This is a genomic window from Nocardia sp. 852002-20019_SCH5090214 (assembly GCF_001665865.1).
GTDB lineage: Bacteria > Actinomycetota > Actinomycetes > Mycobacteriales > Mycobacteriaceae > Nocardia > Nocardia nova.
The window spans coordinates 114,700-172,370 of record NZ_LZMK01000449.1; the positions used below are offsets into that span (position 1 = coordinate 114,700).

Genomic DNA, 57,671 nt, shown 5'->3' on the forward strand with positions numbered 1-57,671 from the left:
GTAGGTGGAGGGCAGGGTGCGGGAACGGCAGGTCTCGCCGTCGAGTTTGTCGAACATCAGCTGCTGCGAGGACATGCCGACGAAGCCGGCGTCGAGAGCCTCGTCCAGATGCCGGCGCATGGCGCTCAACTCACCGGCGGTCGGCTTCACCTCGGTGCGGGTGGCGCGGTCCAGGCCCATCTCCGCCGCGCGGATATCCGAATGTCCCAGGAACGCGGCCACATTCGGCCCCAGCGGCGAGGCATCCAGGGCGGCGGCGTATTCGTGTGCGCTGCGCCAGGTCTTGACATCACCGACCGCGTCGATCACATGTCCGCGCGGGATGGCCTCCACTCGTCCGAAGAGGTCGCCGGCGGTTTCGGCGCCGACGTGCACGGTGGACAGTGAACAGGAGCCGAGCAGTACCGTCGTGACACCGTGGCGCACCGATTCCGACAGCGACGGATCCAGCAGGACCTCCACGTCGTAATGGGTGTGGATATCGAGCATCCCGGGGATCACCCATTTGCCGGTGGCGTCGACGACGGTGTCGCAACCGGATTCGTCCAGGGGTTCGGCCGAGACGGCGGCCACCCGGCCGTCGCGAATGCCGACGTCGCGCACCGCCGACGGCGCGCCCGTGCCGTCGAACCAGGTACCGCCCTTGATGATGCTGTCGTACATGACAGTTCCTCTTTCACCCACCCGCCCCGGCGGGGCGCGTCAGATCTCTATCTCGCGCCGGACAACCTTGCCGGTCGCATTGCGTGGCAACGGTTGTGCCGTGATCACCCAGCGGGCCGGCACCTTGAAATAGGCGAGCCGCTCGGCGGTGAAGGCCCGCAGCTCGTCCTCGGTCACAGCGGCCGGATCGGCGACGACCACGACCGCGGCCACCTCCTGGCCCAGATCGGCATGCGGCACACCGAGTATCGCCGATTCCAGCACCGCGGGATGCTCGTCGAGCACATTCTCGATTTCGGTCGGGTACACGTTCTCCCCGCCACGCAGGATGAGATCCGATCGCCGGCCCGACAGACGCAGCCGTCCCTCCTCCAGGACGCCGAAATCGCCGGTGTGCAGCCATCTTTCGGCATCTATAGCGTTCGCGGTGGCGGCCGGATCGTTCCAGTAGCCGAGCATCACGTACGGGCTGCGCACACAGATTTCGCCCTCTTCGCCGTCGGGCAGCGTCCGGCCGTCCGGATCGCGAATCTCGATACTCACACCGATGATCGGCATCCCCACGGTGTCGGGGTGGGCGGCCAGCACCGGCGGTGTGGCCACCGTTGCCGCGGTACCACTTTCGGTCAGTCCATAGCTCGTGGTGAGCGCGACCTCGGCCATCGGCAGTTCCCGGCGCAGCCGTTGATGGAAGGCGGGCGAGGACGGGGCGGCATTGAGTGAGAACGCCACCAGACTCGACAGGTCGTAGCGGGACAGGTCGTGTTCGAGCATGCGGCTGACCATCGTCGGCACCGCACCCCAGTTGGTCACCCGTTCCCGCTCCATCAGCGACAACACCCGCTGCGAATCGAAGCTGCCGGTGTTCATCACCACGGTCGCGCCCGTGGCCAGCCGCGGAATGATCAGATTGTGCAGGCTGGCGATATGAAACAGCGGTGAGGTCAGCAGGAATCGGCGGTCGCTGGGCCCCGGGCCGAGCTGTTGCCCGCGGAAGGCGGCGGCCATGGCATCGGTGAAGCGGTGGTAGTCGCAGACCGCCAGCAGGTTTCGCTGGGTGTGCACGACGCCCTTGGGCCGGCCGCTCGTGCCGCTGGTGTACAGGACGACCGCCGGGTCGTCCTCCGCGATCGACACCTCCGGCGCCGGGCCGGGATGACCGGAGATCAGCTGCGGCAGATCGGATTCCATGGTGAGTACCGGAACATCGGTCGCCACCTCGGCCAGCAGTGCGGCGCGTTTGGCATCGGCGACCACCACCGTCGGCTGGGTGTGCTCCAGACCGTAGGCGATTTCCCGCGGCGCCCACCACGCGTTGTAGCCGACCGGAATCGCGCCGAGTACCTGCGCCGCCCAGAAGGTCGTCACCCATTCGGGCGTGTTCGCGGCGAGAATCCCCACCCGATCACCCTTGCCGACACCGTGGCGATCGGCGAGTGCGCGCGCGAGAGCCGTTGCCGCGGCGCCGTGTTCGGCGAACGTGATCCGTCGGTCCGGGGTCACCAGATAGTCGTGGTCACCCCAGGCCGTACCCGCGTGGAACAGCTCGGCCATACTGCGCCGCCGATCGCGCATCACCGGAATCGGCGCGCCCAGAACCTCTTCGACCACCATCTCGAACGGCCCACCGGGACCGGTGAGGTCGGCGGTGATCCGGGCGGCGATGGCCTGCGGGTCGGCAGCTCGCGTCATAACCTTCACTTTCTGCTTACGGGATGAGCACGGCACGACCGCGGATCAGTCCCCGGTCGAGTCGTTCGAATGCGGCGGGGCCCTCGGCGAGGTCGAAACGTTCCACCGACACGTCGATGGCGCCGCGCTGCGCGAGCGCGACCGACGCGTACAGATCACTTCTGGTGCCGCCGTAGGACTTTCGGACGGTGGCTCCCCACGGCAGGCCGGGCCCACCGGCGGGTCCGGCGTCGATGCCCGGAATTCCGCCGTCGAGTCCCACCATCCGGTAGGCGCCGTTCGGCGCGACCGATTCGACGGCGAGTTTCGCGGTGGCGTCGTTGCCGACGAAGTCGAATACGGCCTCGGCGCCCCGGCCGTCGGTGCAGTCCAGAATGCGGGCGGCGGTCTTCTCGTCGGCCGTCAGGGTGAGATCGGCGCCGCATGCCGTGGCGAGTTCCAGTTTCTCCGGCGAGATGTCGACCGCGATGATGCGGCAGGCGGTGGTGGCCTTCAAGATCTGCACCGCCACATGTCCGAGCCCGCCGATGCCGATCGCGACGGCGGTGGCGCCGGGCCGCAACTGGTCGGCGGCTCCGCGGATGGCGTGATACGGCGTGAGTGCCGCATCGGCCAACGGCGCTGCCCTCGCGAAGTCCAGCTCGCCGATCGGCACGAACGAATTCGCCGGAATGCGAACGTATTCCGCCATGCCCCCGTCGGGTCCGAGGCCGGGGCACGGCGGCATCGCGGTGCGACCGGCCGCCAGGCAGACGTTCTCGTTACCGCTCACGCATTCCCGGCACACGCCACAGGACCAGCACAGGTAGACCAGCCCCCGCTCCCCCGCGCGACGCCCCTCGACCTCGGTGCCGACCGCCTCGATGGTTCCGGCGATCTCGTGCCCCATCGTCAGCGGATCCTCGCGCAACGGGAACGGCAATCCGAGAACGAAGGAGTCCGAATGGCAGATTCCGGCCGCCGCGACCTTCAACAGCAGATCGGCGGGCCCGATCTCGGGGATCGGGACTTCGCGAAGCTCCAGCGTGCCGGGCCCGGTCAATTGCAATGCGCGCATCTTCTGTTCCTCACCGCGGCGTTCGGCGGCAGCGCCGGACGTGACGTGGCACACACGGTAGCACTCACTGGACACAGCGTCCAGTGAGTGTGCGGGCGTCTATCATCGACGTCATGCCTTCGGAATCGACCGCCCGGCGCGGGTCGCTGCGCGATGAGCAGAAGCGGGCGACGCGGATGCGCATCGTGGAGGAGGCGCGGCAGTTGTTCGTGCGCGAGGGCTATCTGGGAGTGCGTGTCGACGACATCGCGGCCGCGGTCGGCTGCAGCCGCGCCACGTTCTATCTGCACTTCACCGGGAAGACCGAGGTATTGCGGGCGATCGCCGAACAGGGCACGCTCGCCAGCGTCCAATTCTTCTACCGGGATCTGGATCGGGTCCTGGCCACCGGCTCCCGCGCGGAGTTCACCACGTGGATGCTCCGGGCCATCGAATGGTTCTTCGACAACAAGGATCTGCTCCCCGCGTGGGACGAGGCGACCGCGCTCGAACCGGAGTTCCGCGACCTCGCGCGCGACGGCATCATGCAGCTCGCCGACGGGATGCCGGCCTATCTGGCGCGCTGGCCCGAGGCCCGCCGCGACGAAGCGCGCCTGCGCATCGAGCTCCTGGTGGCGCAGCTGGAACGCTTCTTCACCCGGTGGGCGATGCAGGGCACGATCGAGGTCACCGCGGCCGCGGCCGCCGAAGTCCTCACCGATATCTGGTTCCCCGCCCTGCAGGCGCCCGAATAGCGCCGGCGGACAACGTCTTCCGGCTATTTCGGCGGTAACGTCCGGGCATATCCGAGCCCACGGTCCAGCCAGGTGTGCAGCACCTCGTCGTCGTCGAGATACTCCGGCGCCACCCGCAGCCAGTTCCGCATCTCCCGTCCGCCCATCACCATCGGCGCGACCGCGGAGCCGTCGATGAGGTCCTCGGCCTGCGCGGGATCGACCCGGACCAGCAGTCCACCCTGCCCGCTCGCCGCCACCGCCATATTGCCGCCGACCAGGAAGGCCAGCCCGCCGAACATGCGCTTTTCGACCGTCTCGGTCACGGCGGGCCCGAGCAGGTCCCGGATCCGCTCCGCCAACTCCTCGTCATAGGCCATACGGCATTCTCACACCGGGCACCGACAGGTTCGGCTGCGATGCCGAGGCGGCCCGTCCGAAGAATTCACCGAGAATTCGCGCCCGTGGGAACCCGCAGCGGTTGCTCCGGTCCGATGGTTGGACCAGCATCCAACCTCATGCGGAATCGCTTGAATCCTGCCGGTGACATCCCCGATACCGGAATCCCCGAGCAGTTGGCCGCCACCATGACGATGGCCGAACAGCACGAATGGCATCGGGGATATCTGCGGCGGCATGCGGTGTCGCGGCGGAACTTCCTGCGCGGTTCGGCCGCGGCCGCCGCGGTGGCCGCGGTCGGCACCTCACCGTTCGCGGGGCGGGCCTATGCCGATCAGGCGCAGCTCGCGGTGGGCGGCCGCCATGTCGGCTACGGCCCCGACGCGGCCAGCCAGTTGCGCTTCGCCGCGCAGCTGTCGCGTAATCCCAGCGGCACCAAGGTCTTTCTCGATCACGGCCCGACCCCGGCGCTCGGCGCGAGCGTCGAGGCGGAGGTGCGCGATCTGGTGACCCAGATCCCCACGAGCGACAGCGGCGTCCTCGCCGCCGAACAGTTCTACGTGCACGCGCCGGTCGACGGCCTGCCCGGACGGCTGCCGCACTTCTACCGGTGGCGTACCTCCGACGGATTCGTCGGTGACATCCGCGCCGCGTCGACCGCCATGCCGAGCGTGCGCAACGCGGTACTGCCCTTCCGGTTCACCATGATGGGCGATCAAGGCACCGACGACACGCCCGCCCAGCCGGCGGGCGTCGCTCCGGGCGACTACGACGACAAGTACTACAAGCCGGACAACGACCCCGCGGTCCCGCACGCGGACAACGTGATGCGTCAGATCGTGGCCTGCCAACCGGATTTCCATGTGCTGGCGGGTGATATCGCCTACGCCGACCCGTCGGGCGCCGGGAAGAAGCCGCGATACGTCGCCGCCGGCGGCAAACTGCCCGACGGATTCGACAAGTTCAATCCGTACGTGTGGGACGTGTATTTCGGCGCCATCGAATCCAGCGCCTCGACCACGCCGTGGATGTTCGCCACCGGCAACCACGACATGGAGGCCGCCTACGGCACCCACGGATACGGCGGCCACCTCGCCCGCCTGGACCTGCCGGCCAACGGGCCCGCGGGCTGCCCGTCGGCGTACTCGTTCACCTACGGCAATGTGGCGGTGCTCTCGCTGGACGCCAACGACGTCTCCTACGAGATCAAGGCCAACACCGGCTATTCGGGTGGCGCCCAGACCAGTTGGGTGGAACGAACTCTCGCGGAGTACCGCGCGAATCCGAATATCGACTTCATCGTCTGCTTCTTCCACCACTGCGCCTACTCGACCACCGACTCCCATGCCAGCGACGGTGGCCTGCGTGATGCCTGGTGCGCGCTGTTCGACCGCTACCAGGTCGACTTGGTGCTCCAGGGGCACAACCACATCTTCGAGCGCACCGACCCGATCCGCGGCGGCCGCCCGACCAAGGCGGCGGGCGACAATTCGATCGTCTACCCGGACGCGGACGGCACCGTCTACTACACGGTGGGCGGCGGCGGACGTCCCCGCTACGGCTTCCAGCCCGGCTCACCGGAGACCTACCGCGGGCACGAGGTGCCCGACACCACGGTGCCCAACAGCTACGTGTGGACGCCGGCGGGCAGCAAACAGGACGAGGCCGCGCCCTGGTCGCGGGTGCGGTTCCGCAACTACTCGTTCATCCGGGTCGACGTGCGCCCGGGATTCTTCGCCAGCGAGATGGACGTGGTGGCCGTCGACGAGTACGGCCGCGAATTCGACAAGGTGACCTATCGCCGGCAGGTGGGTCGCTGAACAGCGGCCGGGTCAACCCGCCGGCCCGCTGAGTCGTCGCGGACGGCCGCTGACCGGGCCGCCGGGACCCCATCCGGCGGCCGGCGGCCACCATGGCGGTCATGCGTTTCCATTTCGCCGAGGCCGGCGGGGACCCCGCGCACTGGGTCGACCTCGCGCGAGCCGCGGAACAGGCCGGCTTCACCGGCGTCTGCCTGGCGGACAGTCTGGCCTATCCGCGCGACGGTGACCCGCGCTACCCCTATACCGCCGACGGGCGGCGAGAGTTTCTGCGCGGCAAGCCCTTTGCCGAACCGATGATCGCGGCCACCGCGATCGCCACGGCCACGACCACGCTGCGCGTCACACCGTTCGTGCTGAAACTGCCGGTGCGTCCGCCCGTGCTGGTGGCCAAACAGGCCGCGACGCTGGCGGTGCTGAGCGGCAACCGCCTGTCACTGGGAGTCGGAATCAGCCCGTGGCCACAGGATTTCGCCATGATGGGCGTGCCGTTCGAGCGGCGCGGCGCACGACTGGACGAAGGTATCGATATCGTGCGCGGCTTGTGTGGCGGCGGCGAGTTCGCCTATCACGGCCAGGTGTACGACCTACCCGCCGTGGAGATCAATCCGGTTCCCACCGCGTCGATTCCGATCCTCGTCGGCGGGCTCAGCGAGGCCGCGCTGCGACGCGCGGTGCGTCGCGGCGACGGGTGGATGCACGCGGGTGGGACACCCGGGGAACTGGCCACGCTCCTTCGCCGCCTCGCCGAATTGCGTTCGGAATACGAAGCATCCGCATCGGCGCGGACCTCCGAATTCCAGGTTCACGTGGTAGCGCGCGCCCCCTTCGACACCGTGGGCATCGCAGATCTGGCCGCCTCGGGCGTCACCGATGTGATCGTCGGATTCCGCAGCGTCCACGACGCCGCCCCGGATACCCGGGGTCTCGCCGAGAAGGTCGACGCGATCACCCGCTACGGCGAGACCGTCGTCGCCGCCTGCCGATAGGAGAGATATGGCCGACCGTTCTGGGATACCGCCATCGCCGAGAGCGATATCGCGTTCCGGATGTGCGACTCCTACGCCTGCGGCGCCGAGGTCGCCTTCGTCGGCACCATCACCAGCGTGCGCCGGGACGTCACGGTCGAGGTCGACGGAGTGCTCACCTATCGGGTGGACGCCGACGGCCGCATCGCCACCCTGCGCGCGTATTGGGAACTCGACCGGGCTCGCCGCACCACATCCGATCCCGTGGAGACGGCCGGCCGACCGGAATCCGGCCTACACTCCCAGCGCCGGGGCGAAGACCGACCACGAGTCGTGCAGATCGTCCTGCCAGTACACCCACGCGTGGGTGCCGTTGCGGTGCACGACGGTCGCCGGAATGCCCAGGGCGGCAAGGCGACCGGTGAGCTGTCCGGTGCAGGAGTCGACGACGCTCTCCATCACGCCGCCGACCGCCACCCGGTTGGCCAGCGCGCCCGGGTTGCCGCCGATCGAGGGATCGGCGAGGGTGTCGTGCACGCCGGGCACCCCGTTGCCCGAGGAGATGTAGAGGGCCGTTCCGCGCAACCGATCGGCGTTCACCACCGGATCGTGAGCGGCCCAGTCCGGATCACCGGGTATCCCCCACATATTCCCGGCATTCGCCCCGAAGACTCCGAGCTGCGAATACACGTACGCCTGCGGAATCGGGCCGTTGGTCAGCGGACATCCGCTGTAGGCGCCGACCGCCTGGTACAGGCCCGGCGCCCCGATCGCCAGATCGAGTGCCGAGGTTGCCGACATCGAGGTGCCCGCGACGGCATTGCGGCCCGTCATCTGGAACCGTGAGTTCAGCAGCGGCGGCAGCTCCCGGGTCAGGAATGTCGTCCATTCGTTGCGGCCCAGGACCGGATCGTCGGACTTCCAGTCGGTGTAGTAGCTGGCCCGCCCACCCATGGGGACGATCACGTTGACCGGTTTGTCGGCGAAGAACTGCGCGACGTCGGTGCGGTTGGTCCACGGCCCGCCGTCCTCACCGCCGTCGACGGCGTTGAGCAGGTACAGCGCCGGCGCCGCGAAATCCGGATGCGACATCCACACGGTGATCTGCTTGTTCATCGCCGGGGAATAGACCACCACCGAATATTGGCGACCGCCCAGCGGATGGACGTCGACGATGGCGGGCGCGCCGGGATCCGCCGAGGCGACCGCGGGCACAATCGCGGCAATCGAGGCGAACGCGGCGAACAGGACAGCAAAACAGCGCGGGAGCCGGTGCATACGCGGAGTATTCCACCCTGTCGCGGTCTCCGCAGCACACTCGGCAGGTGTGTTCACCGGAAGCCTCTGCCCGCAGGCGGCGACCTCCGCGGTTCCGGCACCCGCGGTCCGCATCCGCCGGGCTATCTTCGCGCGCGTCCGCACGTCACCGCCGGGAAGGGTCCGGCGGTGACGTGCGCGGAGCCGGTCAGCCGGCGGCGACGGCGTCTCGGATCGCGGCGATATCGATCTTCGACATGGTCTGCAGCGCGGCGCCGGCCGCCGCCGCGTGCTCGCCGCCCATCAACGCCGGCAACTCGGCCGGCACGACCTGCCACGACAGGCCGTAGCGATCGGTCAGCCAGCCGCACGGCCCCGGCTTGCCACCCACGGTCAGAGCCGCCCACAGCCGGTCCACCTCGTCCTGCCCGTCGACCACCAACTGAATGGACGCCGCATCGGTGAAGGGGTGCCCGGGTCCGCCGTTCATCAGCGTGAGGGCGTGTCCGGCCAGATCGACCTGCACGATGAAGGCCGATCCGTCGGGGTTGCGAGTGATGCCGGTGATGCGGGCGCCGGGGATGTGCTCGGTGTAGAACCGGGCGGCTTCCTCGGCGGCAGTGTCGAACCAGAGGAAGGTGCTGATGTCGGTCATGATCGCTCCTGGGGTGTGTGTCCAACTCGCTGTCACCCCCTGGTCGAGGCCGATCCCGCACATTCGACACAGTTCGCGAATCTTCTCGAGATCTGTTTTCGCCGGTCCTACTCGGCGGCGAGCCGATCCAGCGCCGCCTGACTCGATTCGTCGGCGGCGCGGTAGATGATCAGCCGCTGATCGGGATCCTGCAGCGGCATCAGCGCTTCGTAGGCGACGGTGACCGCACCCACCCGAGGGTGGTGCATCGTCTTGCGGCCCCGGCCCTGCACCCGCACATCTCTGCGCTCCCACAGTTCGGCGAATTCGGCACTGCCCGTGCGGAATTCGTCGATGAGGTCGGCCAGGACGCGATCGTCCGGGTGGGCGGCCCAGGCGGCGCGCAGTCCCGCGATGCCCTCGCGCACGGTTCGTTCGCGGTCGGCGTAGAAATCGCCCATCCCCGGATAGAGCAGGCACAGCCACATGGAGTTGCGATGCCGGGGCGGCAGCGTGTCGAAATCGAGTAGCAGCCGCGACATCTCGCGGTTCCAGGCCAGGATGTCGTAGCGGTGGTTGAGCACCATCGCCGGGAGCGGCGCCAGATCCGCGACCAGCCGGGCCAGCTCCGGTGAGGCCGTGGTCGCCGGCTTGCCGTCGTCCGGTGGCCGCTGCCGGGCCAGATCGAACAGGTACATGCGTTCGTCGGGAGCCAGGCGCAGGGCCTGCGCGAGCGCGTCGAGCACCTCCGGCGAGGGCCGCAGTCCGCGCCCCTGTTCCAGCCGCACGATGTAGTCGGTGCTCACACCGGCCAGATCGGCGACCTCCTCCCGGCGCAGGCCCGGGGTGCGGCGGGAACGGCGGCGCAGCGGCAGGCCGAAATCACTCGGATCCAGTCGTTCGCGCCGGGTGCGCAGAAAGGCCCCCAGTTCCTGTGTCGCTTCCACGGTGCCGGTCATCGCTGTCGATCCTACGACGAGGCTGGTACCGGCGATCCCAGGAAAAACCTTCCCTTACCGCGCCCGTCCCGGCCGCGCAGACTTGCCGTCGAGATCGAATCCACACAGGAGGAAGATATGGCGCTCACTCTCGACACCTATCGGCTGCTCGGCCGGTCCGGGCTGCGGGTCTCCCCGCTCGCGCTGGGCACCATGACCTTCGGGGCCGACTGGGGCTGGGGCGCCGAGCGCGACGAGGCGCGCAAACTGTTCGACGACTACGTCTCGCGCGGCGGCAATTTCATCGATACCGCCAGCGTCTACACCAACGGCAGTTCCGAGCGGCTGCTCGGCGAATTCACGCGCGACAATCGCGAAAGCCTGGTCCTGGCAACGAAATACACCATGCTGCGGCGGCCCGGCGACCCGAACTCCGGTGGCAACAACCGCAAGTCGATGTTCGCCTCGGTGGAGGCCAGCCTGCGCAATCTGAACACCGACTACATCGATCTGCTGTACCTGCACGCCTGGGACTTCACCACGCCGGTCGAGGAGGTGCTGCGCGGGATGGACGACTTGGTCCGGCAGGGCAAGGTGCTCTACGTCGCCATCTCCGACACCCCGGCCTGGCAGGTGGCCCGCATGCAGACCATCGCCGACCTGCGCGGCTGGTCTCCGCTGGTGGCGCTGCAGGTGGAATACAGCCTGATCGAACGCACCGTGGAACACGACCTGTTCCCCATGGCGCGGGAACTGGGGCTCGGGGTGATTCCGTGGTCGCCGCTCGGCAGCGGTGTCCTGACCGGCAAGTACAGCGCGGCCGATCTGGACGCCTCGGCGGCGGGATCGCCGGAGGGCAGCCGCAAGAACGTCGCGCTGGCCAACGGTTCGCTGACCGCGCGGGGCCTGGCGATCGCCGAAGTGGTGAAGGAGGTCGCGGCGGAACTGGACCGGACGCCGGCGCAGACCGCACTGGCGTGGACGCTGCGGAATCCGGCGGTGACCGCCCCCATCATCGGTGCCCGCACCCCGGCTCAGCTCAGCGACAATCTGGGCGCGCTGGATGTGGAATTCGATGCGGCACACCTGGATCGACTGGACGCGGCCAGTGCCGTCGAACCCGGATTCCCGCACAATATGCTCGCCCGCGCGATGACCGATACGGTGATCAATGGCGACCTGACGGTCGTCCTGCGCGCCTGACTCGTACGCCGTGCCCCTGCGGTCCGGCCACCACACCGGCCGCGGGGCCCGGGCCGGGCAGCGGCGTGACCCCCCACGCAGGCCGCGCACCGGGCCGCACCTGGCCCCGCGGGGTCATACGCGGACTGCGCGCGAACTGCGCACCCAACAGGGACCTCCCCGATTCCGAATAGCCTCGCGTCCTACCGGCATGCAGGTGCCGCGGCGACGGGGCTTCGCCGATGGTCCCGGCGTCCGATGCGGCGCCCGGAACCTCCGCGTCGCCGTAACTGTGTTTCTCGGCGAATCAGGCGGCGGTGGTGAGGAATTCGGCTGCCGCGGCGCGGTATCGGTCGACCAGCAGGCGCACCACCGCCGGATGTGCGCCGAGCGGTTCGGCGACTCCGTCGGCACCCGCCTCGCGCAAGCGTTGCTGGAACAGTCCGTGTGCCAAGAGGTACGAGCCGACGAACACCCGCTGCGCGCCGGATTCTCGCAGCGCGGCAACGACTTCCGGCACCCTTGGCTCACCGGTTGCGATACAGGCCGTACGAACCGCGACGCCCAGCTCCTCCGCCAGCATGGCCGTCGCCCGCCGCACATCGTGGCGTGCACGCGCGTCGGAGGATCCGGCCGCCGCGAAGACCACCGCATCGCCGGAACGCATCCCGGCCTCATGCAACCGCATCCGCATCACCCGGGCCAGCATCGGGTCCGGGCCCATCGCGGGGGTCACCACCACATCCGGATGCCCGCTGTCGCGCACCTCGCGCGGAACATCCTGGTAGACGTGATATCCGGAGGCGAGGAAGGCCGGAACCACCACGGCCGGAACACCCTTCAGCTCGCGCAGCACCTCGGCGGGTGTGGGGCCGAGCACGTCGACGAAGGCGGTCCGCACCGGCACGTCGGCACCGGTACGTCCCAGCTCCGCACGCATCGCGTCGGCCACCGCGGCGATCATCTGCACCCCTGTCGCACTGCGGGTGCCGTGCGCCACCAGCACCAGCGCGGGGGCGCTCACCAGACCCCCGCCATGGGCGCGGGTCGCTGCGGACGCAGCGAGGGGGCGTAGCCCACCGGCGGGCGGGTGTTGTTGTCGACGCATTCGGCGGGGTCGAGGGCGAGCCGATAACCGCGCTTGACCACCGTCTGGATCGCCTTCGGCGTACCGAGACCCGCACGGAGACGGGCGATTCCGGTCTCCACCGCGTGGGTGTCGTCACCGCCACCGGGCAGCGCCGCCAGCAGATCCTCCCGCGACACCACCCGGCCGGGCTGGCGGGCCAGTGCCCGCATCAACGCCATCGGCGCGGGAGCGAGCTGGCGCACCGAACCGTCGACCACGACACAGCCGCCGCGCACGCTCAATTCGTGCCCGGCGGCGTGAATTCGATTGGCGCGCCGGGGAAGTTCCTCGGCGACGTGGCGGGCCAGCGCCCCGAGGCGCGCCCGGCCCGGCATGGACGTCGGCACTCCGAGTTCCTCGAGCGGCGCGGCGGTGATCGGGCCGACACACGCCGGCAGCACGCGGGAACGCATCGCCTGCAGGACGCCCTCGAGCAGCCCGGTTTCCTTGGCCCGCATCAGCATCGAGGCCACCGCGGGCGCGCTGGTGAACGTGACGCAATCCAGTGCCGAGGTGACCACGCCCTCGATCAGGCGGTCCATCGGCACGCGGTCGTCCGGTGGCACCCAGCGGTACACCGGCACCGGCACGACATCGGCTCCGGCGCAACGCAGTACTTCACAGAAGTCGGGTACCGGTTCCCATTCGGTGGTCGCACCGTGCAACTGCACCGCGATGCGCACGCCCTCGACACCCGCCGCCAGCAGGTGATCGAGCACCTCGGCCGACGATTCGGAGGCCGGCGACCATTCCTCGCGCAATTCGGCGGCGCGGATCGCTCCCTTGGCCTTGGGACCACGGGCCAGCAATCGCGTGGAAGCCAGTGTCTCCCGGAGGTTTTCGGCCAGACCCCAACCTTCGGCCGCCTCCATCCAGCCGCGGAATCCGATGCCGGTGGTGGCGACGGCGATCTGCGGCGGATCAGCGACCAACTGCCGGGTGACCCGCTCCAGCTCGGTGTCGTCGGACAGCGGGATGATGCGAATCGCCGGGGCGGAAACGATATTCGCGCCTCGGCGACTCAACAGCGTAGCCAGTTCGTCGGCCCGGCGGGCGGCCGTCACACCGATGGTGAAGCCGTCCAGGGGTTTCAATTCGGTGGGTCGCGCTTCGCTCACGGCGTACCGCCGTACTGCACCGGTTCGTTGGACACCGCGACGACCCCGTCGACGACGCGCACGCCGTAGACGGGCAGTGCGACCGAGTCGTCCTCGAGGCAATGGCCGTCCAGCAGGGAGAACGCCTGCTTCAGCAGCGGCGACGCGACGACCGGCACACCGGCGCGGTCACCGACGATGCCGCGCGACATGACCGCCGCCCGCCCGAACGGATCGATATTGCCGACGGCATACAGCGTGCCGTCGGGCAGCAGGAAGAGCGCGGCCTGCCGTCCGCCTCTCAGTAGCACCGCCACGCCGCGGCCGGGGATCAGATAATCGAGCCGGCAGGCCGAGGTCCAGCCGGTGGTGGTTGCCGGTGCGAAGCCCGGCGTGTCGATAACGGTCATCGGTAATCTCCTCCGAACGCCTTACCTAATAGGTACCGGTGTCCTGTTTCCGCACGATTACGTGGCTATTTCCCGGGCGTGGCAGTTGCGGCCGGTATGGCGGGAAGTTCGGGCATACCGTGTCCATCGCGGCCTGCCCGGTGCCCTCCGTGGTTACGCAGGCTGCCGCCTCCGGGCACGTCGGGCATACCGAGCAGAACCGGCGTCTTGCGCTCCCCGCTCTCGTCGAAGGCGATCGTCGGATCGGCCTCCTCGGGCGCGTTGACGAAGGTGACGAAGCGCGAGAGCTTCGCGGGATCCTCCAGTACCGCGGCCCATTCGTCCTTGTAGCCGGCCACGTGGCGGGCCATGCTCTCCTCCAGTTCGGCGGCGATGCCGAGCGAGTCCTCGCACACGACCTGCTTCAGATGTTCGATGCCGCCCTCGAGTGATTCCTGCCACGGCGCGGTCCGCTGCAGCCGGTCGGCGGTGCGGATGTAGAACATCAGATAGCGGTCGATGTAGCGGATCAGCGTCTCGTCGTCGAGGTCGCCGGCCAGCAGCACCGCGTGCTTGGGAGTCAGGCCGCCGTTGCCGCCGACGTAGAGGTTCCAGCCGTTCTCGGTGGCGATGACGCCGACATCCTTACCGCGCGCCTCGGCGCATTCGCGGGCACAGCCCGAGACCGCCAGCTTCAGCTTGTGCGGCGAGCGCAGTCCGCGGTAACGCTTCTCCAGCAGCACCGCCATGCCGACCGAATCCTGCTGGCCGTAGCGGCACCAGGTGGAACCCACGCAGCTCTTCACGGTGCGCAGCGATTTGCCGTAGGCGTGGCCGGATTCCATCCCCTTGTCGACCAGTCGCTGCCAGATCTGCGGCAGCTGCTCGACCCGCGCGCCGAACAGGTCGATGCGCTGACCACCGGTGACCTTGACGTAGAGGCCGAAATCCTTGGCGATCTGCCCGATTTCGATCAGCTGCTCGGGCGTCACCTCACCGCCGGGCATCCGCGGCACCACCGAATAGGTGCCGTTCTTCTGCAGGTTGGCCAGGAAGTGGTCGTTGGTGTCCTGCAGCGCGGACTGCTCACCGTCGAGGATGTGGTCGCTCGAGGTCGAGGCCAGGATGGAGGCGACGGTCGGCTTGCAGATATCGCAGCCGATTCCGGTGCCGTGCTTGGCGATCAGTTCCGAGAAGGTGCGGATGCCGGTCACCTGCACGATCTGGAACAGTTCGGACCGCGATTGGGTGAAGTGCTCGCACAGCGCCTTCGACATCTCCACGCCGGACTGCTCGAGCAACTTCTTGATCATGGGAACGCAACCGCCGCAGGAGGTTCCGGCGGAGGTGCAGCTCTTGACGCCGGCGATATCGCAGGCGCCTTCGTGAATGGCTCCGACGATGGCCCCTTTGGACACGTTGTTGCAGGAGCAGATCTGGGCCTCATCGGGCAGGGCGTCGGCGCCCAGTTCGGCGCCCGCGGGCGAGATGAGCGCGGCCGGTTCGGCGGGCAGTTCGCTGCCGACCAGCGGGCGCAGCGCCGCGTACTGCGAGGCGTCACCGACCAGGATGCCGCCCAGCAGCGTCTTGGCGTCGTCGGAGATCACCAGCTTGGCGTAGGTGCCCTTGGCGGCGTCGTGCAGCACCACCGACAGCGCGCCCTCGGTGGTGGCGTGGGCGTCACCGAAGCTGGCCACGTCCACACCGAGCAGTTTCAGCTTGGTCGACAGGTCGGCGCCCGGGAATTCGCCGGCGCCGCCGAGCAACCGGTCCGCGACGATCTCGGCGGTGGTGTAACCGGGGGCGACCAGGCCGTAGCAGGTGCCCTCCACGGCCGCGACCTCGCCGACGGCGTAGATGTTGGGGTCGGAGGTGACCATGCCCAGGTCGGTGAGCGCACCACCGCGCGGCCCGATCTCGAGTCCGGCATCACGGGCGATCTGATCGCGCGGGCGCACACCGGCGGAGAACACCACCAGCGAGGCGTCGATCACCGACTCGTCTGACAGCGAAACCCGCAGGCCCGCACCGTCTTCGGCGGGTTCGATGGCCGAGGTGCCGACCCCGGTGTGCACGTGCAGGCCCAGATCGGTGACCAGCTTCTCGAGGATCGCGCCGCCACCCTCGTCGACCTGCACCGGCATCAGCCGCGGCGCGAACTCGACGACGTGCGGCGTCATTCCCATGAGCCGCAGGGCATTCGCCGCCTCCAGACCGAGGAGACCACCGCCGACGACGACACCGACCGCACCGGGGCCCGCTTTCTGCGCCGCGGCGCGGATGCCGTCGAGGTCCTCGAGGGTGCGGTAGACGAAACATTCGGGGCGGTCGTGGCCCGGTACCGGCGGCACGAAGGCATACGATCCGGTCGCGAGAACCAGTGCGTCGTAACCGATCACGTCACCGGAGGAGGTGGTCACCTTGCGCGCGGCGCGGTCGATCTCGTCGGCGCGCACGCCGAGGCGCAGATCCACCAGCGCGTCGCCGGCGTATTCGTTGCCGGGCAGGGCGAGCGCGCTCTTCTCCCAGGCGCCGACGTAGGACGACAGGCCGACGCGATCGTAGGCGGCCTGCGACTCCTCGCTCAGCACCACGATCTGCCAGCGCCCGGCCTCGTCGCGGGAGCGCAGCGCCTCCACGAACCGGTGCCCGACCATGCCGTGGCCGACGACCACCACGGTCTTGCGCTGCGTGGGTTCGACTGTCGTGTTCATGACTGTCCTCCGATGCTTTCCGATGGTCAGGCGCGAGCCGAGGTGGTGGACTGGGTGGTATCGGTTTCCGGCGACCGTTCGGCCTCGAGCACCAGGGCCTCCGCCTCGGCGACGACACCGGAACCGCTTCGCGGCGAACGCATTCCGGGCCGACGCAGGAAGACCGACCAGACGACGGTCGCGCAGACGACGTAGAAGCCCAGGAACACCCAGAACGCGGTGGTGGCGGAATTGGTGGAGGCATAGGAGGAGCGCAGCACCAGGTTGATGGCCACCCCACCCAGGGCGCCGATCGCGCCGACGAAGCCGATCAGCGCGCCCGAGGTGTTGCGCGACCAGGCGGCCTGCTCCGCGGGGCTCACCGGGAGGCTCTTGGACTTCGCGTCGAACACCGACGGGATGATCTTGGTGACCGATCCGTTGCCGATTCCCGAGAGCACGAAGAGGGCGATGAATCCGCAGACCAGGGCGACCATGGTCGCCCCCGAGGCCACGCCGCCGTTGTGGTCGGCGGCCACACTGGACACCGCGACCACGACCGCCGCGACCATCATTCCGGCGAACCCGGCCAGCGTGACGCGGCTGCCGCCGAAGCGGTCGGCCATCTTGCCGCCGTAGGGGCGGGCCAGCGAACCCAGCAGCGGGCCGATGAAGGCGATCTGCGCGGCGTGCAGACTCGCCTGGGCGGCCGAATCACCCCCGGCCTTGAAGCCGATCTGCAGGATCTGGCCGAAGGCGAAGCTGAAGCCGATGAACGAGCCGAAGGTCCCGATGTACAGGAAGGCGATCGCCCAGGACTGCGGAACCTTCAGCGACTCCAGCATGTAGCCCAGGTCGGCCTTCTGATTGCGCAGATTGTCCATGTAGAGCGCGGCGCCGAGTCCGGCGATCGCGATGAACGCGAGGTACACCAGGCAGACGACCGACGCGTACGAATTGCCGAGCGTGGCGATCACCAGCAGGCCGATCAGCTGGATCACCGGGACGCCGATATTGCCGCCGCCGGCGTTCATGCCCAACGCCCAGCCCTTGAGCCGCTGCGGGTAGAAGGCGTTGATATTGGTCATAGAGGAGGCGAAGTTGCCGCCGCCCAGGCCGGCGAACGCCGCCACCACCATGAACGTGGTGTAAGACGTGCCCGGCTGGTTGATGAAGTACAGCGTCAGCAGCGTCGGGACCAGCAGCATCAGCGCGCTGAAGATCGTCCAGTTGCGGCCGCCGAAGCGCGCGGTGGCGACGGTGTAGGGAATGCGCAGGATGCCGCCGACCAGCGTCGGCATGGCGACGAGGAAGAACTTTCCGGCGGCGTCGATGCCGAACTTGTCCGTCGGCATGAACAGCACCATCACCGACCAGATCGACCACACCGAGAATCCGACATGTTCGGCGACGACCGACCAGATCAGATTGCGACGGGCGATGTTCTTGCCGCCGGCCTCCCAGGCCGCGACATCCTCGGCATCCCACTGCTCGATGTCGTGGTTACGCGTCAGCGTGCTCAACAGGGCCTCCTGAAATCCGGTTGGCCCCAAGGTAGGAAACGGGTATTGCCGCGATGCTGCGCCACATGACGCGCAAATCAACGGTTGCTCACGAATTCGGCGAATTACCGGTGAGAACCGGGGCATTGTTTCGCCCATATGACACAACGGTTTCCGTGCGTCACAAAGTACCGACGCTCACACACGAACTCGGTGAGGTCGATGCCGGCGAGTGGTCCGGGCCACAATAGTCGGGCGTCGGCTCACATCATGGACAGAAGCTCACCGCGGCGCAACCCGAGCGGTGAAATTGCCGAAAGGTCGCGGCCCCGACGCCGATCAGTGCCAGGTGTCCTCGAGCATGCGCGGCTTGCACGCCTGCCAGGCACCGGCCACGAGCACCAGGACGGCAACCGCCAGCAGCGCGAAGGGCGCGCCCCACCCGCCGACCGCACTGTGCAGCACACCGAACAGCAGCGGGCCCACACACGCGACGGTGTAGCCGATGCCCTGGGTGAAGCCGGACAGCGCCGCCGAACCGGCCTGGGTGCGGGTCCGCAGATTGATCAGCGTGAGCGCCATCGGGAAGGTGCTCGGTCCCATGCCCAGCAGCAGCACCCACAGCCAGGGCGCACTCATCGGCGCGATGAGCAGTCCGGCGAAGGCGGCGAAAAACGCGATGGCGCAGACGATCACGACCGGAAACGGATTGCGGATACGGGCGGTGAAGGAGGGCGCGGTCAGCGCGGCCGCCAAACCGATGAAGGAGAAGAAGGCGACCATCGTGCCGCCGTAGGCCGCGTCGGCGCCCGCATCGGCGAGAATCTTGGGCAGCCAGGTGAACATGGAATAGGTGATCAACGAGGTCATACCGAACATCGCGGCCATCCCCCACGCCAGCGGCGAACGCCGGATGTTCCCGGCGCGCGCGGGCTGTTCGCCCGGCACGTCGGCGAGCGCGGTGGTGTCCACACGATCGCGGCCGCGCCGCTCGCGCAGCACACCCAGCCACGGCACCGCGGCCGCGAAACCGAGCAGCGCCCACAACCCGAGCGAGACCCGCCAGCCGGCCGCGTCCGCGACCGGGACCGCGATCAGCGCCGGCACCACGGTGCCGATCTGCACCATCGTGATGTACACCGAGCTCAGCACCGCCAGCCGATCGGCGAAATAGCGCTTGACCAGCGGCGGAATCACGACGTTGCCGATGCCCATACCGGCCAGCGCCAGCGCGGACAGGCTCAGCAACTCCCAGGTGTCGGGCACCAGCGCCCGGGTGAGCTGCCCAGCTCCGGCCATGCACATGGCGACCAGCGCGGTGCGTTCCAGGCCCAGCCGGCGCACGAAGATCGGGGTGATCAATCCGGCCAGCGCGAACATGGCGGTCGGGATCATGCCGAAGACACCGACGATGGCCGTGGAATAGCCGATATCGGCGCCGATCCGCTCGGCGAGCGGGGTGAAGGCGGTGACCGCCACACGCAGCGTGAGCGCCGAGACGACGATCGCGACCAGGACGAGAATCCGGCCCTCGGCCAGGCCGCGGCGCCGGATGTCGGTAGTCGACTGCAGATTGGTAACCGTCACCGAGAAATCATAGGATGATTGGATGAAAGCGAGCAACAAATGTGAGGAGGGGTACTCTGTTGGCCGTGCAACCAGTCCGGCGCACCAGCCTCATCGCTCAGGTCACCGAACAGCTGCGCGCTGAAATCCGTTCGGGGCGTTGGCCGATCGGCTCTCGCATCCCGACCGAGCCGGAACTCACCGAATTGACCGGCACCGGCCGCAATACCGTGCGCGAAGCGGTGCAGGCGCTCGTACACGCCGGCATGCTCGAACGCCGGCAGGGTTCGGGCACCTACGTCATCGCCGCGTCCGATCTGGGCGGCACCCTCACCAAATACTTCGCCGACGCCGTGGAACGCGACGTCCTGGAACTGCGCCAGGCCCTCGACGTACAGGCCGCCCGGCTGGCCGCGCAGCGCCGCGACGACAACGACGTGCGGACCCTGCTGCGCTTGCTCGACCGGCGCAGCCAGGTCTGGGATACCGACAGCACCGCGGCGGTCGACGCGGACGTGGCCCTGCACCGCGCGATCGTCGCGGCCAGCCACAACACCGTCTACCTCGAGTTCTACGATTCGCTGCTGCCGGTGATCGAGGACGTGATCCGTTCCCGCACAACCAAATACGGCAACCAGTATCACGACGAACACGCCGAGCTGGTCCACGCCGTGATCGACGGCGACTCCGATCGGGCCGCTCGCGCCGCCAACTGCTTCCTCGGCTCGCTCATCGCCGAATACCCCGAACGGTGACGGATTCCGCCGCAGGTAAACGATTCGTCACCGTGGCGCCGGTCGCGGGGTGAGCGAGTGTTGCTGCGAACGTCACGGAGCGTGAATCGGACGTAATTTCGCCTTCCTACCGTGGATGCGACCGCCGGACCCGCACCTCAGGGTCCCCGAGATGAGGGCGGTCGCACCCCAGCGAGAGGAACGCGCCGATGACTACCACCGACGCCGCGATATCGGCCACCGCCGCTCCCGACTTCCACTATCGAGCCCGCGGCCGCTGGCTCGATCACTGGGAGCCCGACAACGAAACCTTCTGGGAGAACGGCGGAAAACGCACCGCCCGTAAGAATCTCGCCTTCTCGGTCTTCTCCGAGAATCTCGGATTCAGCGTCTGGGTGCTGTGGGCCAGCGTGGTCACCGCCATGGGTTCGGCGGGCTTTCATTATCTGAGCGGCCCCGACGCCGTCGCCAATTCGCTACTGCTCACCTCCACCCCCACACTCGTCGGCGCCGCGTTGCGCGTGCCCTACACCTTCGCCATCCCGAAATTCGGTGGCCGCGCGTTCACCGTGTTCAGCGCGGGAATGTTGCTGCTGCCGACGCTGGGCCTGGTCTATTTCGTCAATCAGCCCGGCACGCCGTTCTGGGTGTTCATGGTGCTGGCCGCGCTCGCGGGCGTGGGTGGCGGCAATTTCTCCTCGTCGATGGCGAATATCAATTTCTTCTATCCCGAGGGGAAGAAGGGCGCCGCGCTCGGAATCAACGCCGCGGGCGGCAATATGGGCGTCGCGCAGACCCAGCTGCTGGTGCCGCTGATCATCACCCTCGGCACCCATCTCATGGCCAAGGATCCGGCCGGTTACCGGTTCGGCATCACCCTCGCGGTGCTGGTGTGGATTCCGTTCATCCTCGTCGCCATGTTCGGCGCGCTGCGGTACATGGATTCGATCACCGGCGCGAAATCCGACGGCAGCTCCTATCGGCTGGCCCTGACCAATCGGCACACCTGGATCATGGCGGTGCTCTACATCGGCACCTTCGGATCGTTCATCGGCTTCTCGTTCGCCTTCCCCACCCTGCTCAAATCCACCTTCCCCGACCTGGCGAAGATCGGCTGGATGTCCACGATCGGCAATCTCGCCTTCCTCGGCGCGTTCGTCGGATCGCTGAGCCGGCCGTTCGGCGGCTGGATCGCGGACCGGTTCACCGGCGCCCGGATCACGGTCTACGTCTTCGCCGGTATGGCCGGCGCCACCGCGCTGATCGTGGCCGCGCTCTCGGTGAAGAACTTCCCGCTGTATCTGATCTCGTTTCTGCTGCTGTTCGTGCTGTCGGGCATCGGCAACGGCTCCACCTACCGCATGATCCCCTCGATCTTCGGCGCCGAGGCCAAGCGCCGCGCCGCCGAACACGGCCAGGACCCGGCGACCGCGCTGGCCGCGGCCAAGCGGCAGGCGGGTGCGGCTATCGGTGTGGTCGGCGCGGTCGGCGCGGCCGGCGGGTGGGTGCTGCAGCAGGCGCTGCGGGAATCCAACATCCACTTCGGCGGGATGGCACCGGCCTTCTGGGCCTACGCCGTCGCCTTCCTGATGATGGGCGGGCTCACCTGGTGGTTCTATCTGCGCACGTCGTTCGCCGTCGGGCGGGTACCGTCACTGGCCCACGCGGGCATCTGAGACCCTCGCACAAACTGCGGGCTCGCCGGTCGCATCCGATCGGCGGGCCCGCTAGAGCATCAAGCGGATCATGTCGGCGGTATGCGCCAGACCGGGAAACGCCTCCGCTGTCGAGCGCGGATGCAGCGCGTGCACCGCGAGCCGGAACATAACCGCGCGCAACAACATCTGCGGCCACTCCGGCAGATCCGACCATCGCTCGAGCAGACCCGGATCCGCACCTCCCCAGGAGAGCGCGTCGACCACGATCACCCCGGCCGCCCAGGACGCGGGCCGCCAGTAGGGGGTGATGTCGGTGAGCCCCGGCGCCTGGCCGTTCGCGAACAACACCGTGCCGAACAGATCGCCGTGCACCAACTGCGACGGGATCTGCACCGGTTTACGCAGCGTCGCCAGCTGCGCCAGCATATCGATGCTGTGGCGGCCGTCCGGCGTGGTCACCGGCAGCATGCCGCCGGCTTTCAGGCTGCGCAGCGGCACCGACTCCCACGCGGCCCGGTCCGCGGCGACGAACACGTCGACATCGACCCACGGTGCGATCGGCTGCTGGACCAGGAAGCGCGGGCGCTCCAGCCGGGCGGTGGCGTGGTGCAGGCGTAGTGATACCGACACCACCTCGTCGTGGCGCGGTTCCGGGGTGCCGTCCATATAGGTATCGGCACGCCAGCCGGACACCACGTAGCGACCGTCGGTGGCGCGCACCGGCCGCGCCAGCCGCACCCCGTCCACCTGCAGTGTTTCCCGGACCTTCGCCGACCACGCCGCCCGGGCGTGGTCGGCCACCGGGCTGAGCACGACCTCTCCGCACCGCCACCCACCGTCCCAGTCGCCCAGCGCGACCGGGGACACTTCGCGCAGCCCGAAGGTGGCCCGCACATGCTCCGGAGGTTCGACAGATGTCACGGCCGTACCGTAACCCCGCTGCCCCGCCTCCCCGCGTATTCAGGCCATACGAGTCGTGAGCCACATACGTTGGTCACAGGTCCTGCGTCGGAAATCTGTCCAGTGTCGGGCGTACCCGACGAGTTACCCATGTACTCACGAGATCAGTCGTCTCAGCGCCGAGACCTTTTCCTAGTACACCGGCAGGCTCTGGTCGACCTGGTTGGCCCAGGCGACGATTCCGCCCTGGAGGTGGGTCGCGTCGGAGAATCCGGCGCGCTTCAAGGCGGCCAGTGCCTCCGCTGACCGGATGCCGGTCTTGCAGTGCAGGACGATCGGTGTGTTCTGCGGAAGTTCGGCGAGCGCCTCGCCGGACAGGATGCGGTCCTTGGGGATCAGGGTCGCGCCGTCGATGCGGACGATGTCCCACTCCACCGGTTCGCGGACGTCGATGATGGCGACGTCCTTGCCCGCGTCGAGCATGTCCTTGAGCTCGCGCGCGGTCACCGTGGAACCCACGGCGGCGGCCTGGCCCTCCTCCGAGACCACACCACAGAACGCCTCGTAGTCGATGAGCTCCGTGATGGGCTGACGCTCGGGATCGCGCCGCAGCTTGATGGTGCGGTAGTTCATATCCAGTGCGTCGTAGACCATCAGCCGGCCGAGCAGGGTCTCCCCGATGCCGGTGATGAGCTTGATGGCCTCGGTGACCATGATCGAACCGATCGACGCGCACAGCACACCCAGCACGCCGCCCTCGGCGCAGGACGGAACCATGCCCGGCGGCGGCGCCTCGGGGTACAGGTCGCGGTAGTTGATGCCGCGCTTCTCACCGTTCGGGCCGTCGGGGGCGTCCTCCCAGAACACCGACACCTGGCCCTCGAACCGATAGATCGACCCCCACACGTACGGCTTACCGGCCAGCACGGCGGCGTCGTTGACCAGATAGCGGGTGGCGAAGTTGTCGGTGCCGTCGACGATCAGGTCGTACTGCGCGAACAGCTCGACCGCGTTCTCCGGCTCCAGGCGGATCTTGTGCAGCACCACCTCGACGCCGGAATTGATCTCCAGAATCGAATCGCGCGCACTGTCGGCCTTGCTGCGGCCGATATCGGATTCGCCGTGGATGATCTGCCGCTGCAGATTCGACGCGTCCACCTCGTCGAACTCCACGATGCCGAGCGTGCCGACACCGGCGGCGGCCAGGTACAGCAGCGCCGGCGAGCCCAGACCACCCGCACCGATCACCAGCACCTTGGCATTCTTCAGGCGTTTCTGCCCGTCCATCCCGACATCGGGAATGATCAGATGCCGGCTGTAGCGGGCGACCTCATCCCTGGTCAGCTCCGCGGCCGGTTCGACCAGTGGCGGCAGGGACTGTGGTGATGACACGTCGCAGACTCCTCGAATCGAATTCGCCGTTAGGGCTGATCGGTGCAACGCGGCGAATCGGGCCGTTCTTCCCTGTGCCGCCTCTCCGCAACTTTAACGTGTCGCCGACTGCCGCGAGATTTGCCTGTCGGGCCGGCGGTTGGCTGCCCGCTCGGCGTAGCCCGTCCCCGGCGAGTTACCCATGTACTCCAGAGATCAGCGGTGGCGTTGGCAAGCCGTTGTCACCCGCGGGGGTACGGCCAAGGGTTGAACCGGCATTTCTTCCCGTCCATCGGCACCACACCCTGCGGGTCCAGGGTCGCGATGTCGTTGTTGCGGGTGCCGAAGGTCTGCTGCATCATCACCGGCGCCAATCCGCCGTCGATCTCGCACGGCTGATGTTCGTGGTAGCCGATGGCGTGACCGACCTCGTGGTTGATCTGATATTGCCGGTAGGAGCCGATATCGCCCTCGAAGGCGGTGGCGCCGCGCACCCAGCGCACCTCGGAGAGAACCACGCGGCCCAGATCGGAGTTGTAGCAGGAGGAGTCGATCGGGATTTCGAAACCGCAGGCCGATTTGGTGGTCTGCCGGGAGGTCAGCGAGACCCGGAAATCCGGTTCGCCGTTGTCGATCCGGCGGAAGCCGAAGCGCGGATCGTGGGTCCAGCTCTTCGGGTTGGCCAGGGTGGCGTCCACCATCTTGGCCACCGAATCGTCCCCGCCGAGCGAGGTGGTGTCGACTCCGTTCTCGACCTCGACGGTGTAGGTGAACAGATGCGCCTGACCGGCCCCGACCTGCGCCGATGCGCCGGGAACGATATGCCAGGTGCCCGCCGCGGTCTCCGTGAACGCCCCGCCCGCGGGCAGCGCGCCGGAGGGCGGATCGCCGGCGAACTTACCGTCGCCCTTGGGTGGTGCGCCGATGATGCCGGCGTTGCTGGTGTGCTGGCTGAGCCGGCCCAGGGCGGGGGTGGAGCCGCCGGAGGTGTCGGTACCCCCCTTGACGGCGTCCACGATCACCAGCACGGTGATGATCACCAGTACCGGAAGCGCGTAGGCCCGCCAGCCGTAGGTGGAGACGAACCGCCCCAGCGCGCTCTGCTTCTTCGTATCGCGTTCCGGCCGTGGCCGATTCGCCGCATCGTGGGCGCCGGTCGGATCCCATTTCGCACGCAGCGGTTGATGGGAACGATCGCCGTGGCCATTGCCGGAATACAGGCCGAGCGGATCGTAGAATTCGGAGCTTTCCGTAGGTTGCTGCCGGTCACGCCGACCGGTAGCGGCCGATTCCGCGCGCGCGGCCAGAACACCTGCGGGGCGAGGCGAATCGGGCCCGCCGGTCGTTCTGCCCCGTTGTTCGCTCACCCGAACAGATTCTCACAGGCCGTTCGGCGACATCTACGTACCTGCCGTTGACCGGCCGGGGTTGCGAGAAATCTCACCGCTGTGCGAGATTTCTCACGGCGGCCAGTTACTGACAGGTTGCCAATAGGTGTGGAAGGTTATTCGAATACCACAACGGCAGGAACGGGATCGGCTTCCCAGCCAGTGCAGCCGACCCGCAGCGGGCTGCATCACGAACGAGTATCGTTCGTTGAATACCGTGCACATCCACGTTCCCGCCGGGAATCGACTGGGAGAACCGAAATGACTGACCTCGTGGACCGGATGACGTCCTCGCGACTGTCGTCCGAGGCCATGGCACCGAGCAAGCGCGGAACTCGCCTACCCCGGGAGGCGCGCCGTGCCCAGCTGCTCGCCGCGGCCAGCGAGGTCTTCGTGCTGCGCGGCTACCACGCCGCCGGCATGGACGAGATCTCGCAATGCGCCGGCGTCTCCAAACCCGTTCTGTACCAGCACTTTTCGAGTAAGCTCGAACTGTATCTGGCGGTCCTGCAGAACTACATCGACGCTTTGGTGTCGAGTGTCCGCCAGGCGCTGCGGTCGACCACCGACAACCGGCAGCGCGTCCGGGCCGCCGTCGCGGCGTACTTCGACTTCGTCGACCACGAAACCCAGGGTTTCCGACTGGTTTTCGAATCCGACCTGACCAGCGAGCCGCAGGTGCAGCGGCGCGTCGAACAGGCCACCGAGGCCTGCGTGGACGCGGTCTTCGACCTCGTCGCCCACGATTCCGGACTGGACCCCTACCGCGCCCGCATTCTGGCCGTGGGACTCGTGGGCGCCAGTCAGATCACCGCGCGCTACTGGCTCGAGGCGGACCGGCCGATCCCGAAGGAAGAGGCCGTCGACACCACCGTCCAGCTCTGTTGGGGCGGTCTGTCCCGCGTGCCGCTCTCCCAGCGCTGAGAGCGCCCGCGACCGAAACGACGAGGCCCGGATCCGCCACCGCGGATCCGGGCCTTTCGAGTTCGATACAGCGGCGACGAGTTCCCTCGCCGCAGGAGAATCACACCGCGGCGAAACCCACGCGGCCGCTGGTGGAGGTGCCGATTTCGACATAGGCCACCTTCGCGGCCTGGATCAGGTACTTGCGGCCCTTCTCGTCCTCGAGGGTCAGCACACCGCCCGAACCGCTCAGCGCGCCGGATACCAGCGCCTCGACCTCCTCCGGGGTCTGCGAGCTGGCGATGACCAGTTCCCGCGGGCTATCCGAAATGCCGATCTTGACCTCCACGGCCAACCTCCTAGAGTCCAGATGGTGTCGCTGCCCAGGCTAGTGCAGCGAACGGGTCGGAGACGATGCGCCTGCCTGTGCTGTCAGCGAACAGCCGCCGGTCCCGACGGCCGTCGCGAGCGGCTCATCCCAGGCTCAGCACCCGCATCCGCTCGGCATGCGAGTTCTGCATCCGTTCGAACAGCGCCGCCACCCCGTTGAGGTCGCCGGTGGCGGTGAGCACCAGTTCGGTCAGCTCGTCGCGCTGGGCCATCACGTACTGCGCCTGGGTGATGGCCTCGCCGAGCAGCCGACGGCCCCACAGCGTGAGCCGGTCGCGCTCGGAGCGGCTGACGGTGACCGCCCGGCGCACCTCCTCGATGACGAATTCCGAGTGGTGGGTCTCGGCCAGCACATCGCGCACGACCGCGGCCACCTCCGGCGCCAGCGCATCGGCGAGCACCGCGTAGAAGTCGGCGGCGATACCGTCGCCGACATAGAACTTGACCATCGACTCGAGCCAGTTCGAGGGATCGGTCGAGGCGTGGTAGGCGTCCAGGGCCCGCACGAACGGCGCCATCGCGTCGAAGACGTCGACGCCGCGCCCCTGCAGCGCCCGCTCGAGCGTCTCGAAATGCTCCATCTCGGCCGCGGCCATCTTCGCCACCGCCACCTTGCCCCGCAGCGTGGGCGATAATTTCGCCTCTTCCGCCAGGCGGTAGAACGCGGAGATCTCACCGTAGGCGAGAACCGCGAACAGATCGGTGACACCGAGATGGTCGGCGGGGATTCGATGATCGGATTCGGTCGAAACACCCAGCGCGCCAGATGTGTTTGCACCCATGGCCACCACCCTAGTGGGTCGGCGCCCGGAGGGGGCGGCGGCGCGGCGCCGAAAAGAGTTCCCCCGCCGGCCGCGCTTCACACCGGCACGTCCGAACCGGCGGACAGCTGTCGCCGCCGCGCCGCCGGATCATGCCTGGTCGCCCAGAAATTTCTCCAGGTAGCCCCACGTGGTGTCGCGGGCGATCAGGATGCCCAGATGACTGCCGGGCGAGGTCTCGTATCGCACCTCGCGGGCGCCGGTCAGCGTTCGCTGCCCGTGCGCCACCGCCGCCGCGGGAGTGATCACGTCGTCGGTCCCGCCCACCAGCAGTACCGGCGCGGTGATCTCGGCCAGCTCGATCGGCCGGGCGCCGACGTGCACCACGCCCCTGCCGATGTCGTTGGCGAGCATGAACCGGCTCCACAGCTGGTTGTAGAAGCGGCCGGGGTAGCCGGGCAGGCGGGACTGGAACCGGTCGATCGTCTCCATCCGGGCCAGCGTCGCCGAATCGGTCAGATTGCCGGCCAGGAACATCGGCCGGCGCAATTCCCGCTCCCAGGCGGCGGCGCGGTAGGCCAGGCGGGTCAGCGGCGCCGGAACACCGCCGGCCGCCCGGACCAGGTTCGACACCGTGCGCCCGCCGTCGATGCGCGCCAGCGCGCGCACCTGCGGGACCCCGTTCACCCGGTTGTAGTCCAGCGGTGCGCCGACGGCGGTGACGGAGCGAATCGGCAAGGTCGCGTCGGCCGCGGCGGTGAGCAGCGACAGCACGCCGCCGAGGGACCAGCCGACCAGATCGACGGGAGCTCCGTCGCGATCGGCCGAGACGCGGCGCACCGCCTCGGGCAGAATGTCGTCGACCCAGTCCTCGAATCCCATGCGGCGGTCGGCGAAGCCGATCTCGCCGTAGTCGACCAGATAGGGGCGGCGGCCGATCTCCAGCAGGAAGCGGGCCATACTCTGGTCCGGGCGCAGGTCGAAGCACACCGCGGGGGCCGCCAGCGGCGGAACCATCAGCACCGCCGTGTCGTCGGCGGGCGGGGGCCCGGCGGGATCGACGTCGTAGCGTCGCAGCAGCCGGTGCGGTTCGTCCCAGAGCACCGTCGAGGGAGTGGGAACGGGCGCTTCGATGCCGTCGCCGAAGGTCAGCGCCCATGCGTTGCGGGCCGCGGCGCCCACGGTCTCTGCCAAGCTCACGGCGACCAATTTATCGTGTGACACACCGTCTCACATATGTGGGCTGGGCCACGCCCGGCCGGGACCGCCCGCGGAATCCGCTCGCACCGAGGGGAAAGCGGACATATCGAACCCGCGGCGCGCCTGTACATACTTCCGCGAAATCCTCGTTCTCATCGACCGCACAATTTCGCCGGTCACGACGAATTACCGTGTGCCGCAGCCGGACCGGACACCGAGCAGCCGCCCACGACAGCGGGAGCGAGGCGAAGAAAGCTATCACGCTACAATCTCTGTGGGCAACGGAAATTTTCGCTCGCACCGCCATATCCCGGCCGGCATATCGGGACCGGTGGTCGAGGCAGTGCGACAAGGGGTAACCGAAGCCCGCCGAAAATGTGCGCGCACCAGATCCGCGACCCCTTTGCGCCGCGCCCGGACAGCGATCCGGGTGGCGAGAGTGCAGGTGGAACCCGCCGGAAATGTGGTGGCCCGGAAATCCGGTCCCAATCCACCCTCGTGCGCGCTGGATGCGATCAACACGAGGAAGGCACGAATCCTGAGCAAGATCACCGTCGAACAAGAACCCGGGTTGGCGGACACGCTGCTGACAGCGGAACTCGACTCCACCCACACCACTCCGACATTCGCCGAATTGGGCGTTCGCCCCGAAATCGTGCGCGCTCTCGGCGAGATCGGAATCGAACACACATTCGCCATTCAGGAGTTGACCCTCCCCCTCGCGCTGGCCGGCGACGATCTGATCGGCCAGGCCCGCACCGGTATGGGTAAGACCTTCGGATTCGGCGTACCGCTGCTGCACCGAATTTCCACCGCCGATTCCGGCACCACGGCATTGGACGGCACGCCCCGCGCGCTCGTCATCGTGCCGACGCGGGAACTCTGCGTCCAGGTCACCCAGGATCTGGAGAACGCCGGCAAATACCTGAGCAATCAGCAGGGACGCCTGCGCGTCACCTCGATCTACGGCGGCCGCCCCTACGACGCGCAGATCGCCGCATTGCGCGAAGGGGTCGACGTCGTCGTCGGCACCCCGGGCCGTCTGCTGGATCTGGCCGAACAGCAGCATCTGATCCTGGGCAAGGTCGGCGTACTCGTGCTCGACGAGGCCGACGAAATGCTCGACCTGGGCTTCCTGCCCGATATCGAGCGCATTCTGTCGATGGTTCCCGAACAGCGACAGACCATGCTGTTCTCGGCGACCATGCCGGGCCCGATCATCACGCTGGCCCGCACGTTCCTGCACAAGCCCACGCATATCCGGGCCGAGGAACCCTCCGATTCCGCGGTGCACGACCGCACCGCGCAATTCGTCTACCGCGCCCACGCGCTGGACAAGAGCGAATTGGTCGCGCGCATCCTGCAGGCCGAGGCGCGCGGCGCGACCATGATCTTCACCCGCACCAAGCGCACCGCCCAGAAGGTCGCCGACGATCTGGCCGACCGCGGTTTCGCCGTCGGCGCGGTTCACGGCGATCTGGGTCAGATCGCGCGTGAGAAGGCGCTGGACAAATTCCGCAAAGGCAAGATCGACGTGCTGGTCGCGACCGATGTCGCCGCCCGCGGTATCGATATCGACGACGTCACCCACGTCGTCAACTACCAGTGCCCGGAGGACGAGAAGACCTACGTGCACCGCATCGGCCGCACCGGCCGGGCCGGGCGCACCGGTGTCGCGGTCACCCTGGTCGACTGGGACGAGCTGCATCGCTGGGAGAGCATCAATTCCGCGCTGAGCCTGGGCATGCCCGAGCCGGTGGAAACCTACTCGCGCTCCGAGCACCTGCGCAGCGATCTCGGCATTCCGGAGAACGCGACCGGAACCGTGCGGCGCGCACCCGCGCGCGAAACGGATGCGGTCGTGGTGGAGCGGGAGGCACGCCAGCCGCGCAAGCGCAATCGCCGCCGCACCCGCGGTGGTAAGGCGGTCGACGCACCCGAGGGCGCCACGGCCGAGTCTGCCGAGTCCGCGACGGACACCGCGGAAAGCGCTGCGGCGCAATCGGTTCCGGCCGAACAACCCGCGGGCGAAGCGGCCGAGGGCGACAAGCCGGCGCGGCGTCGTCGCCGCCGGCGCCGCAAGCCCGCCGCGGAGGGCGGCGACACCACCGGCGGTGACGTCTCGGCAGACGAGTCCGGTAGCGCGGCAACGGGTGGCGATCAGACTGCCGCATCGGCCTAGTCGCCGGATCGGTTAGTCTCGCTGACGTGCTCGCACCCGAGCGGCGGACGCGCGCCGACCTCTATGCCGCAGTCGCGATCGCCGTTGTCGTGGCGATCGCGGCCGCTGTCGCGTGGTCGACGAGCGACGCCCGCGGCACCGAATCCGATCCCGCGGCCCATCCGGCCTCGGTGGCGCCGGCGGCCGATCGGCTGCCGGACGCCCTCACCGAACGGTGGCAGGCACCCGACGGCGTCTCCGCGCGGGCGCTGACCTCCAGCGGCGTCGCCATCACCGGCGACGGCGGCACCGTCCGCGGTCTCGATGCGACCACCGGGCGAGAGCTCTGGAAATACCAGCGCGATCTGCCCCTGTGCGCGCTGGAGAGCCAGTTCGCCACCGTGATCGCCACCTACCGCGATCCGCGCGGGTGCAGCCAGACCACGATGCTCGGCGCGGAGGACGGGCGCCGGCGCACCGCGCGCAGCAGCTATATGGACTCGCAGGTCCGGCTGTCCACCGACGGCACCTATGTGCTGGCGCAGGGACCACGCCGGCTGGAGATGTGGCGTTCGGATCTGGTCCGCACCCTCGAATACGGCTACGTCGACGCGCAGGTGAACCCGCACACACAACCCCGGCACGGCTGCACGCTGCTGTCGGCGGCCTCGGGTGGCAGCCGCCTGGCCGTGCTGGAACGCTGCCCCGACGACGCCGCGGACCGGCTGACGGTGCTGAATCCGGCGCCGAAGGACGCCTCCGCCCCGGAGGAGTACGGCTCGCACGTCCTGACCGAACCCGGGGCGGCGGCCGGCAACGCCCGGGTGATCGCGGTCGCGGACAACCGGATCGCCCTGTATCTTCCCGGAACCGACGCCGCCCCACCGGAATTCGCGATCTACGACGCCAACGCGAATTCACTTGCGGTGCACCGTCTCTCCGCGCCGATCGCCGACAACAGCACGGTGACCCGACTCGGCTCGGCGTATTTCGTGTTCACCGGCAACAGCGTGATCGCCTTGAGCGCGAGCACCTTCGAGCCGCTGTGGACCGCACCGGACGCCCTGGGCGCGCCGGCGATGATGGCGGGCAACGTCCTGGTGCCGGTGGCCGACGGGATCGCGGCCCTCGATCCCGGCAGCGGCGCCCAGCAGAAGCGGATCCCGTTGCGGCGCAGCGACTACCACGGGGAGCCGATCTCACTGGCCGTGAGCGGTCCGGTGGTGCTGGAGTTGCGGGGCGGCCGGCTCTACGGAACCAGCTGAACCCTCGCGTCGATCCGTCCGGCCGGTCGCTCCCGCGGTGCGGCATGATCGGAATCATGAGTGCATCGGACAGGGACTATCGGCTGGTGCTGCTGCGGCACGGCGAGACCGCGTGGTCGGCGGCACGCAAACACACCGGGCGCACCGATATCGCGCTCACCGAACGCGGCGAAGCTCAGGCGCGAGCAGCCGGAAAGGTCCTCGCCGGTCTCGACCTCAGCGATCCGCTGGTGCTGACCAGCCCGAAGAAGCGTGCCGTGCACAGCGCCGAACTGGCCGGGCTGCCCGATCCGCGGATCGACGACGAACTGGTCGAATGGGATTACGGCGACTACGAGGGCCTGACCACCCCGCAGATCCGCGAAACCGCCCCCGGCTGGACCGTCTTCACCGGCGACGTACCGGGCGGCGAATCCGTCGACGCGGTCGGCGCGCGGGCCGACCGGGTGCTGGAATCGGTGGCGTCGGCGCTGCGCACCCGCGATGTGGTGCTGGTCGGGCACGGACATTTCTCCCGGGTGCTGATCGCGCGCTGGGCGGGTTTCCCGGCCCGGGAGGGACGGCGCTTCTTCCTGTCCACCGCCGCGATCAGCGTGCTCGGCCACGATCATCAGGCCGCCACGATTCTGGCGCACAATATCGTGCCGCCCGAGGCCGGCCGATGATCCGCCGCGCCACGCCCGAGGATGTGCCCGCCCTCGTCGAGCTGGTCTACGACCTCGCCGAATACGAGAAGGCACGCGACCAGTGCGCGCTGACGGCCGAGGACCTGCACGCCGCGCTGTTCGGTCCGGCGCCGGCGGTGTTCGCCCACGTCGCGACCGTCGATGCGCGGGTCGCCGGATGCGCGATCTGGTTCCTGAACTATTCGACCTGGACCGGTAAGCACGGCATCTACCTGGAAGATCTCTACGTCCGGCCCGAGGCGCGCGGTCGTGGCCTGGGCAAGGCGCTGCTCGCCGAGCTGGCCCGCGAGGCCGTGGCCCACGGCTACACCCGGGTGGATTGGTCGGTGCTGGACTGGAATACGCCCTCGATCGAGTTCTACCGCGGGCTGGGCGCGGTGGCACAGGACGAGTGGACCGGCTTCCGGCTCGCCGGTGACGCGCTCGCGCGGCTCGCCGATTCCGGAAATTCCTGAGAATTTCTCGCGCCGGTGTCGATTCCGCGGCGGGGTGCGCGTCGAAGAGTTGAATGGCTCGAAAGGCGGGCCACCTACTCGGAGGACGAAATCATGTCGCAGTATCTGATCCTCATCTATCAGGACGAGCGTGCCGCGGCCGAACCGGAGTCCGGCAGCGCGATGGCGGAGAGCCACCGGCAGTTCGGCGAGGACCACGCGGCGGCGCTGCGCGGCGGAAACGCGTTGCACCACAGTGACACCGCCACCAGTGTGCGGCCGGACGGCGCCGGCGACTTCGTGATCACCGACGGCCCGTTCGCCGAGACCAAGGAGCAGCTCGGCGGCTACTACCTGGTCGAGGCCGAGGACCTGGACGCCGCGATCGCCATCGCCCGGCGGGTGCCGATGGAATTCGGGGGCGTGGAAGTGCGCCCGATCCTCGAATTGAGCTGAGCCGCACCGTGCTCGACGGCTGCTCCGACCACGGCTCGACCGATCGCGGCGGCCCCGACCGGGTCGCCGCGGCGGTGGCCGACGCGCATCGCCGGGAGTGGGCGTTCGTACTGGCGGCGACCGTGCGGGTGACCCACGACCTCGAACTCGCCGAGGAATGCGTTCAGGACGCGTACGCCCAGGCGTTGATGCGATGGGCCGCGGACGGAATTCCGTCCCGGCCCGCGGCCTGGCTGACCACGGTGGCCCGCAACCGCGCACTCGATCTGCTACGCCGCCGGTCCACCGCGCGCCGGGCGTTGCCGCTGCTTATCGCGGACGAAAAGACCACCGAGACAGGTATTTTCGATGCGATCGACCCGTACGACCCACAGTTCCCCGACGACCGTCTGCGACTGATCTGCACCTGCTGCCATCCGGCACTGGCCCCGCAGACCCAGGTCGCGCTGACCCTGCGCCTGGTCTGCGGACTCACCACGGCCGAGGTCGCGCGCGCCTTCCTGGTGGCCGAGCCGACGATGGCCGCGCGGATCACCCGCGCCAAGAAGAAGATCGCCGCCGCCCGGATCCCCTACCGCGTGCCGGGCCCGGCGGAATTGCCCGAGCGCATCGAGGCCGTGCTGGCGGTGGTGCATCTGCTGTTCACCACCGGGCACACCGCACCGTCGGGCGAGAACCTCATCCGCCGCGATCTCACCGAACGCGCCCTCGATCTGGCGCGGATGCTGCACGGTCTGCTGCCCGAGGATCCGGAGATCGCCGGCCTGCTCGCCCTCCTGCTGCTCACCGACGCCCGCCGCGCGGCGCGGGTGACCCCCGAGGGCGCCATGGTCGCGCTGGCCGATCAGGACCGCGCGCGCTGGGACCGGGAGGAGATCGGGCAGGGCATCGCGCTGGTCCGCTTCGCACTGGAACGGCGGCCGGGCCGCTACGCGCTGCAGGCCGCGATCGCCGCCGTTCACGCCGAGGCGCCCAGTTACGACGCCACCGACTGGCAGGAGATCCGCGGGCTCTACGACGTCCTGAGCCGGATCTGGCCCTCGCCGGTGGTGGCGCTCAACCGGGCCGTCGCGATCGGGATGGCCGGCGATCCCGCCGCCGGTTTCGCCGCGCTCGACGCACTCGCCGCCGAACCGCAGCTGGCCGGGTACAGCTATCTCCCCGCCGCCCGCGCGCACTTCCTCGCCGAACTCGGGCGGCTCGACGAGGCCCGGCTAGCCTACTCCGAGGCCCTGTTGCTGACCGAGAATGCGGCCGAGCGCGAATTTCTCGACCGCCGCCTGGCCGACCTCGACCGATAGGGTGGACCGATGGAGGTCACCGTTCGTCCCGTGACGGAATCCGAAGTGCCGGAACTGGCCCGGGTACTGGGTCTGGCCTTCGACGACGATCCGATCATGCAGTGGTGCCTACCGGCCGACCGCACCCGGCCCGCCCGCGCGGCGACCATGTTCGGCGCGCTGATCCGGCATCTGTACCTGGCGCACGGGGCGGTCGACGCGGCCTTCGACGAATCGGGCCGGATCGTCGGGGGCGCGGTGTGGTCGCCCCCCGGGCAGTGGGATTCGTCCGGTGGCGATCAACTGCGGATGCTGCCCGCATTGGCACGTGCGTTCCGATTGCGACTGCTCGCCGTCGGGCGGATGTCGGACCGGATGAGCAAGGCGCATCCGCACGAACCGCATTGGTATCTCGCCATCGTCGGCACCGATCCCGCGGTCCGCGGCAAGGGGTACGGGCACGCCCTGCTGGGGCCGCGGCTGGCGCACTGTGACGAAACCGGCGCGCCCGCCTACCTGGAATCCAGCAAGTTCGCCAATATCGCCTATTACGAGCGCTACGGCTTCGATCTGCGCGGCGAACTCGACGCCACGGGTGGCGGACCGCTGCTGTGGCCGATGTGGCGTCAGTCGGCGACGTCGTAGGCCTGGGCCATCCAGCGCACCGACGGCGGCGAGAAGATCAAGCCGAGGGTGACGAGGGCGACCAGCCCGACCGGGATGCCCAGTTCGAACCGATGCGAGCTGAGCATGTACCACGCGGCGGGCAGCAACAGCACCTGCGCGATCACCACGATGGCCCGGCCCCAGCGCTTACCGCGCAGCAGGCCGATACCGGCGGCCAGCACCGCGCCGGCCAGGATCACGAACCAGGCGGCGGTGCCGTACGCCGATTTCGCGGAGGTGTCGGCCGACGTGATGCCCTGCACCACGAGCACGATCGCGATGATCACCCCGATCAGGCCCTCGAGCGCGGCCAGCGCACCCGCGCCGCGCACCGTGCCGGGAGTCGGGTCGGCCGCGCCGCCGGTGGTGCCGCCGGTGCTCTCACTGTCCGCGTTCTGCTTCGCCACCTGCCCAGCGTAGAACCGCGCGAACCGGGCCTCGCACGCGTGGTCGCCTCCGCGGGATCCGGTGGCGATCGCTCAGTAGGCTGCTGAGGGTGCGGACGCTGTTGATCGTGAATCCGAATGCCACCTCGACCACTCCGGCCACGCGGGATCTGCTCGCCCACGCGCTGGAGAGCCGCACCCAGCTCATCGTGGCCCACACCCAGCATCGCGGCCACGCCGCCGAATTGGCGCAGTGGGCGACCGATGCCGAGATGGACCTGATCGTGGTGCACGGCGGCGACGGCACGGTCAACGAGACCGTCAACGGATTTCTCCCCCTGCCGAAACAGGCCACGTCCGGGCCGGACTCGGCCGGCGCCGCGGAATCGGCCGCCGCGCAACGTTCGGGCACCTGGATCCCGCGACTGGGCGTGATCCCCGGCGGCTCGGCGAACGTGTTCGCGCGCTCGCTGGGTATCGAAGCGGATCCGGTGGCCGCGACCAATCAGCTCATCGATCTGCTCTCGCTCGACAACAGCGAGGCGCATGCCGGCGATCGCCGGATCGGCCTGATGGTCGCCGACGGCCGCTGGTGCGCGTTCAGCGCGGGCGTCGGGCTGGACGCCGACGTGTGCGAGGCGATCGATCGCAGCCGCGCCGCGGGCCACGCCGCCACCCCGGCCCGTTATCTGCGCACCACGGTCCGGCAATTCTTCCGGGCCAAGCGGCGCGAGCCCGCGATCACCGTGCGTGTTCCCGGACGCGAACCGGTGCCGGGCGTGCATTACGCCTTCGTGACGAACACCAGCCCGTGGACGTATCTGGACAACACCCCGGTGCGCACCAATCCCGGAACGACGTTCGAACGCGGACTGGGTGTGTTTGCGATGCGGACGATGAGGGTATTGCCGACACTGTCGGTCGCCAGGCAACTCCTGGCTTCCGACGGAGATCCGAAGGCCCGCAATTTGTTTCGCGTCGACGATGTATCTTCGGTGCGAATCGAGGCCGACGACGAGGTCGGTCTGCAAATCGATGGCGACTTCATCGGCCGGCGCAACGTGGTGGATTTCACCTCGGTGCCGGAGGTGCTCGAAGTAGTCGCTCCCAAGCCGGAATCCAGCCGACACAACTGAGAAACATCGCAGTTGTGCTGCGGAAACCAGCGCAAGCGAGTACAAAGGACTCCGCAGGCCCGGCTTTTCAGGGCTTTAGAGCGTGAGCTTCCCCACGGTGCACCCGAAGGCTATTGACATCTACGGTGTTCGTGAAAGCATTCACAAGCAACCGTGCGGAAACATTCGAGACGCACAAGTGAACGGACCACAAACCAGCGGCGCCTTGCGGCGCCCATGCAAAGGAGCAGAGGAATGGACTGGCGCCACAAGGCCATCTGTCGCGACGAGGACCCCGAGCTGTTCTTCCCGGTGGGTAACAGTGGTCCGGCGCTCGCGCAGATTGCCGATGCCAAGCTGGTCTGCGCCCGCTGCCCCGTGACCGCCGACTGCCTGTCCTGGGCCCTGTCCTCCGGACAGGATGCCGGCGTGTGGGGTGGTATGAGCGAAGACGAACGCCGGGCGCTGAAGCGGCGCAACGCCCGCACCCGCACTCGCAGCGTCGTCTGAGACGCGCGGCGTTACCGGCTCGTAGTAAACCGCACAACCTCGACCGGTAACGCATTTCGGCCCGGCACCGGAAAGGTGCCGGGCTTCACTGTTTTTGTTGCCGGATTGTTTTCCCGCCCTATTTCACATAACCGTCCGACGGCGATTCGGACTTATCCGATTTCCGCGAGTGGCGGTGCTTGCGCGGGACGCTTTCAGCGTGAGTTGCGACGGCCCAGCGGCACCCGCAGCACCGCGTCGGTGCCGATATCGGCGCCCGGATGCAAACCGATCGAGCCCCCGAGTTCCGCGGTGACCAGAGTGCGCACGATCTGCAATCCCAGCCGATCGGAACCCTCCAGGCTGAATCCCTCCGGCAACCCGCGCCCGTCGTCGCTGATGATGACGTCCAGCCAGCGCGCCGAACGCTCGGAACGTATTGTGACAGTTCCGTTTTCGCCGGCATCGAAGGCGTGCTCGATGGCGTTCTGCACCAATTCGGTCAACACCATCACCAACGGGGTCGCGCGTTCGGCGGAGAAAACTCCCAGCGAACCGTCGCGGCGGACCTTGATGCGGGCGGTGTGCACGGTCGCCACATCGGCCATGATCGGCAGCAGGCGATCCACCACCTCGTCGAGGTCGACCTCCTCGTCCACCGACATCGACAGCATTTCGTGCACGGAGGCGATGGAGGTGACGCGGCGCACCGATTCGGTGAGCGCCACCCGGGCCTCCTCGTTCTCGGTGCGGCGGGCCTGCAGGCGCAGCAGCGCGGCGACGGTCTGCAGGTTGTTCTTCACCCGGTGATGGATCTCGCGGATGGTGGCGTCCTTGGACAGCAGCGCCCGGTCGCGGCGCTTGACCTCCGTGACATCGCGGACCAGCACCGCGGCCCCCGCCAGTTCACCGTGCGGGCGCAGCACCAGCGTGCGCAGCAGCACCGTCGCACCGCGGGCCTCGACCTCCATCCGCCGCCCCGATTTGCCGGCCAGCGCGGCCTGGATGTCGCTGACGACCTCCTGCGCGTCGAACGGATCGGTGATCAGGGAACGGGTCGACTGGGCCAGATCCTGTCCGGCCAATTCGCTCTGCAGGCCCATGCGGTGATACGCCGACAGCGCGTTCGGGCTGGCGTAGACGACCGACCCGTCGGTGTCGAGACGGATGAAGCCGTCCCCGGCGCGCGGACTGGAATGTGAGCCGGTGCGGTCCTCCAGCGTCGGGAAGGTGCCGTCGGCGATCATCTGGCACAGATCGTCGGCGCAGCTCATATAGGCGTGTTCGAGGCTGCCGCGGACCTTCGAGCGCTGCATATCGGTATCGCGGCCCAGCACGGCGATGACGTCGGTGCCGCAGCGCACCGGAATACCCTCGCGGATGACTCGTGCGGGGGTCGGGTGGTAGACGCCGGCGGATTCGCCGTCACCCTCCACACGCACGATCTCGCCCGAGCTCAGGGCCTGGAAGATCTGCGGATGATCCTGGCGGGAGGCCAGCGACCCGACCAGATCGTCGGGCTGAACCGTCGGGGCGGTCGTGGGCCGGCACTGGGCGACGCACACCACATCGGCACCGTCGGTCACCGGGCCGATGCCGACCCACAGTTGCAGATCGGCGAACGACAGATCGGCCAGCAGCTGCCAATCCCCCACTACGCGCTGCAGATGATCCACCGCCGCACCGGGGAGATCGGTGTGTTCGGCGAGCAGATCACTAAGAGTGGACACGGGAACAAAGGCTACGGCACGCGCCCGCGGGCCGAAGTCGTGTCGCGGCCGAAGCTACGAGATGACGGCGATCAGATCGCCCTTCTGGAGGACATCGCCGGGTTTCACATTGATCGAGGCCACGGTTCCGTCCGACTCGGCCACCACCGGGATCTCCATCTTCATCGATTCCAGCAGGACCAGGGTGTCACCCTCATGCACCGCCGCACCCTCCTGCGCGACGATCTGGAAGACGGTCGACACCATCTCCGCGAGCACTTCCTCAGCCATGACACCCTTCCGGTCGATCGGCCCGTATCCGCTGACGGTACAGCCAACCACATCCGTACCGAGAGCGTTCGATCGCTCGAAAGATACCGGGCCGTAGGCGCTGTCGCGCCGGCTATGCGGTGGCGCTCACCGTGACCCAGGTGTTGTTGACCGCGGCCGTGCCGGACAGCGGGTCGACCAGCGCCGGGTCGTGGAGGAGGTTGACATTGGCGCCCGGGAGGGAGGCGGCGACCCGCCAGCCCACGCCGGGTTCACGGTGGCCCCAGCCGTGCGGGATCGCGACCGTGCCGGGGCGGATATCGTCGCCGACCTCGAGGGTCACCACGATCGAACCGCTCGGCGAGGAGACCGTGACCGGTTCGCCGTCGGTCAGCCCGCGCGCGCCGGCGTCGACGGGATGCATGAGCACGGTGCAGCGATCGCGGCCCTTCACCATGGCCGGGACGTTGTGCAACCAGGAGTTGTTGCTGCGCAGGTGGCGCCGGCCGATCAGGCGCAGATCGTATCCGTCGGCCGCGGTGCGCGGCGTGGCCGGCAGATCGGCGAGCAGCTTCGCCACCTCGGCACAGAAGTCCTGCGGCGCCAGCCGGACCTTGCGGTCGCGAGTGCCGATCAGCGTGCGCAGGCGCGGGCGCAGCGGTCCGAGATCCACACCGCCCACGGAAGCGCGCAGCTTGGTGATCGTCAGGCCCGCCCGTCCGCGGCGCAGCACGCCGTACGGACCGGCCGCGATGCCCAGGGCCGCCAACCGCAGGGGCGAGAGTCGTTCGAATACCGCGTTGAGCGCCTTGCCCGTGAGGCGTCGCGCGGGCAGCGGCACCACCTCGGTGACCAGCCGGGCCATGATCTGCCAGTCCTCTAGCCCGTCGGCCGGCGGCTCGAAAACCTTGGCGTCGTAGCGCAGGTTGTTGCGCACACTGAAGACCGGGAACAGCAGATTGACGTCCTCGCGCTCGAGCTGGGACACCGGCGGCAGGATGATGTCGGCGTGCCGAGTGGTCTCGGTGACGTACATGTCCACGGCCACAAAGAAATCCAGCGATTCCAGCGCCGCGTCGAGGCGCCCGCGCTGCGGCGTCGACAGCACCGGATTGCCGGCGTAGGTGACCATCGCCCGGATCTGCCCGCGGCCCTCGGTGAGAATTTCGTCGGCCAGCGCCGCCACCGGCAGTTCGGATCGGAAGGACTTGTAGCGGCCCGAGCGATCGGTCCACGCCCCGTGCCCCATCGGCAGGTATTTGGCGTACCGGGCGGCGTCGACCGGCGCGGTCGCGAACATCTGGCCGCCCGCCCGGTCCAGATTGCCGGTCACCGCGTTGATCGTGTTCACCAGCCAGTGCGTGAGCGTGCCGGTCACCTGCTGACACACCCCGATCCGCGCGTAGAGCACGGCCGAGCGGGCCGCGGCATGGTCGCGGGCGAAACCGCGGATGGTCTCGGCGTCGACACCGGCGTGCGGGGCCGCGAGTTCGGGAGTGCACTGCGCGACGGTCTCGCGCAGCTCGTCCCAGCCCGTGCAGCGCGCGCGCACCGCCCGCTCGTCGCACAGCTTCTCGTCGATCAGCACATGGAGCACGGCCAGCAGCAGGTAGACGTCACCACCGGGGACGACCGCGATGTGCTGGTCGGCCAGCCGCGCGGTCTCGGTGCGGCGTGGATCGATCACCACGACCGTGCCGCCGCGCTCCCGCACCCGCTTGATGCGCTGTTTGGCGTTCGGCATGGTGGTCACCGACCCGTTCGACACGGCCGGATTGGCCCCCAGGATCACCAGCCGGTCGGTGCGATCGATATCGGCGACCGGCATGAGGACATTGGATCCGAACATCCGCCAGGCCGCGAACTCCTGCGGGAACTGATCGATCGACGAGGCGGAGAAGAAGTTGCGGGTCAGCAGCGCCACCCGCAGCAGCACGCCGTACAGCACCGAAGAACTATGTGCCGCAGGGTTTCCCAGATACATGCCGATCGCGCTCGGACCGTGTTCGGAGCGGATCTCGCGCAGCCGCTGCCCGATCTCCCGGAACGCCTCGTCCCATCCGATCGGCTCGAACCGATCGCCGACTCGGCGTACCGGTGTGCGAAGCCGGTCCGGGTCGTGGTGCAGTGCACCCATCGCCGTGGCCTTGGGACAGATATATCCCTGGGACAGCACATCGTCGGGATCTCCCTCGATCCGGACGACGCGGTCGTCCTCGACGGTGACCCGGATTCCGCAGTGCGCCTCACACAGGGTGCACTGCCGAGAAACAATGCGAGTATCCATGGCACATCCTCTCAGCGCGGCATCTCGCAGCGTACCGGCGCCCGCGGCATCGGTACAGCCCCGCCGGATCGGCGCTACCGCCCGCGGATCTCGTAGAGCAGGGTGCGGCCGTCGCGGACGACCGTGCGCACGGATTGCCGGTAGGTCGTGTGACCGCCGTCCGGCCGGTATTCCTCGATATCCACATCGAACAGCTCCGGCTCGCGCGTGGTGATGTGGACGCAGTACGTGGTCCCGACCGGGATCACGGTGTCGATCGCCTGCTGCAGCCCCACAGCGGGAGCGACGTTGACGGTATCCGGCGCGACGAAGGCCTGGGCGCGCTCGCCGCTGCGCTCGGTGTAGTACGAATATTCGAATCCCAGAATCGAATTCGGCCCATCGGTGACGCCACCGGCCCCGTTGCCCACCACGATGCCGTCGTGCGCCTCCGCTGGGCAGGCCGGAGTCTGTGGCCCAGAAGCGGGGGCGGACGTTTCGGCTGAGCCGGCCGGAGCGGAGGTCGTCGAGGTCACGATCGCGGCGGCGGTACCCGGCTCCTTTCGCGTGGCCGTGACGGCCAGCGCGATTCCGCCACCGGCCAGCGCGAGCACGACGACTGCAGCCGATGCGGCGATCCACCATTTGCGGCCCCGGGGCCGGCGCGGCGGACGCGTGGCCGGGCCCAGTGCGAGCTGGATGGCATCGGGATCGATCGCCCATTCCGGCGACTCGGGCGGGCGCCGGACGATCCGCGGCGGCGAGGCCGCGGGACGCGAATCGCGCAACGGAGGCGGCTGCGGCGGGCGGGGCGGCGAATACCAATCGGCGGAGCCCACCGGCGGCCCGAACGGTTGCGGCGCGTGCCCGGGCGGCCGGTTGGATTCAGAACTCATCACATCCCTCACGCCCGCTGCTGTCCCGCGGGGAAGACGATGCCAGCACTTGCCCCGGCGCACAACCGGAAGCCGCTCCCAGCAGTGGGAGGCACTACTTGCAATTCACGAGCGATCTTGGCTATCGAACCGACTCGGGCGCGCTCGCGGCAATCATGCGGATAACGCATCGGCTATGACACTGCCGGACCGAAATAATGCGCGATAGCTATTACCGTACGGAAGGGTGCGGACGACTCGGTGGCGCCGCCGGAATCTGCGCCGGCGGTCGCGGTCCCGGTTCGACGGAGTTCTCGCCATTCATCGCGGCGGTTGCGGGCATTATTCGAAGCCCGCGCATCACCGCGTCGGATATGCCGACCACCACCGCCGTCTCGGTCGACGCGACGGTAGTATCCGCCGCAGAAAGAATTGTGCGGACCTATTCTCCATCGCCCGCGCAATGTCCGGTCAGGAGTAATTCATGACGACGAAAACGAGCCGCGATACGAGCAGCGCTCCGCACGTCACCGCCGAACAGCTGAGTCCGCGCGATGCGGTATTCGTCTACGACGAGTTCGAGCGGCATCCGTCGAATATCGTCGCCGCCTATGTGTTCGCCGGCGCGACGGACGCGGCCGGATCGGATGGACGAGCGGTGAGCCGGGCACAGGTGCGGGCCTGGATGCGGGAGCGGCTCGGCTACGCACCGCTGTTCCACCGCCGGCTCGAACGCGTACCGGGCGATGTCGACCTGCCGTACTGGGTCCCCGACTCGGGCTTCGACATCGACCATCACGTGACGATCGAGGAACGTGCGTCGTGGCCCTGGGACGAGGTGCGCGGTCGCTTGGCCGAGATCGCCGTGGCCCGTATGGATCTCACCCGTCCGCCGTGGGAACTGCACCTCTTCGACCGCGTACACGGCTTTCCCGAGACCACCGAGCCGGTGACGATCGTGGTGCTGAAGTTCCATCACAGCGTCGGCGACGGTGTGGCCACCCGCGAACTCGAGCGGAAACTGTTCGGCGCCGCGGACACTCATCCGCCGCTCCCCACGATCGATCGCCGCTGGTCGCAGCCCTCCGCGCTGCTGCGCGCCGCCGCCGTCACGCCGTATCGGTTCGCACGTTTCGTCTCCGGCGTGGCCCGCACGCGGGCGGCGGCCCGCACGGTCCAGGCGGAGGTCGCGGAAAACGCGCTCCGCGAACCGATTCCGCTGCGCCCCGCCACCCGCTTCAATCGCCGCATCGGCGCGACACCCGCCTTCGATCTCGTCACCCTGCCGCTCGCACAGGTCAGGGCGGCGAAAGCGGCCTCCGCCGAGCGCATTACGGTCAACGACCTGCTGTTGGCCGTCGTCTCGGGCGCGCTCTCGGCCTATCTCACCGAGCAGAGCGAAACCCCGTCCGCGTCCTTGAGCGCGATGGTGCCGATCTCGATGCGCGGACTCGCCCGGTGGAATTCGGCGAATCAGCTGTGTCAGATGTCGGTGGACCTGCACACCGATCTCACCGATCCGCTGGAACGGCTGCGCGCGATCCGGCAATCGGCCCAGGACGAGAAGCGGCGCTGGGCCGACCCGGCGGTGATCGTGCGCGAGAGCCGGATGCAGACCTCACCCGCCTGGCTGTTGCGACTGGCCGGATGGGCTCGCGCGCAGCGGGTTTTCGACAACGTCGACACAGTGCCGCTGTCCAACACCACCATCAGCAATGTGCCGCCGGTCGCGGACCGGCTGGAATTTCTCGGCGCACCGGTGATCAGCGCCTTCGGCGTCCTCCCGATCATGGACGGCGACGGCCTGCGGCATCTGATCACCTCCCAGGGCGATCAGGTGGTGATCGCGGTCAGCTCCGATACCGGCATGCTCCCGGATCCGGCGCGGTACGGCGAACTGCTGCTGCGCTCGTTCCGCGAACTGAGTGAACGGCTCACGACACAGGGGTGATGGCCGCGCGGCGGCGCGGAGCGGCTCAGTTCGCGCCGATGGCCGCGGCCATCATCGGCCACGATTTGTGCAGGTCGTCCTGCCAATAGCCCCACGAGTGGGTTCCCGCCGGGTGGAAGTTGTAGGTGATGTCCGTGCGTCCGAGTTCCCGGGTGCGCTCGGCGAGTTTGGCCGTGCAGTAGTTCGCCGCCGATTCGATACCGCCGCCGAGGAGAACCTGATTCGCCAAAACCCCGGTGTCGGCCCGCACGCTCGGGTCGGCGAGACTGTCGTGGCGGCCGGGAAGTCCGCTGGCACTGGAGATGTACATCGGAATTCGCGGCAGCCGGTCAGCGTGCAGATAGGGGTCGTGCGCCTTCCAGCCCTCACCACCGACCGGTCCCCACATATTCGTCGCATCGCCCTTGCCCAGGCTGATCACCAGGCTGACGAACGACTGGCCGATCGGATCGCTGGTCATCGCACAACCGCTGTACGCGGAGACGCTCCGATAGAGCGCGGGCGCCTCGATCGCCAGATCCAGCACCGAGGTACCGGCCATCGAGATGCCGGCCAGCGCATTGGCGCCGGTGGTGCCGAAGGCCGAATCGATCACGGGCGGAAGCTCTTCGGTGAGGAAAGTGGCCCACATGTTCCGGCCGTTGTTCTTCAACTTCTTCGCCAGGCCGGGGTCGTCGCGCTGCCAGTCGGTGTAGTAACTGAACGCGCCCTCCATCGGAATCACCACGTTGACGTTCTTGTCGGCGAAGAAGTCCGCGGCATCGGTCTGCGCCAGCCAGGTCGCGGCGTCCTCGCCACCGCCGGCGCCGTTGAGCAGATACAGCGTGGGCGCCGGGGTACCGGCGTCCTTCGCACGCAGCACTTGCAGCGGGATGTCGCGATCCATCGACGGTGAGTGGACGCTGATCTGGAGTACACCTCCAGGACCTGTGGTTTCGCTGACGACGTGCGCCGCCGGCGCGGCCGAGACGGTCGGTGCGACCGACGTCCACAGCAGGGCGGCCGCGCCGAGATATGCCACCAGACAGGCGATCGCGCGCACCACGCCGCTCCTCGTACCGCTCGACACCACTACCACCTCTACACACCACTGTGGGGGCGCACCCGGTTCGAGTGAGCCCCCACAATCGACAACTGGACTACTTTCCGGCGGCCGGGGTACCACCGCTGAGGGTGATGAGCGCATTCACGATGGTGGTTCCGACGGAACCGGCGCTCTGTGAGCCCATTCCCAGAATGTCGATGAGCGATCCCATTTCTTTCTCCTAAATATCCGTGCATCGAGTCACCGCGCGCAACTCGATGAATACGAGCGGTTACGCCGAATTACTTGACGATGCTTCCGAGCGAGCCGAGGAAGGTCTCCCACAGTCCGTCTCCCGCAACTGCGGAGCCCAGGGCCGGAATCAACGCGGTAAGCAAGTCGCCCATCGAACCCATCGATGAATCTCCTTTGTGAGCGTGTTCAATCGCCTCTCAGTCGCCGGAATCACGCCTGAGAGTTATCAGTCACGGCCGGTACCGGTTAGTGACCGAGGCAACATATCAAGCGTCCACTTTTCAAGCAAGCACCTCCTCTAAAACCGGAAGCAGCCTTCCCGCTCGTTTGTAGCTAACTTTCGGCAACTTCCGGCCGGAATCGGTTACACCGAACCGGACCAGGGTCCGCGGCGCGAACCGCCCACCGCCCGGCGAGTTACCTTGCTCGACAACACGTTTCACTTCCGGCCGGAAGTTTCACCTCACGCGGAACCGGGTAGGGAATTGTGCACGCACCACATCGCCCGACGGGCTCGACAGCTCTTCGAGACCCTTCGTTTCGCTAGGAAATTTTTTTCGAAACCTCGCCGGAGACCCGTCACACCCGGGAATCGGGCTCATAACGCTGCGCGAGACCGGTGATCCCGGCCGCGCGGACGGTGTGCGATGATCATGGCGAACAGCTCGGACGGCCGGCCGCTTCCTCGTCGCGGAGGCCAAAGTTGTTCTCTCCATGAGCTTTTCCTGGTCAACAGACCGAGTGCTAGTGCTCGACCCTCACCGATGCCTGCCCGGCCGAACGCTGTCCACAGCTGCGTCGTCGCCCTGGGTTTGCCGCGCCGTTACGCCGTGTCGACTCGTCATGTCTCCGGCCTGCCCGCGGAGCCGCATCGGCTGTACGTCGGATTTCGATCGACCATCGAAAGGACTTTGGCACGTGACATATTCGGATTCGGCGCAGGCCGCGGACGCGATCCTCGAACTGACCGACGACTTCTACCAGGACCCGCACGCGGTCTACCGGGAACTCCGGGCCCGCGGTCCGATCCATCGCATCCGGCTGGACGGGGTGGTGGGCTGGTTGGTGGTCGATCACGAGGTCGCCAAGCAGGCCTTCCTCGAGCCCGGCATCAGCAAGAAGATCGGGTCACCGGAGGGGCAGGCCGTGCTCGCGCGGAACGGCGCGGTCGACCGGTTCAACGGCGCGATCAACGACAACATGCTGTTCGCGGATCCGCCGCAGCACACCCGCCTGCGCAAACTCGTGACGAAGGCTTTCACCGGCCGCGCCGTCCGGGAGCTGGGTCCCCGCATCACCACCATCGCGGACGAACTGCTCGCGGAGATCGGCACCCGCGATCGGGCCGACCTGCTGGACGCCTATGCCTTTCCCCTACCGGTCGCGGTGATCTGCGAACTGCTGGGAGTACCGGACGACGACAAGCACGACTTCCGCGCGTGGACAGCGGTGGTCGTCAACGATTCCGCGCCGATCGAGGAGCGCACCACCGCGGGCATCAGCTTCTTCAGCTATATGACGAAGCTGATCGCCGCACGCACCGACAGCCCCGGAGACGATCTGCTCTCGGAACTGATCATCGCCAAGGAGGACGGTGACCAGCTGGACCAGAGCGAGCTGATCTCGATGTTGTTGCTCCTGCTGGCGGCCGGGCACGAAACCACGGTCAATCTGATCGGCAATGCGGTCTACGAGATGCTGCGGAATCCGCGCATCGCCGAGCGGCTGCGGGCCGAGCCGGAAACTGTTCCGGCCTACGTCGAGGAAATTCTGCGCAGCCAGGGGCCGGTGCACCTGGCCACCGCGCGCTACACCACCCGGCCGATCGTGCTGGGCGGCCGGGAGATAGGCGCCGGCGAATTCATCCTGATCTCGCTCGCGGCCGCCGACCGCGATCCGGACCGCTTCACCCACCCGGATCGGGTCGACGTCGATCGTGCGGACAATCGGCATATCGCATTCGGGCACGGCATCCACTTCTGTCTCGGCGCCGCACTGGCCCGGACGGAGGCCACCATCGCGATCAACCGGCTGCTCGACCGGATTCCGGAGCTGTCCCTCGACCCCGAGTACGGGGAACCGATCTGGCGTAGGAGTCTGCTGATTCGCGGGCTCACGGCGCTGCCGGTGAGCATGGTGCCGGCGAACGAGCCGGAGTTGGAGTTCTCGGCGGTGTGATCGGCGGATGACGCCGGGCGGCCGGTCGGCCGCCCGGCGTGCGCCTCACCGTCGTCGCACCACGATCACCGGGCATTCGGACGACTGCAACAGGGCATGGCCGGTCGAACCGAGCAGCATTCCGGTGAATCCGCCGCGGCCGTGGCTGCCGACCACCACCAGCTGGGAATGTTCGGATTCGGCGAGCAGCGCCCGAGCCGGCCGATCGGCCCAGACCACCGGCCGCACATCGACATCCGGATACTGTTCCCGCCATCCGGCCAGACTCTCCGAGAGAGCGGCGCGCTCCGATTCGCGCACTGTGTCCCAGCCGGCCACCGCGACCTCGGGCAGGCTGATATCGCTCCACGTATGCACGGCGATCAGCGGCACCTTCCGCCGCGACGCCTCGTCGAAGGCGACGCCGATCGCGGGTTCACTGTTCTCGGTGCCGTCGACGCCGACCACCACCGGCTTCGCCGCGGTCACCATGTCGGTCGCGGAATTTCCGGGAATCACCGCGACCGGGCAGTGTGCCCGCTGCACCACCGCCGAACTCACCGAACCGAGCAGCGCCCGCCGGACGGCGCCGCGCCCGCGACTGCCGACGACCACGCGGTAGGCCCGTTCCGACCGTTTGATCAGGGTCGGGATGATCGGATCGAACACCAGCTCGGCATTGATCTCCAGCGGCCCCTCGACCAATCCGGCGATCCGGCGCGCCTCGGCGACGATGCGCTCGCCGTCCTCGCGCACCCAATCGGCGCCACCGGTCCATACTTCCGAGCCGAAACCGGTCGGAAGCGTGGCCGAGGTGACGATGTCCAGACGCCGCCCGTGCATGACGGCATCGACCGCGGCCCAGGCCACCGCCTGATAGGAGATCTCCGAGCCGTCGACGCCGACCACGATGGGCCGGTCGGGTTCGTCGGCGGTATGCGCGTCAGCTGATTCCGTCATAGTGGCTCCACTTCGTCTCGGCGAGCGGTATCCGCGCCGAGATTACCGGGGAGAGCGGGAGGCAGCATCGTTCGTTCCGAATGAACGGCGGATTCGCGGGCGCACAGGCTGATGGGATCACGCCGTCGCAGGCATCGAGTACCGTCAACTCAGCAATTTTTCAGCGCACAGCGTCGCGCTTCCCGCCACGACCGCCGAACCGGCGAGTTGCGCGCAGGTATCGATATGCAGACAAGTTGAGCCACAATGATTCCGGCGCGGTGGTCGGCCGTCACACGGCACGGATATGTTGGACCCATGTCTCGCGATTCCACACCGACCAAGATCGCCCGCAATCGCCGGGCACGACACGGTCCGCTGGTGGTCGTCGCGGCATTGGCCTCGATCGCGGCCGCGACCGTCGGCGCGTCGGCGGACCCCACCGGCGCGACGGCCGTACCGGAGGGGCAGGCGTTCTACGACGCACCCGCCGAGGCGATCGCCGGACCGCACGGCTCGGTGATCCGGGCCCGCAGTATCACCGGTGATCCGGGCCTGCCCGGGGCGCGGAATCTGCTCGTTCTCTATCGCTCGGTGGATCTGCAGGGCCATCCGGTCGCCGTCTCGGGAACCCTGGCGGTGCCCGGCGGCACACCACCACCGGACGGTTGGCCGCTCATCTCGTGGGCGCACGGCACCACCGGGGTGGCCGATATCTGCGCACCCTCGCGCGACACCGGTCCCGACTACCCCGACCACGACTACACCGCGCAGGTGCGCGACGTACAGCAGCGCTGGCTCGCGGCCGGATACGCGGTGGCACAGACCGATTATCAAGGGCTCGGCACCCCGGGCCCGCACGGGTACCTGATCGGCACCACCGAGGCCCGCGCCGTGGCCGATATGGCCCTGGCCGCCCGTGAACTCGACGCATCGATCGGCACGCGGTGGGCGGCGATCGGCCACTCACAGGGCGGCCAGGCGGCCGTCTTCACCGATGCGCAGGCCCGCGCCTGGGCGCCCGGACTCGATCTGCGCGGTGTGGTGGCACTCGCCCCGGCATCGCAGGTGGAATTCGGCATCGGAGCGCAGCGGGTGGTGAGCACGGTCGGGGCGGGTGAAGTCCTCGCCGGCACGCTCGGCAACTCGAATGCGTTCCTGCCGTTGCTGATTCGCGGCGCGCAGACCGCCGAGAACATCGATCCGTCCCGCTTCCTGACCCCGCGCGCACTGAGCCTGCTGCCCGAGGCCGACACCGGATGCCTCGGCTCCTTGCGCGCACCGGACAGCTGGGGCGGCCTGCCCGCCGATGCGGCGTTCAGCCCGCTCGGCGACGCCGCACCCCTGCTCCGCGTACTGACCGACAACGACCCCAGCACCCAGCGCGTCGACGTACCGCTGCTGGTGTTGCAGGGCAGCGCCGACACGACGGTGCCCCCGCGCGCGACGGATGCGATGGTCGCCCGCTTGCGCCTGGCCGATCAGCAGGTCACCTATCGGACCTACCCCGGCGTCGACCACCGCGGCATCCTGCAGGCATCACTTCCCGACGCCCTCGCCTGGGTCGACGCGCGCTTCACCTCCTGAACCCGCACGCGAATTCGGCTCGGCTCCACGTCGTTCGGACACCCGAGCCGTCGCCACCGTCTATTTCCCGGCGTACATCTCTCGCATGTTCTTTCCCATGAGGGCGACGGCTGTCCTGCGCGGCAGAATTCGGGACAGCAGTGTGCCGTTGAAGCGGTTGGCCCGGCCGGGAATCACCGAGGGTTGTCTGCCGAGTGCGGCCAGGCCCGCGGCGACCACCGGGGCGACCGGCATCACCTTCGGGGAATTGCGGACAGTGCGCGGTTGGTCGGCGCGGTAGCCGGGGGTGTCGGTGGGGCCGGGAACGACCGCGACGACGTCGACACCGTGCGGACGCCATTCGTCCCACAGTGATTCGGCCAGATTCAGCGTCAACGCCTTGGTGCCCGCGTACGAGGCGTACATGGGGGTGCCGAGCAGGCCGGACATGGAGCTGAGCAGGATCACCCCGCCGCGGCCCCGTCCGATCATCGGCGGCACGAATCGGTGCAGGACGGTCATCATCGCGGTCACGTTGATGTCGATCGTCTTCAGATGCCGTTCCAGCGGTGTGTCCAGCCACATGCCACAGACCGAGAGCCCGGCGTTGTAGACGACCAGGCCGAGTTCGACGTCGTCGACCAGCAGCGCCACCGATTCCAGCACCTCCGGCGCGGTGATGTCGCCGGTGACCGCGTGGGTGCGGATTCCGTAGCGGTCGGCCAGATCCGTTGCCAGCGTGTCGAGTTCGTCCTTCTCCAGCGCGACCATGACGAGGTTCAGGCCGCGTTCGGCGAGCTGACGGCAGAATTCGGCCCCCAATCCCAGCGCGGCACCGACCACCAACGCCCACGGCCCGTACCGCTGCGGAAAGCTCATCTGCTGTCTCCTCGACCTCGATCAGAAACGGGTGCGAGTCCGATCATTGCATCCAGGAGACGAACTCGCCTCCGGCGCGGTCCCGAGGCGCCGGCCGGGCCTTCGCGATCCGCCTGCGCGACAACCGGTTCAGGTGCGGGCGGGCAGACTTTCCCAGCCGCGCACGGTCGAGGTCGGCGACAGCCGCGCCTGCGACATATCGACCTCCCACTCCGGGAACCTCTTCAGGATCTCCTCGAGTGCGATGCGACCCTCCAGGCGCGCCAGCGCCGAACCCAGGCAGAAGTGGGTGCCGACGCTGAACGCCAGATGCGGTTGCGGCGCGCGCCGGATGTCGAAAACGTCTCCGTCCGGGGCGAAGTGGCGGTGGTCGCGGTTCGCCGCGCCGATCAGGAACATCAGCACCGACCCCTCGGGCACCTTCTGCCCGTAGTACTCGACCTCGCGGGTGACGTAGCGGCAGGTGTGCGGAGCTGGCGATTCGAAGCGCAGCAGTTCCTCGATCGCCTGCGGGACGAGCGCCGGATTCTCGACCAGCAGCCGGCGCTGGTCGGGATGATCGGCGAGAACCTTTCCGGCCCAGCCGATCAGGCGGGTGGTGGTCTCGTTCCCGGCGCCGGACACCACATTCACGTACATGAGCAGTTCGTCGCGGGTGAGACGGCGCTCGGTGCCCGTCTCGTCGACGAATTCGACGTTGAGCAGTTCGGTCATGATGTCGTCGGAGGGATGTTCGGCGCGCCAGTCGATATAGGGGCCGAAGATGTCGCCGGACACCATGCCCTCGGAGGCGGCCTTCATCGGCTTGCCCTCCTCCGTGCGCATCTGCTCGTTGGCGAAATCGCGGATGGCCTCCTGATCCTCTTCCGGGATGCCGAGCAGCATGCCGATGGTCCGCATCGGCATCCGGGCGCCGATATCGGCGATGAAGTCCAGGCGGCCGGTACCGACCAGCGGATCGAGACTTTCGGCACAGAAGTCCCGCACCTTCGATTCCAGCGCCTTGATCTTGCGCGGCGTGAACATCCGGGAGAGCAGTTTGCGGTGGATCGTATGCACCGGCGGATCCTCGAAAAGCAATACGCCGGACGGTATTTCGATATTCGCCTTGATGAGCTCCAGGATCGCGCCGCGGCCGGAGATGAAGGTGTCCTTGTCGATCAGGCCGGCGTTGACGTCCTCGAATCGGCTCAGCGCGTAGAAGTCGTGCTCGGCGTTGTAGTAGAGCGGCAGCTCGTCGCGCAGGCGCTTGAACATGGGATAGGGATCGGCGTTGAGTTCGACGTCGTACGGGTCGTAGTGGACGTCACTGGCCGCGCTGATGGTCACTGGTTCACCCCTTGCGGAAATCTCCGGAATGCGGCTCGGCCGCGGACAGGCACACGGGCAGGCGGCTGCGGACCTCGGGTCATGACGCCTCCCTCCACCGTGAGAGAAGGATATTCTCTAAAACTGGGAATGACAATCCCGCAGGTTACATGCAGATCCCGCTATATCTAGGGCGTTCGCTGCGCGTCGCAGGTAGAGTAAGGTTCTCAACGCGTGGAAGTATTGTTCTCGCAGGTCTGCCAGCCACCGGCCCGACGAACGGAGCGCGCAGTGACGTCCGGAACCCACCCCTCGCCGCCGGATACCGGTGATGTCTCCGATCGCGATCTGCTGCTGGCCGCCGCCGAAGCCGAGGCCGAGGCCGAAGCCGCCGAGGCGGTGGCAGCCGCTGCCCGCGCCCGAGCTCGCGCGGCCACGCTGCGCCGTCGCGCCGGATCCGCCGCACCGGCGAGCACACACCCGAACGCGAACGACACGCCGGACAGCGACGACCCCGCACCTGGCCCGCAAGACGATGGGTCGGAAGACAGGCGAGCCCGGCAGCCCGCGACAGCCGCCGAGCGGACCCTCGACGATGACCATGTCGACGCGGCTACCGATCTCGAGCCCGAGTCGGATCTCGAGCCCGCCGCAACGAACGATCCCGGCTCGGAGCCCGAGGAAAGCAGACGCCACAAGAGACCACGGCTGGGGGCCGTTCGGCATATCCGGCGGCGCACGGCCGGTGCGGCGGTCGCGGCGATCGTCCTGTGCGCCGGACTGGGCAGCAGCGGATACATGATGTGGCGGCATCACGATGTGACCGCGAAGCAGCATCGTGAGGCGGAGTTCGTGGCGGCGGCGCGGCAGGGCGTGACCACGCTGACCTCACTGGATTTCAATCATGCCGCCGATGACGTGAAGCGCGTGCTCGACGATTCCACGGGTGCCTTCCGCAACGATTTCCAGTCGCGCGCAGACGATTTCGCCAAGGTGATCCAGCAGTCCAAGGTCGCCACCCAGGGCAGGGTCGACGCGGCCGCAGTGCAGTCGATGACCGACGACTCGGCGGTGGTCCTGGTCGCGGCGACCTCCGAGGTCACCAATTCGGCCGGCGCGAAACAGGAACCGCGCGCCTGGCGGTTGAGCGTCACCGTGGAACGCGTCGACGGCCAACTCAAGATGTCGAAAGTGGAGTTCGTCCCGTGAGCACATCCTCCGATTCCCGGCCCGAGCACATCGACGAGCGCGAGACCGGCGCGAACACCGAAACGACCGGAGCGCCTGCGCCTTCCGAGAAGGGCGCGCGGAAGCTCCCGCGCCCGCGTGCGGCGCTGACCTGGGTGCGCGGCCATCGCGCCGGGGTGGGGGCCGGGCTGCTCGGCGGACTCGCCGCGGCCTCCGTGGTGGCGGCGACCAGCCTGTACTTCACGCAGTACCGCCCCGATCAGCAGACCGACGACGACGCTCAGCGCGCGGCGATCGCCGCCGCCTCGAACGGCTCGGTCGCGATTCTCTCCTATGCTCCCGATACCCTCGACCACGATCTCACCGCCGCGAGGTCCTTCCTGACCGGAGACTTCCTCACCTATTACGGGCAGTTCACCCAGCAGGTGGTCGCGCCGGCGGCCAAGCAGAAGGCGGTGAAAACCTCAGCTGCCGTGGTGCGTTCGGCGATCGAGCAGATCCGTCCGGATTCGGCCGTGGTGCTGGTGTTCATCAATCAGACCACCACCACCTCCGACAAGCCCGATCCGTCGATGACCTCGAGCAGTGTCAAGGTCTCGCTCTCGCACATCGACGGCAAGTGGTTGATCTCGTCCTTCGATCCGGTGTGAGTCCGCACCGCGAGCGAGGTAGGCGTCGAATTCAGTGCGCCACCATGTCTTTCCAGCTCGCCGGGCGGGTACCGGCCAGATCGTCCTGCCGATACATCCTTCCGTCCGGCGCCAGGTAGTTCCCGGTGCGCGGGTCGTAGTGGGCGAAGCCCACCGACGGTGCGGTGGTCGAGCGCGATGCCGCGGGCGCGTTCAACCCGGGAATCCTGGGCAGCTCGATCTGCGGCAACTGCGGCAGGGGAACTCCCGGTGCGGCCGGTGCGGGTGGCGGCGCGTTCCACCGCGAATCCGGCGGGATGCCTTGTGCTTCCAGATTCGGATCGCGCGGATACGGTCCCACCACCGGCTGGTCCGGCGCCACCGGTTCGTACTCCTGGTCGCTGTTGCAGATCTCCGCTGTCGGCGCTCGCTTTCCCGGTTTCCCGGCACACGGGAAATTGCGCGCGCCGCGGACCGCGACGGGCGAATCCTGTGGCAGCTTGCAGTACAAGCCGTCGGGGGTGTCGATGGTGGTGGTGTCCGACGGCGGCCGCCATGCCGACGGCGGCAGGAAGCCGACCGTACAGGCCGGCGGATCCGAGACCCCGCTGATCCGGAAGTCTCCGGGTCCCAAGCCCTGTGCGTTCTTCGTGGGTTGTACCGCCTGCACGATCGAGACCTCGGGCGGCAGCAACACCAGCACCTGTTCCACCCCGGCGTGATAGGTCACGCCCAGCTGCGCGACCGAGGTCAGATTCGACAGGAGCACGGGCAGTGTGAGCTTCACCGAATCCAGAAGTTTCGTCGCCTCCTGCGCCGCACCCGGCCCGGTGTTCAGCAGCGTCCGGACCTGCTCGTCGTCGGTGGCGATCTGTCCCGACACTCCGGCCAGGCTGCGCGCCCAGATCCGGATCGCGTCGGCCGAGCGGTCCTGCGAGTCCATCAGCGGCTCGGCCTTCGCCAGCAGGTCGCGGGTGGTGTCACCGGTCCGGTTCGCATCGGCGGCCACGGTCGAGGCGGAGTTCAGCAGTGACTGCAGGTCGTATCGGGCGCCGTTCACGCCGGTGAACACCTCGTCGAGCATGTCGTGCAGCCTGTCCTTGGGAATGCTGCCGACCAGAGTGTCGAGTTCGTCGAGCATCGGCCCCACCGGTTGCGGAACGGTGCTGTCGCGCACGTCGATCACGGATCCGTCGTGCAGATACGGCGGTGCGTCGGTGCGCGGTTGCAGATCGACGTACTGCTCGCCCACCGCCGACACGCTGCGCACCTGCGCCCGCAGATCCGCGGGGATCTTGTGCCCGCCGTCGATGGACAGGGTCGCCTTCACCCCGTCGTCGGTCAGATCGACGGAGGTGACCTTGCCGATCTGAACGCCGCGATAGGTGACATTGCCGAATCGATACAGCCCGCCGGAGGTCGGAAGTTCCAGCGTCACCTTCATGGTGCCGATACCGGCGAGGGTCGGCAGCCGCATGTACTGCACGGCCATCGACACCATGCCGATCACGGCCAGGATCGAGAAGATCACCAGCTGCGCTCGGACGAATCGGGTGAGGATCATCGGCCGCCTCCGTTCGGGTCGGGCGGGTTCACCAGCGCACCCAGCGGGTCGTTGGTCTGGGTGCCGTAGCCGGGGTCGCCGACCATCGCCTGCAGCACGGCGTTCGGGTCACCCAGCGGGGTGCCGAGCAGCAGTTCGCGCCGCAACCGCGGCACGGTGAGGTCGATGGTGGCGAACAGATTGACGTAGTCGCCGCGGATACCGTGGTCGATGCCGTATTGCCCGTACGGGAACACGGTGAGGAAGGAGACCGCGCCGTCGATCTTCGACCCGACGTCGGCCAATTCCCGCAGGGTCGGTTCGAGGTTGTGCAGATTCGTGAGCAGATCCGACTGCACCTGCGAGATCACCCCGGTCGCGGTGTCGCTGAAGGTGCGCAGCTTGTCGAGTGCGGTGGTGATCTTCGGCCGCTCGGTGAGCAGCACCTCGAGTGCGGGGCCGACCTCGCGCAAGATATCGCTGACCGTATCCCGTTGCTGGGCGAAGGTTTCCGCCATCCGGTTCAGCCCGGTCACGGTGGCGAGCAGATTGTCGCGCTGCTGATCCAGCACGGTCATGAACGCGTCCAGGCGCGGGATCAGATCGTGGATGGCGCCCTCACGACCGGAGAACGCGGCATCGAGATTGTGGATGATGTCGTTGATCTGCCCCATCCCGCCGCCGTTGAGCACCACCGACAGCGACGCGAGGGTCTGTTCGGTCGACGGATAGGTCGAGGTCCGGTTCAGCGGTACCGTCGCCCCGGGCTGCAGGCGCCCGCTCGGCGCCTGTCCGGCCGGCGGATTCAACGCCAGATGAGTCGAGCCGAGCAGACTGGTCTGGCCGATCGTCGCCGCCACATTCGCGGGCACGACCACATCCGGCTTCACCGAGACGTCCACGACGGCGTGCCAGCCGTGCACGGTGATCGACCCGACGCTACCGACCACCACGTCGTCGATCATCACGGGCGAATTCGACACCAGCGTCCCGACATTCGCCATCTCGACGTGATAGATCGCGGCGTCCGCACCGCGACCGGGGGCGCCGGGCAGCGGCAGCGAATCCACGCCGTGCCAGCCACATCCGGTGACGGTGACCAGTGCGCACGCGCACAGGACGAGCAACCGCGCGATCATGACGGTGGCCTCCCCCAGGGCTGGAGCAGTT

At 68.2% G+C, this 57,671-nt stretch carries 52 protein-coding genes (2 of these 52 only partly in view); 21 read left to right on the forward strand and 31 right to left on the reverse strand.

Annotated elements, in window-relative coordinates; translation table 11 throughout:
- The 3 genes in view from A5780_RS38190 to A5780_RS38200 are tightly spaced (at most 39 nt apart) and all read right to left on the reverse strand, a layout consistent with a single transcriptional unit that may run on beyond the window.
- Nucleotides 1–663 carry the start of an amidohydrolase family protein gene (locus A5780_RS38190; protein ID WP_064911457.1) on the reverse strand. Its footprint begins 1,077 nt before the window's first position, so 663 of the gene's 1,740 nt are visible here — the first part of the coding sequence; its start codon is at nucleotides 661–663; its stop codon lies beyond the left edge, outside the window.
- Nucleotides 664–702: 39 nt separating this feature from the next.
- On the reverse strand, nucleotides 703–2,355 hold the full coding sequence (locus A5780_RS38195; protein ID WP_064911458.1) for a class I adenylate-forming enzyme family protein: 1,653 nt from the start codon (nucleotides 2,353–2,355) through the stop codon (nucleotides 703–705).
- Between the two features lie 16 nt (nucleotides 2,356–2,371).
- Nucleotides 2,372–3,412, reverse strand: coding sequence for an NAD(P)-dependent alcohol dehydrogenase (locus tag A5780_RS38200; protein ID WP_063010468.1), 1,041 nt, complete (start codon nucleotides 3,410–3,412; stop codon nucleotides 2,372–2,374).
- 113 nt (nucleotides 3,413–3,525) lie between these two features.
- Here A5780_RS38200 and A5780_RS38205 point away from each other — a divergent pair, with 113 nt between their 5' ends.
- Nucleotides 3,526–4,146 carry a TetR/AcrR family transcriptional regulator gene (locus A5780_RS38205; RefSeq protein ID WP_064911459.1) on the forward strand — a complete coding sequence of 207 codons (621 nt, stop codon included), beginning with the start codon at nucleotides 3,526–3,528 and terminating at the stop codon, nucleotides 4,144–4,146.
- A 23-nt stretch (nucleotides 4,147–4,169) separates the two neighbouring features.
- Here the strand turns inward: A5780_RS38205 and A5780_RS38210 are convergent, their stop codons facing one another.
- Nucleotides 4,170–4,505, reverse strand: coding sequence for a TfoX/Sxy family protein (locus tag A5780_RS38210; RefSeq protein ID WP_063010291.1), 336 nt, complete (start codon nucleotides 4,503–4,505; stop codon nucleotides 4,170–4,172).
- 138 nt (nucleotides 4,506–4,643) lie between these two features.
- On the opposite strand from A5780_RS38210, the gene A5780_RS38215 reads away from it, so the two are divergent.
- Nucleotides 4,644–6,344, forward strand: coding sequence for a metallophosphoesterase (locus A5780_RS38215; protein WP_082856686.1), 1,701 nt, complete (start codon nucleotides 4,644–4,646; stop codon nucleotides 6,342–6,344).
- 101 nt (nucleotides 6,345–6,445) lie between these two features.
- A complete protein-coding gene (locus A5780_RS38220) occupies nucleotides 6,446–7,333 on the forward strand; it encodes a TIGR03619 family F420-dependent LLM class oxidoreductase (protein WP_064911488.1) in 888 nt (295 codons plus the stop codon).
- 273 nt (nucleotides 7,334–7,606) lie between these two features.
- On the opposite strand, the gene A5780_RS38225 is transcribed toward A5780_RS38220, so the two are convergent.
- The 3 genes from A5780_RS38225 to A5780_RS38235 form a co-directional block, all read right to left on the reverse strand.
- Complete coding sequence (locus A5780_RS38225; RefSeq protein ID WP_030515977.1) at nucleotides 7,607–8,590, reverse strand: alpha/beta hydrolase family protein; 984 nt, start codon at nucleotides 8,588–8,590, stop codon at nucleotides 7,607–7,609.
- Between the two features lie 187 nt (nucleotides 8,591–8,777).
- On the reverse strand, nucleotides 8,778–9,224 hold the full coding sequence (locus A5780_RS38230; RefSeq protein WP_063031570.1) for a VOC family protein: 447 nt from the start codon (nucleotides 9,222–9,224) through the stop codon (nucleotides 8,778–8,780).
- 107 nt (nucleotides 9,225–9,331) lie between these two features.
- Nucleotides 9,332–10,162: a helix-turn-helix domain-containing protein gene (locus tag A5780_RS38235; RefSeq protein WP_064911460.1), complete on the reverse strand. Its 831-nt coding sequence runs from the start codon at nucleotides 10,160–10,162 to the stop codon at nucleotides 9,332–9,334.
- 117 nt (nucleotides 10,163–10,279) lie between these two features.
- On the opposite strand from A5780_RS38235, the gene A5780_RS38240 reads away from it, so the two are divergent.
- Nucleotides 10,280–11,344 carry an aldo/keto reductase gene (locus tag A5780_RS38240; RefSeq protein ID WP_064911461.1) on the forward strand — a complete coding sequence of 355 codons (1,065 nt, stop codon included), beginning with the start codon at nucleotides 10,280–10,282 and terminating at the stop codon, nucleotides 11,342–11,344.
- Nucleotides 11,345–11,630: 286 nt separating this feature from the next.
- Here the strand turns inward: A5780_RS38240 and A5780_RS38245 are convergent, their stop codons facing one another.
- The 6 genes from A5780_RS38245 to A5780_RS38270 all read right to left on the reverse strand — a co-directional run bounded on the left by A5780_RS38245 (nucleotide 11,631) and on the right by A5780_RS38270 (nucleotide 19,720).
- Nucleotides 11,631–12,347 (reverse strand): sirohydrochlorin chelatase, encoded by a 717-nt coding sequence (locus A5780_RS38245; protein WP_064911462.1) that lies wholly within the window; start codon nucleotides 12,345–12,347, stop codon nucleotides 11,631–11,633.
- Entirely contained in the window at nucleotides 12,344–13,570 is a 1,227-nt protein-coding gene (locus A5780_RS38250) for a uroporphyrinogen-III synthase (RefSeq protein WP_030515982.1), read from the reverse strand. Before A5780_RS38250 ends, A5780_RS38245 begins: the two co-directional genes overlap by 4 nt.
- Entirely contained in the window at nucleotides 13,567–13,959 is a 393-nt protein-coding gene (gene nirD, locus A5780_RS38255; protein WP_030515983.1) for a nitrite reductase small subunit NirD, read from the reverse strand. The genes A5780_RS38250 and nirD overlap by 4 nt, the downstream gene beginning before the upstream one ends.
- Nucleotides 13,960–14,024: 65 nt before the next feature.
- Nucleotides 14,025–16,652, reverse strand: coding sequence for a nitrite reductase large subunit NirB (nirB, locus tag A5780_RS38260; RefSeq protein ID WP_082976960.1), 2,628 nt, complete (start codon nucleotides 16,650–16,652; stop codon nucleotides 14,025–14,027).
- Nucleotides 16,653–16,678: 26 nt separating this feature from the next.
- Nucleotides 16,679–18,157, reverse strand: coding sequence for a NarK/NasA family nitrate transporter (locus A5780_RS38265; protein WP_227463199.1), 1,479 nt, complete (start codon nucleotides 18,155–18,157; stop codon nucleotides 16,679–16,681).
- Nucleotides 18,158–18,472: 315 nt separating this feature from the next.
- Nucleotides 18,473–19,720, reverse strand: coding sequence for a CynX/NimT family MFS transporter (locus A5780_RS38270; RefSeq protein ID WP_231983226.1), 1,248 nt, complete (start codon nucleotides 19,718–19,720; stop codon nucleotides 18,473–18,475).
- 65 nt (nucleotides 19,721–19,785) lie between these two features.
- Here A5780_RS38270 and A5780_RS38275 point away from each other — a divergent pair, with 65 nt between their 5' ends.
- Together A5780_RS38275 and A5780_RS38280 are read left to right on the forward strand one after the other, a co-directional pair.
- Nucleotides 19,786–20,454 (forward strand): FadR/GntR family transcriptional regulator, encoded by a 669-nt coding sequence (locus A5780_RS38275; protein ID WP_064904129.1) that lies wholly within the window; start codon nucleotides 19,786–19,788, stop codon nucleotides 20,452–20,454.
- Nucleotides 20,455–20,642: 188 nt separating this feature from the next.
- Nucleotides 20,643–22,109 (forward strand): MFS transporter, encoded by a 1,467-nt coding sequence (locus A5780_RS38280; RefSeq protein ID WP_063010280.1) that lies wholly within the window; start codon nucleotides 20,643–20,645, stop codon nucleotides 22,107–22,109.
- A gap of 51 nt (nucleotides 22,110–22,160) precedes the next feature.
- On the opposite strand, the gene A5780_RS38285 is transcribed toward A5780_RS38280, so the two are convergent.
- The 3 genes from A5780_RS38285 to A5780_RS38295 all read right to left on the reverse strand — a co-directional run bounded on the left by A5780_RS38285 (nucleotide 22,161) and on the right by A5780_RS38295 (nucleotide 25,582).
- A complete protein-coding gene (locus A5780_RS38285) occupies nucleotides 22,161–23,012 on the reverse strand; it encodes a TIGR02569 family protein (protein WP_030515989.1) in 852 nt (283 codons plus the stop codon).
- 171 nt (nucleotides 23,013–23,183) lie between these two features.
- On the reverse strand, nucleotides 23,184–24,383 hold the full coding sequence (gene moeZ, locus A5780_RS38290; protein WP_064904133.1) for an adenylyltransferase/sulfurtransferase MoeZ: 1,200 nt from the start codon (nucleotides 24,381–24,383) through the stop codon (nucleotides 23,184–23,186).
- Between the two features lie 221 nt (nucleotides 24,384–24,604).
- Entirely contained in the window at nucleotides 24,605–25,582 is a 978-nt protein-coding gene (locus A5780_RS38295) for a DUF3152 domain-containing protein (RefSeq protein WP_063010459.1), read from the reverse strand.
- A gap of 429 nt (nucleotides 25,583–26,011) precedes the next feature.
- Here A5780_RS38295 and A5780_RS38300 point away from each other — a divergent pair, with 429 nt between their 5' ends.
- Entirely contained in the window at nucleotides 26,012–26,674 is a 663-nt protein-coding gene (locus tag A5780_RS38300; protein WP_030515992.1) for a TetR/AcrR family transcriptional regulator, read from the forward strand.
- Nucleotides 26,675–26,774: 100 nt separating this feature from the next.
- Here the strand turns inward: A5780_RS38300 and A5780_RS38305 are convergent, their stop codons facing one another.
- The 3 genes from A5780_RS38305 to A5780_RS38315 form a co-directional block, all read right to left on the reverse strand.
- Complete coding sequence (locus tag A5780_RS38305) at nucleotides 26,775–27,002, reverse strand: DUF3107 domain-containing protein (RefSeq protein WP_030515993.1); 228 nt, start codon at nucleotides 27,000–27,002, stop codon at nucleotides 26,775–26,777.
- Nucleotides 27,003–27,126: 124 nt separating this feature from the next.
- Nucleotides 27,127–27,825 carry a ferritin-like fold-containing protein gene (locus A5780_RS38310; protein ID WP_063010276.1) on the reverse strand — a complete coding sequence of 233 codons (699 nt, stop codon included), beginning with the start codon at nucleotides 27,823–27,825 and terminating at the stop codon, nucleotides 27,127–27,129.
- A 129-nt stretch (nucleotides 27,826–27,954) separates the two neighbouring features.
- Nucleotides 27,955–29,004: an alpha/beta fold hydrolase gene (locus A5780_RS38315; RefSeq protein ID WP_064911490.1), complete on the reverse strand. Its 1,050-nt coding sequence runs from the start codon at nucleotides 29,002–29,004 to the stop codon at nucleotides 27,955–27,957.
- Nucleotides 29,005–29,575: 571 nt separating this feature from the next.
- On the opposite strand from A5780_RS38315, the gene A5780_RS38320 reads away from it, so the two are divergent.
- The 7 genes from A5780_RS38320 (at nucleotide 29,576) to A5780_RS38350 (ending at nucleotide 35,931) form a co-directional block, all read left to right on the forward strand.
- Nucleotides 29,576–31,186, forward strand: a complete 1,611-nt coding sequence (locus tag A5780_RS38320; RefSeq protein ID WP_174554945.1) for a DEAD/DEAH box helicase — start codon at nucleotides 29,576–29,578, stop codon at nucleotides 31,184–31,186.
- A 26-nt stretch (nucleotides 31,187–31,212) separates the two neighbouring features.
- A complete protein-coding gene (locus tag A5780_RS38325) occupies nucleotides 31,213–32,430 on the forward strand; it encodes a PQQ-binding-like beta-propeller repeat protein (RefSeq protein ID WP_063010274.1) in 1,218 nt (405 codons plus the stop codon).
- Nucleotides 32,431–32,486: 56 nt separating this feature from the next.
- Nucleotides 32,487–33,095 carry an acid phosphatase gene (locus A5780_RS38330; RefSeq protein WP_082856700.1) on the forward strand — a complete coding sequence of 203 codons (609 nt, stop codon included), beginning with the start codon at nucleotides 32,487–32,489 and terminating at the stop codon, nucleotides 33,093–33,095.
- Nucleotides 33,092–33,571 carry a GNAT family N-acetyltransferase gene (locus A5780_RS38335; RefSeq protein ID WP_063010271.1) on the forward strand — a complete coding sequence of 160 codons (480 nt, stop codon included), beginning with the start codon at nucleotides 33,092–33,094 and terminating at the stop codon, nucleotides 33,569–33,571. Before A5780_RS38330 ends, A5780_RS38335 begins: the two co-directional genes overlap by 4 nt.
- A 93-nt stretch (nucleotides 33,572–33,664) precedes the next feature.
- Nucleotides 33,665–34,006, forward strand: coding sequence for a YciI family protein (locus A5780_RS38340; RefSeq protein WP_063010269.1), 342 nt, complete (start codon nucleotides 33,665–33,667; stop codon nucleotides 34,004–34,006).
- 8 nt (nucleotides 34,007–34,014) lie between these two features.
- Nucleotides 34,015–35,307 (forward strand): RNA polymerase sigma factor, encoded by a 1,293-nt coding sequence (locus A5780_RS38345; protein WP_064902997.1) that lies wholly within the window; start codon nucleotides 34,015–34,017, stop codon nucleotides 35,305–35,307.
- A 30-nt stretch (nucleotides 35,308–35,337) separates the two neighbouring features.
- Nucleotides 35,338–35,931: an N-acetyltransferase gene (locus A5780_RS38350; protein ID WP_231983227.1), complete on the forward strand. Its 594-nt coding sequence runs from the start codon at nucleotides 35,338–35,340 to the stop codon at nucleotides 35,929–35,931.
- Here the strand turns inward: A5780_RS38350 and A5780_RS38355 are convergent.
- A complete protein-coding gene (locus A5780_RS38355; RefSeq protein ID WP_369829576.1) occupies nucleotides 35,913–36,359 on the reverse strand; it encodes a hypothetical protein in 447 nt (148 codons plus the stop codon). The two genes, A5780_RS38350 and A5780_RS38355, sit on opposite strands and share 19 nt — an antisense overlap.
- Nucleotides 36,360–36,448: 89 nt before the next feature.
- Here A5780_RS38355 and A5780_RS38360 point away from each other — a divergent pair, with 89 nt between their 5' ends.
- Complete coding sequence (locus tag A5780_RS38360; RefSeq protein WP_064911464.1) at nucleotides 36,449–37,474, forward strand: diacylglycerol kinase family protein; 1,026 nt, start codon at nucleotides 36,449–36,451, stop codon at nucleotides 37,472–37,474.
- Nucleotides 37,475–37,708: 234 nt separating this feature from the next.
- Nucleotides 37,709–37,963, forward strand: a complete 255-nt coding sequence (locus A5780_RS38365; RefSeq protein WP_030516005.1) for a WhiB family transcriptional regulator — start codon at nucleotides 37,709–37,711, stop codon at nucleotides 37,961–37,963.
- A 194-nt stretch (nucleotides 37,964–38,157) separates the two neighbouring features.
- Here A5780_RS38365 and A5780_RS38370 read toward each other — a convergent pair whose 3' ends face one another.
- The 4 genes from A5780_RS38370 to A5780_RS38385 all read right to left on the reverse strand — a co-directional run bounded on the left by A5780_RS38370 (nucleotide 38,158) and on the right by A5780_RS38385 (nucleotide 43,083).
- A complete protein-coding gene (locus A5780_RS38370) occupies nucleotides 38,158–39,672 on the reverse strand; it encodes a sensor histidine kinase (RefSeq protein ID WP_063010261.1) in 1,515 nt (504 codons plus the stop codon).
- Nucleotides 39,673–39,726: 54 nt separating this feature from the next.
- Entirely contained in the window at nucleotides 39,727–39,942 is a 216-nt protein-coding gene (locus A5780_RS38375) for a biotin/lipoyl-binding carrier protein (RefSeq protein WP_062963647.1), read from the reverse strand.
- Between the two features lie 112 nt (nucleotides 39,943–40,054).
- Nucleotides 40,055–42,208 carry a molybdopterin oxidoreductase family protein gene (locus A5780_RS38380; protein WP_064911465.1) on the reverse strand — a complete coding sequence of 718 codons (2,154 nt, stop codon included), beginning with the start codon at nucleotides 42,206–42,208 and terminating at the stop codon, nucleotides 40,055–40,057.
- Nucleotides 42,209–42,282: 74 nt separating this feature from the next.
- On the reverse strand, nucleotides 42,283–43,083 hold the full coding sequence (locus tag A5780_RS38385; protein WP_156769778.1) for a hypothetical protein: 801 nt from the start codon (nucleotides 43,081–43,083) through the stop codon (nucleotides 42,283–42,285).
- Nucleotides 43,084–43,546: 463 nt separating this feature from the next.
- On the opposite strand from A5780_RS38385, the gene A5780_RS38390 reads away from it, so the two are divergent.
- Entirely contained in the window at nucleotides 43,547–45,013 is a 1,467-nt protein-coding gene (locus A5780_RS38390; RefSeq protein ID WP_064911467.1) for a wax ester/triacylglycerol synthase family O-acyltransferase, read from the forward strand.
- A gap of 25 nt (nucleotides 45,014–45,038) precedes the next feature.
- Here the strand turns inward: A5780_RS38390 and A5780_RS38395 are convergent, their stop codons facing one another.
- Nucleotides 45,039–46,082 (reverse strand): alpha/beta hydrolase family protein, encoded by a 1,044-nt coding sequence (locus A5780_RS38395; RefSeq protein WP_231983228.1) that lies wholly within the window; start codon nucleotides 46,080–46,082, stop codon nucleotides 45,039–45,041.
- Between the two features lie 1,128 nt (nucleotides 46,083–47,210).
- Between A5780_RS38395 and A5780_RS38400 the strand changes: the two genes are divergently transcribed.
- Nucleotides 47,211–48,470, forward strand: coding sequence for a cytochrome P450 (locus A5780_RS38400; RefSeq protein ID WP_063010254.1), 1,260 nt, complete (start codon nucleotides 47,211–47,213; stop codon nucleotides 48,468–48,470).
- 45 nt (nucleotides 48,471–48,515) lie between these two features.
- Here A5780_RS38400 and A5780_RS38405 read toward each other — a convergent pair whose 3' ends face one another.
- Nucleotides 48,516–49,409 (reverse strand): universal stress protein, encoded by an 894-nt coding sequence (locus tag A5780_RS38405; protein WP_030516013.1) that lies wholly within the window; start codon nucleotides 49,407–49,409, stop codon nucleotides 48,516–48,518.
- A 297-nt stretch (nucleotides 49,410–49,706) separates the two neighbouring features.
- On the opposite strand from A5780_RS38405, the gene A5780_RS38410 reads away from it, so the two are divergent.
- Complete coding sequence (locus A5780_RS38410; RefSeq protein ID WP_197521966.1) at nucleotides 49,707–50,975, forward strand: S9 family peptidase; 1,269 nt, start codon at nucleotides 49,707–49,709, stop codon at nucleotides 50,973–50,975.
- A gap of 60 nt (nucleotides 50,976–51,035) precedes the next feature.
- Here the strand turns inward: A5780_RS38410 and A5780_RS38415 are convergent, their stop codons facing one another.
- Together A5780_RS38415 and A5780_RS38420 are read right to left on the reverse strand one after the other, a co-directional pair.
- A complete protein-coding gene (locus A5780_RS38415) occupies nucleotides 51,036–51,833 on the reverse strand; it encodes an SDR family oxidoreductase (RefSeq protein WP_064903004.1) in 798 nt (265 codons plus the stop codon).
- Nucleotides 51,834–51,962: 129 nt separating this feature from the next.
- A complete protein-coding gene (locus tag A5780_RS38420) occupies nucleotides 51,963–53,162 on the reverse strand; it encodes a cytochrome P450 (protein ID WP_063010246.1) in 1,200 nt (399 codons plus the stop codon).
- A 270-nt stretch (nucleotides 53,163–53,432) separates the two neighbouring features.
- Here A5780_RS38420 and A5780_RS38425 point away from each other — a divergent pair, with 270 nt between their 5' ends.
- Nucleotides 53,433–54,350 (forward strand): hypothetical protein, encoded by a 918-nt coding sequence (locus tag A5780_RS38425; protein WP_064911468.1) that lies wholly within the window; start codon nucleotides 53,433–53,435, stop codon nucleotides 54,348–54,350.
- Nucleotides 54,347–54,979 carry a twin-arginine translocation pathway signal gene (locus A5780_RS38430; protein ID WP_104363789.1) on the forward strand — a complete coding sequence of 211 codons (633 nt, stop codon included), beginning with the start codon at nucleotides 54,347–54,349 and terminating at the stop codon, nucleotides 54,977–54,979. Before A5780_RS38425 ends, A5780_RS38430 begins: the two co-directional genes overlap by 4 nt.
- A 31-nt stretch (nucleotides 54,980–55,010) precedes the next feature.
- Here A5780_RS38430 and A5780_RS38435 read toward each other — a convergent pair whose 3' ends face one another.
- The 3 genes in view from A5780_RS38435 to A5780_RS38445 are tightly spaced (each overlapping or abutting the next) and all read right to left on the reverse strand, a layout consistent with a single transcriptional unit that may run on beyond the window.
- Nucleotides 55,011–56,519: an MCE family protein gene (locus A5780_RS38435; protein ID WP_064911491.1), complete on the reverse strand. Its 1,509-nt coding sequence runs from the start codon at nucleotides 56,517–56,519 to the stop codon at nucleotides 55,011–55,013.
- Nucleotides 56,519–57,640, reverse strand: a complete 1,122-nt coding sequence (locus A5780_RS38440; protein WP_064911469.1) for an MCE family protein — start codon at nucleotides 57,638–57,640, stop codon at nucleotides 56,519–56,521. Before A5780_RS38440 ends, A5780_RS38435 begins: the two co-directional genes overlap by 1 nt.
- Nucleotides 57,637–57,671, reverse strand: partial view of an MCE family protein gene (locus A5780_RS38445; protein WP_082856836.1) — the 3' end only. Its footprint extends 1,213 nt past the window's final position; the window shows 35 of its 1,248 coding nt (coding positions 1,214–1,248); its start codon lies off the right edge, out of view; the stop codon is at nucleotides 57,637–57,639. Before A5780_RS38445 ends, A5780_RS38440 begins: the two co-directional genes overlap by 4 nt.

Coding starts and splice junctions, on each gene's coding strand:
- A5780_RS38365 (WP_030516005.1), top strand. CDS start 37,709: ATGGACTGGCGCCACAAGGCCATCTGTCGCGACGAGGACCCCGAGCTG.
- A5780_RS38415 (WP_064903004.1), bottom strand. CDS start 51,833: ATGAGCTTTCCGCAGCGGTACGGGCCGTGGGCGTTGGTGGTCGGTGCC.
- A5780_RS38235 (WP_064911460.1), bottom strand. CDS start 10,162: ATGACCGGCACCGTGGAAGCGACACAGGAACTGGGGGCCTTTCTGCGC.
- A5780_RS38215 (WP_082856686.1), top strand. CDS start 4,644: ATGCGGAATCGCTTGAATCCTGCCGGTGACATCCCCGATACCGGAATC.
- A5780_RS38390 (WP_064911467.1), top strand. CDS start 43,547: ATGACGACGAAAACGAGCCGCGATACGAGCAGCGCTCCGCACGTCACC.
- A5780_RS38405 (WP_030516013.1), bottom strand. CDS start 49,409: ATGACGGAATCAGCTGACGCGCATACCGCCGACGAACCCGACCGGCCC.
- A5780_RS38225 (WP_030515977.1), bottom strand. CDS start 8,590: ATGCACCGGCTCCCGCGCTGTTTTGCTGTCCTGTTCGCCGCGTTCGCC.
- A5780_RS38340 (WP_063010269.1), top strand. CDS start 33,665: ATGTCGCAGTATCTGATCCTCATCTATCAGGACGAGCGTGCCGCGGCC.
- A5780_RS38230 (WP_063031570.1), bottom strand. CDS start 9,224: ATGACCGACATCAGCACCTTCCTCTGGTTCGACACTGCCGCCGAGGAA.
- A5780_RS38440 (WP_064911469.1), bottom strand. CDS start 57,640: ATGATCGCGCGGTTGCTCGTCCTGTGCGCGTGCGCACTGGTCACCGTC.
- A5780_RS38205 (WP_064911459.1), top strand. CDS start 3,526: ATGCCTTCGGAATCGACCGCCCGGCGCGGGTCGCTGCGCGATGAGCAG.
- nirB (WP_082976960.1), bottom strand. CDS start 16,652: ATGAACACGACAGTCGAACCCACGCAGCGCAAGACCGTGGTGGTCGTC.
- A5780_RS38280 (WP_063010280.1), top strand. CDS start 20,643: ATGACTACCACCGACGCCGCGATATCGGCCACCGCCGCTCCCGACTTC.
- A5780_RS38310 (WP_063010276.1), bottom strand. CDS start 27,825: ATGGGTGCAAACACATCTGGCGCGCTGGGTGTTTCGACCGAATCCGAT.
- A5780_RS38300 (WP_030515992.1), top strand. CDS start 26,012: ATGACTGACCTCGTGGACCGGATGACGTCCTCGCGACTGTCGTCCGAG.
- A5780_RS38335 (WP_063010271.1), top strand. CDS start 33,092: ATGATCCGCCGCGCCACGCCCGAGGATGTGCCCGCCCTCGTCGAGCTG.
- A5780_RS38330 (WP_082856700.1), top strand. CDS start 32,487: ATGAGTGCATCGGACAGGGACTATCGGCTGGTGCTGCTGCGGCACGGC.
- A5780_RS38240 (WP_064911461.1), top strand. CDS start 10,280: ATGGCGCTCACTCTCGACACCTATCGGCTGCTCGGCCGGTCCGGGCTG.
- A5780_RS38385 (WP_156769778.1), bottom strand. CDS start 43,083: ATGAGTTCTGAATCCAACCGGCCGCCCGGGCACGCGCCGCAACCGTTC.
- A5780_RS38210 (WP_063010291.1), bottom strand. CDS start 4,505: ATGGCCTATGACGAGGAGTTGGCGGAGCGGATCCGGGACCTGCTCGGG.
- A5780_RS38200 (WP_063010468.1), bottom strand. CDS start 3,412: ATGCGCGCATTGCAATTGACCGGGCCCGGCACGCTGGAGCTTCGCGAA.
- A5780_RS38220 (WP_064911488.1), top strand. CDS start 6,446: ATGCGTTTCCATTTCGCCGAGGCCGGCGGGGACCCCGCGCACTGGGTC.
- A5780_RS38410 (WP_197521966.1), top strand. CDS start 49,707: ATGTCTCGCGATTCCACACCGACCAAGATCGCCCGCAATCGCCGGGCA.
- nirD (WP_030515983.1), bottom strand. CDS start 13,959: ATGACCGTTATCGACACGCCGGGCTTCGCACCGGCAACCACCACCGGC.
- A5780_RS38375 (WP_062963647.1), bottom strand. CDS start 39,942: ATGGCTGAGGAAGTGCTCGCGGAGATGGTGTCGACCGTCTTCCAGATC.
- A5780_RS38195 (WP_064911458.1), bottom strand. CDS start 2,355: ATGACGCGAGCTGCCGACCCGCAGGCCATCGCCGCCCGGATCACCGCC.
- A5780_RS38380 (WP_064911465.1), bottom strand. CDS start 42,208: ATGGATACTCGCATTGTTTCTCGGCAGTGCACCCTGTGTGAGGCGCAC.